Raw genomic sequence first — 46,029 nt, 5'->3', positions numbered from 1 at the left:
CTTCTGGCGCTCGGCCTTCACCGCACTGAAATCAGGCGCCTGCATGCACCCGCTCAGACCTTGCAGACCATAGAGCAGCAGCAATGTGCTCAGGCCTCGGACGATGGAAGGACGGGGCGGTTTCATTCGAAGGTCTCCGGGGTGCGCCTCGTTCCCGCACTGCGTCGGTGACTTGGAAAAGGCCTCGCGTCCTGCAATGACGCGGACTGGCAAAAGTCTAGGAGTCGGTGGATGGGGCGGTCCAATACCGATGCGCACCGGCTTCGATACTCGCAAGGTATTCGCCGCCACGTCCATCACCTCAGATGGCCTTGAACAGCGGGCTGCGCACGCGCTGCGCGTCGGCCGCGGAGAGGAACTTCTCGGTGTAGATGTCGCGCTCGAACAGGCGGCCCTGCATCAGCGTGGAGATGCAGGCGTCGATCATGGCCGGCGGCCCGCACAGGTAGGCCTTGTGACCGCGGAAGTCGTTGCCGAAGTGCGCCTTCGCGGCCTCGTGCACGAAGCCGCGCGCCCCGCCCCAACCGCTGCCCTCGGGCTCGTGCGACAGCACCGGCACGTAGCTGAAGTACGGATGCCGCTCGGCCAGCGCCTCGAAGTCCTCGTGGTAGTACAGCTCGCTCCGGTGGCGCTGGCCGTACACCAGCGTGATCGCCGGCGGACTGCCCTGCTCCAGCAGGTCGAGGATCATGCTGCGCGGACTCGACAGTCCCGATCCCCCGGCCATGAACAGCATCGGCAGGCGCGCCGAGCGGCGCACGAAGAAGCGGCCATAGGGCCCCGACAGCTTCAGCGCGTCGCCCACCTTCAGCGCCTCGTGCAGGTAGCCGGTGCCGGCGCCGCCGGGCACGATGCGCACGTTGAGCTCGATCTCGCCGCCCTGCGACGGCGGGCTGGCCAGCGAGAACGCCCGGCGGATGCCCAGCCCCGGGATCTCGAGGTTCACGTACTGGCCGGCCTGGAAGCGGATCGGCGTGTCCAGGCGCAGGAACAGGCCCTTGATGGTGGGGGTGAGCGCCTCGATGCGGGTCACGGTGCCGACGTGGTCGCGCACCGGGATCAGCTCGGCGTCGGGGTCCTCGTCGATGTCGGCCTCGATCACGGTGTCGGCCTGCAGCGTGGCGCAGCAGGCCAGCGTCTTGCCTTCGTCGCGCTCGAAGTCCATCAGCGCGAACGGCGAGGCCTCGCCGTGCTCCACCTCGCCATCGAGCACCTGCACCTTGCAGGTCGCGCACAGGCCGTGGCAGCAGGCGTGCGGCAGCCAGATCCCTGCCCGCAGGCAGGCGTCGAGCACGGTCTGGTCGGGCGCCACCTCGACCGACGCGCCGATCGGTTCGATCGTCAAGCGGTAGCTCATGGGCGCTCAGAAGCCGACGCCGTAGAGACCCGCGAGTTCCGGCGTGCGGAAGCGGAGCACGGACTTGTGGGCCAGGCCGTTGTCGGCCAGGCTCTGGTCCAGCGCCGGCTCGAAGGGCTGGCCCGCACGCAGCCATTGCACCCGCGACCAGTCGATCTGCGCGAACTGCGGGTGCTGGCCGAACAGCGCGGGCAGCACCTGCTCGACCAGCGCACCGAACGGCATCTGCGGCGGCAGCGGCACGCACAGCGGCGTCGCATACATCAGGTGCTGGTCCCAGCCGATGCCCAGCAGCTGCTGGCCGTGGAACTTGTCGACACTGTCCTTCATGTCCCCGTGGTAGCCGGGGCGGATCGCCTTGACGCTCATCTTCTTTTCCTCCTCAGGCGGTCCGGCGTTCGGCGGCCTGGACCTGGGCCAGGGCGTCCGCGGTGGCAGAAGGCTGGTGCATGTTGGCGGGGCGCTGGGTCCAGCGCTCCCAGTTCACCGCATCGATGTGGGTGGCGAAGTCGCCGCCGTCGACGCCCGGCTCGATGCCCATGTACTTCAGCGCCTCGACCAGCGGGTTGAAGCCCGGCGCCGTCGGGTCGACCCCCGGGTTGAAGTAGTTGCCCTGGTAGATCTGATGCACCGGCAGGTGCGCGTGGACGTACTTCTCCGGCTCGTTGCGGAAGATGTCCAGGCAGCCATCGGAACAGCACTGGAACTTCTCGCCGAGGTAGGTCTCCTCGCGGTAGGCGATCTGCGTCGGATCGTCCGGCTCGGTGAACAGCAGCGGCCACTGGCACACCTGGCACAGCTGCGGCAGCGTGGCGTTGACGAACGGCGTTCCCTGCCGCTCCAGCTCGCGCCAGTGCTCGAAGCGCGGCCGGTAGTAGCGATCGAAGGTGTCCGGGTACTTGGCGGAAAGCCAGTCCATCTCCTCATCGCTCGGCAGCCAGACCGGGAAGCCGGCGGCATGGCGGAACTGGTAGAAGGTGCACCAGAGCTGGTGCCCCACGTGGCCCTTCTCCTTGACCGTCGTCTCCCAGTGCTTGGGCATGCGGATGCCGTAGCGCGCCAGGTCGGCGAACAGTGCGCCGCCGTTCTGCTCGAAGTAGATCTCCCAGGCCTCGCTCCAGCTCATCACGCGCTTGGGCAGCATGTAGTCCATCATCGTGGCGAGCAGGGTGAGGAGCCGGTAGCCGCGCCAGAACCACTTGTCGATCCAGCCCTGCACGATGGGCACGTTGGCCGGGTCCTGCTCGAGCAGGAACTTGATGACCTCGATGCCCAGCGTCATGTGGCGCGCCTCGTCGCTCTGCGCCGAGAAGCCGAACGACACCGTGGACATGTCGCCGTTGTAGGCCGCACCGGAGGCCCAGGGCATGAACACCAGGTTGGTCAGCACGTACTCGAAGGCGAACGAGATCGCGGTGATGAACTCGAACGGCCCCGCGGTGATCGCGTCCTCGAAGAAGGACTTCGGGATCGACAGGTACCAGGTCCGATCGAACATCAGCGGGAACTCGCTCAGCCCCGTGAAGTACTTGTTGTACTGGCTGATCGCGTGGATCTGCGTCTGCGCATGGCGCAGTTCGTCGATGGCCTGCATCTGCGCCGCGATGCGCGGCCCGACGCCCGGAAACTCGCGTCCGAGAATGCAGAAGCCGCGATGGGACGCGTACTCCAGCGGACTCACCCCCGTCAGAAAGATCTTCAACGCCTGCAGGTAACGCGCATCGCTGACGTTGAACTGGCCGTTGTTCTGCTGGAAGGCGTCGATGATCGCGTAGAGCTTCTTCTCCTTCTCGCCCTGGTACTTCCAGTAGGCGTCCATCGTCAGACGGAACGGGTCCTCCCACTTGTCCCAGTCGTGGATCCTGATGCCCTCGAAGTCCACCGTGCGGAAGATCTCGCTCCTGGGCTGGTAGCTCGGCTCCCAGTCGAGCCCGCGCGTGAGCAGCGCGTAGTTCTCCTTCAAGCTGAGCTTCTTGGCGGTCTTCAGGTCGTCGGTCATGCGGGTCTCCTCGGTCGCCCTCAGGCGGCCTTCCATTGCAGGATGAATTCGTCGTCGGTCTCGTCGATCCCGCCGGACAGCGAGATCAGGTTGAGCTGCAGCTCGCGCAGGTCGAAGTCGCGCCCGATGCGCTCCTCGATCGAGGCGCGCCGGATCACCAGGGAGCCGGGCGCGTCGATCTTCACCATCGCCGGGTACTCGCTCACCACCGCGTGCGGGTTGTCGGCCTGGATGGCCTCGACGATCGGCAGGGTGTCGTTGTTGGCCTGCAGCGCGATGAAGACCGGCTGCAGGCTCGTGCCGGAGCGGGCGGCGCTCATGCGCTGGCCAGCCCGAGCCGGGCCAGGCGCGCGCCCAGGGCGGCATCGGCCTCAGCCAGCGCCCCCGCACCGTCGGTGCCCAGCGTGGCCTCGGCCAGCAGCGCCAGGGCGGCGTTCAGCGCGCTGCGCCAGGGGGTCACCCAGCCCTGGATCAGCGCCCGGTTGGCCTCGCTCTCCGCGGCGGCGGTCTTGACGGTCGCATCGACCCACCTGGCCGTCTCGTCCTGCCAGCGGTTCATGTGGTCGAGCACGGTGGCCAGCGCCGGCCCGTGGCGCTGCGCCATGCGGGCGTCGAAGTGCTGGAAGAACAGCGGGTAGAGCAGTCCGTCGGCCACCAGGGTCTGCGCCACCAGGACCTCGAACCAGTCGCGCGTGACGAACAGGTTCTCCACCTCGCGGCGCAGGCCCTGCCAGGCCGGGTGTTCGACCCAGTGGCGGTGGGCCTGGTCGAGCGCGGCGCCGGTGTTGCCGTCCACCAGCAGGCCGATGCGCGAGAGGTGCTGGGCCAGGCCCAGGCGGTCCATCGCGCCCATCACGGCGGCCTGGGTCACCGCGGTGCCCCAGCCGTAGGCGGCGACGTGGCTGAGGTTGGTGTTGGCGCCCCATTCGTAGTGGCGCAGCGGCACGAGGGCGAAGACGATGGCTTCGCGGGCCTCGGTGGGCAACTGGGCCAGCAGGCCGCGCCGGTCGGCGAACTCCATCTGGCGGTCCAGCGCCTCCTGCTGCTTGGCGCGCGCCATGGTGTAGCTGCCGTAGTAGTACTGGCGCGGGTCCTTCAGCGCGTACCAGTCGGCCATCTGGAGGGCGGTGCGGCGCTTGTCGTAGAGGTCGCGCTCGGGGTCCCACAGCGGCTTGTAGTGGTGGTTGGTCTGCGACTGGAGGTCGTAGGTGGCCTCCTGGTAGCGCGTGGCCGGCTTGTCGCCGAAGCGCCGGGCGATGTGCCCGAAGGTCTGGCGTACCGGCTTGACGGTCTGGGTGCGGATTTCGACGGTCATGGTCTGCTTGTCTCCTGGTGTTCGGGTGTGTTGTCGTTCTGGTGTCGGGACCGCGGGCTATTCGTCGGGTCCGTGTCGGCCGTAGCGCCACTTGGCCTGCTCGGCGTCGATGCGCGCGCCTTCGGCCGCGCCTAGAGAACGGGCGCGCTGCGCGGCGCAGAAGGCCTCGAAGGCCGGGCGCGGCAGGATCAGCTCCACCCACAGGTCCGGGTCACCGAGCGAGAAGTCGAACTCGATGAAGCCGTCGCGACGCTCGTTGCGCAGGCGCACCCAGCAAGCCGAAACGGCCCCTGGCGGATGGAATGGCACGACGGACATGCGCGATGAAAAAGGTGGTTGAGATGGCCTGCTTTCGCACGGCCTGTGCCATCGCGCCAAGGTCTAGGGAACACCCTGATCTTTGGTCGCTGCAAGCGCCGAAATCGCCCTTGCGAGCTCGCTTGATCCGGCCTCGCGGCCCGCTCGGATCAAACACGTGTATCAATTCAAACAAGCGGCCGTTAGCATTTCGAGGCCCGGACTGTTTGAATTTCTACAAGCCCCGCACATGGCCTCGCACAAGACCGCCGCCCCCAAGTCGCCCGCCTCGCCGTCGATCGACGACCTCGTGTCGCGCATCCATTTCGACGCACGCGAAGGCCGCATCTGGCTCGACGAGCAGCGCATGCTGCTGATGCATGTGTCGGGTCAGGGCGTGCTGCGCCAGGAGCTGATCGAGAGCCTGGGCATCGATCGCGCGCGCGGCCTGATCACGCGCGTGGGCTACAACTCCGGCTCGCACGACGCCGACCTCGCGCGCAAGCTGCGGGGCTCCACCCACCCCACCGAGGCCATGCTGGTCGGCCCGCAGCTGCACATGCTCGAGGGCGTGGCGCGCGTCGAGCCGGTGCGGCTCGACATGAACGAGGAACACGGCCGCTTCTACGGCGAGTTCAACTGGCACGGCTCGGCCGAGGCCGAGGAGCACATCCGCCTCTACGGCATCGGCACCGACGTCGCGTGCTGGCAGCAGGTGGGCTACGCCTCGGGCTTCGTCAGCCGCTTCATGGGCCGCCCGGTGATGTTCCGCGAGGTGCAGTGCTGCGCGCAGGGCGCGCCGCACTGCGTGATCGTCGGCCGCCCGGTCGAGGACTGGGAGGATGCCGACGACGACCTGCGCTCGCTGCAGGCCGACAGCCTGAGCAGCGGCCTCAGCGCGGCCAACCGCGGCGCCGCGGCGGCGTCGGAGGCGCGCTCGCTGCTCGGCGGCGAGGACGTGGTGGGCGTGTCCGCCGGCTTCAACGCGGTGTGCCACATGATCCGCCGCGCCGCCGACACCCAGGCCACCGTGCTGTTCCAGGGCGAGAGCGGCGTGGGCAAGGAAGTGCTGGCGCGCAGCCTGCACCGCATCGGCCCGCGCGCGGCCGGGCCCTTCGTCGCGATCAACTGCGCGGCCATCCCGGAAGAGCTGGTGGAGGCCGAGCTGTTCGGCGTGGAGAAAGGCGCCTACACCGGCGCGGTGAGCAGCCGGCCCGGCCGCTTCGAGCGGGCCGACGGCGGCACGCTGTTCCTCGACGAGATCGGCATCCTGGCCTGGCCGGCGCAGGGCAAGCTGCTGCGCGCATTGCAGGAGCGTGAGGTCGAGCGCGTGGGCGGCGCGCAGGCGCGCAAGGTCGACGTGCGCGTGGTCGCGGCGAGCAACCTGAACCTGCGCGAGGAGGTCAAGGCCGGCCGCTTCCGCGAGGACCTGTTCTTCCGCCTCAACGTGCTGCCGGTGCGGGTGCCGCCGCTGCGCGAGCGGCGCGAGGACATCCCGGTGTTCATGAACCACTTCCTGCACAAGTTCAACCAGCGCGACGGCCGGCGCGTCAGCGGCTTCACCAGCCGCGCGATCGACGCGATGCTGGCCTACGACTGGCCGGGCAACATCCGCGAGCTCGAGAACCTGGTGGAGCGCGGCGTGGTGCTGGCGCCGGACCAGGGGGCGATCGACACCGTGCACCTGTTCTTCGGCGGCGAGCAGGTCGACGGCGGCCTGCTCGCGCTCAAGCGCGACGGCTCGCTGCACGCCGGCCCCTCGCCGCTCGACACGACCGACCCCGGCGACGGCACGTCCGGCCACCACGGCCCGCAGGAGCTGGGCCAGCGCGTGATGGCGCTGCTGAGCGGCAGCGGCGACGTGTCGAGCGCGCCGCTCGACCAGATCGAGGCCGCGCTGATCCGCAGCGCGATGGCGCGCACCCAGGACAACCAGTCCGCCGCGGCGCGGCTGCTGGGCATCACGCGCGCGCAACTCATCTACCGGCTGCGCGCGCTGGCACCGCTGCCGCAGGCCTGAGCCGCGGCCTCCGAGGCCCGGCGGGCCGCGCGGCGGATACCTACAAGGTATCGCGGCGGCCCAGTATCGGTATTGGACCGGGTGCCAGGGCGCTTCCTACACTTCCTCGCAACCGCTCGACAACAACAAGCTGCCGCGACCGCCGAGAAGTCGCACGAGCCCACCGCACACCGCCACCTCGAGGAGACCCCCCATGGCAATGACCGGAGTGCTGCGTCCCGGCCACGCGCAATTGCGCGTGCTCGACCTGGAAGTCAGCCGCAAGTTCTATCGTGACGTAGTCGGCCTCGTGGAGACCGGCACCGACAAGCAGGGCCGCGTGTACTTCAAGTGCTGGGACGAGCGCGACCACCACAGCGTGGTGCTGCGCCAGGCCGACTCGGCCGGCATCGACTTCGTGGGCTACAAGGTGCTGGACCGCGCCACGCTCGACCAGCTGGAGCGCGACGTGCGCGCCTACGGCCTGGAGACCGAGCGCGTGCCGGCCGGCGACCTGCTGGAGACCGGCGAGCGCGTGCGCTTCCAGCTGCCCACCGGACACCTGTTCGAGCTGTATGCCGACAAGAAGCACGTGGGCAACGGCCTCGGCCAGGTGAACCCCGCCCCCTGGGGCCCGGACGCCGACCGCGGCATGGCGCCCACACGCCTGGACCACTGCCTGCTGTACGGCACCAACATCGCGGCCAACAAGAAGCTGTTCACCGAGGTGCTGGGCTTCTACCTGGTGGAGCGCATCCTCGGCCCCAAGGAAGCGGGCGAGCCCGAGGTGGCGATCTTCCTGGCGTGCTCGCACAAGACGCACGACATCGCCTTCGTGGAATACCCCGAGCCGGGCAAGCTGCACCACCTGTCGTTCCGCATGCCGACCTGGGAACGCGTGCTGCGCGCCGGCGACATCATGGGCATGAACAACGTACCCATCGACATCGGCCCCACCCGCCACGGCACGACGCGCGGCGAGACCATCTACGCCTGGGACCCTTCGGGCAACCGCTTCGAGACCTTCTGCGGCGGCTACGACCCCTATCCGGACAGCGAGCCGATCACCTGGACGCAAGAAGGCTTCGGCCATGGCCTGGACTACCCGCAAGGCAAGCTGCACGAGAGCTTCCTCACCATCGTGACCTGAGGCGAGGCCCCGCGCTTACATCAGGAGGTCTCGGGCGGTGCGGTAATGGACGGCACCGCGGCGACGCTGCGGTGGAGCGTCTTCTGCATCGGCCCGATGGCGCGCACCACGACATCGCTGCTCGGGTAGATGCAGCAGGCCAGCACGCGGTGGCAGGCCTCGTCGTCGGCGTTCACGTGGGTGCGGCTCATCACGCGCTTGCGGTACTGGCCCGACACCACCTCCACCTTGCACACGCCGCAGCCGCCGCCGCGGCAGCCCACCGGGATGCCGCGCTTGCCGAGCCGCGCCAGGCCCACCAGCACGGTCTCGGTGCCGTTGCAGGAGTAGGCCTCGCCGGTGTCGGCGATCGTGACGCGGTGCGATGACGAACAGGGGTCGACGGACACCTCGCGGCTCCTCTCAGGGTTATCACCGTGCGGCGGCCGGCGTGCGCCGATCCGCGGCGACGCGAAGATACTTGAGAGCCGAAGGCAAAGCCAATACCGTTCACGCTCGGCGGCCATACCCGTTCGGCCCCTCTCACCCTCCCCTTGCACCTCATGGACCTGCGACATCTCAAGTACTTCGTGGCGGTGGCCGAGGAGCTGAACATCGGCCGCGCCGCGGCCCGGTTGCACATTTCCCAGCCGCCGCTCACGCGGCAGATCCGCGCGCTGGAAGAAGAGCTGGGCGTGGACCTGTTCGTGCGCACGCCCAAGGGCGTGGAGCTCACGCAGGCCGGCGAGATGTTCCGCACCGAGGCCAACAACATCCGCATGCTCGTCGAAGGCGCCATCGACCGCGTTCAGCGGGCCGGCGAAGGCAAGCTCGGCCGGCTGGACGTGGGCATCTTCGGCTCCGGCATCTACGGCGTGATCCCGGAGCTGCTGGAGGTCTTCCGCACCCGCCTGCCCGGCGTGAGCATCGTGCTGCACACCATGAGCAAGAACGAGCAGATCGAGGCGCTGCGGCAGCGCCGCATCACGATCGGCTTCAACCGCATGATGCCGCCGCTGCCCGACATCGGCCGCGAGCTGGTGACCACCGAGCGGCTGCTGGTGGCGGTGCACGAGAACAACCCGCTGGCCGCGCTGGCGGCGGTGCCGTTCCGCGCGCTGGCCGACCACCCGCTGGTGCTGTTTCCGAACGTGGGGCGGCCGAGCTTCATCGACAAGGTGATCGAGCTGTGCAAGCAGCAGGGCTTCGAGCCCCAGATCGCGCAGGAGGTGGGCGACGCGGTGACCGGCATCGCGCTCGTGGCCAGCGGCTACGGCATCTCACTGATCCCCGAATCCATCACCTCGCTGCAGATGCCGCGCGTGGTGTACCGCCCGCTGGCCGACGCGCCGCAGGCCACCATCGACCTGAGCTGCCTCTACCGCGCCACCGACCCGTCGCCGCTGCTGCGGTCCTTCTTGGGCATCGTGCGGGAGTACCGGGAGAAGTGGGAGGGGGCGGGGAAGAGGGAGCGGAGGGAGTGAGGGTGGGCTGAGGAAGCGTCGGCGACTTACTTTCGTCGATGACTGCAATCGGCCCTCAGCTGACCCCAGCTGACGGGCGGACGAGCATCTGCAGCAGACTGAGAGCAGCCGCCCGGCGCGAGCGTCTTGGATGACCGGTGCCACCGCAAGCTTCAACGACTGGCCGCGTTACAGGAGCCTTCGACGACGTGAGCATTCGACTCGACGGCTCACACTGCCGCATGAGCCAGACTACCTTTCGCGCACCAGGCGCATCGATCTTTCGTACCGTTTCAGCGAGAAGTTTGCAATCGACGCCGCTGGTGCGCGCATGCCGCGTGGGAGGTTCGGGGGGTGACTTGTCTGTGAAGGCATCGCGTCAATGACGCGGCTTTCAGTGGGGGCATGCACGCCATATGCACTGCCACCTGACGACCGGCGCGACAGCGAGCCGTGCGGCAACAGGATGATGCGCTGGAGACCTCCAGCGCGGTTGCTGCGGTCGTGAGCCATGCGCGCAGGTAATGTTGAGGACCAAGCTGGGCCACGGCATCCAGCGCCACGGTTGGAGACGTGTCGCCCCACGGATAGAGCGGTGACTGAACGCGGCCACTCCGGGTAAATGCCCTCTGCGGCCTCGTGCTCGCCGTGCGGAGTTTCATACCCTGGGGGAGCTATGCATTCGGGTGGCGCCACCGTGCTTCGAGTGGCGCTGCCGTGTTTGATAGCATGACCTGAATAAGCGTTCGCCACGCAAGAAGGAAGGGAGAGGACCATGCCAGTCAGCGAGTCGACGTCGATCAAGCGCTTGTCGATTGATCTCTCGAACTACCGAACTACGCGCCAAAAGGACGAACGGCATGCCGTCGAGGCGATCATTGCCATCAATCCAGATTGGTTCTGGGCGCTGACCGAGAGCCTATTGGATGACGGCTATCTTCCGACCGAGAACGTCCTGGTTCAACGCACCGGTAGCGGCTCAAAGGCTTTGCTCACCGTGAAGGAGGGCAACCGCCGCGTTTCCGCGTTGAAGATCATCCACGGATTGATCCCTACCAAGGATCTAAGCGTCCCTGCCAACATCCTCGAGAGGATCGCAACCGTAGCGACGCCGGCCTGGAAGAAGGCAAACCTGAATTTGCCGTGTGTTGTGTACGGTCCAGAAGAAGCGGACATTGCCAACAGAATTCGGAGTCTGACCCACGGCAAGGGCGAGAAGGCCGGACGCGACAAGTGGACGGCCGTTGCAAGAGCACGTCACAACCGAGATGAGAACAAGGCGTCCGAGCCCGCGCTCGACGTCCTAGAGAAGTATCTCAAGCACGGCGCCAACCTAACAACGCGGCAAGCTCAGCTGTGGTCGGGAGATTATCCGCTCAGCGTCCTCGAAGAAGCGCTCAAGCGGATGTCCACGCGGCTTGGGTGCTTGAACAGTACCGACGTCGGTAAGAAGTATCCGAACAAGGTGCAGCATCGCCTCAAGTTCGACGAGGTGATATTTGCGATCGGCCAAAAGAGCGTGACGTTCGATAGCCTGCGCACCACAGATGTGGCCACCGCGTTCGGCATCCCGGATGTGAAGCTCGCGCCGTCCTCCTCCAGTGGGACAACAGCTAGCGCGGGCACCGGGACTGCGGGCGCTCCCGCACCAGCGCCGGCCGCGGCAGCTGCCACGGGAAAGAAAGTTGCAGCAGTTGCCGTGCAGGACCCGCGGCGAGTGGCACGAGCACTTCGAGATTTCACGCCGAAGGGGCAGCGCCGCGAGAAGGTTGTTTCGCTCCTTGTCGAGATTCGTCGCCTGAAGCTGGACAAGAACCCCATCGCCTTCTGCTTCTTGCTGCGGAGCATGTTTGAGATCTCCGCCAAGGCTTACTGCACGGACCACAAGAGCGCGGGCCTTTCCACCACCAAGAACGGCATAGACCGGAAGCTCCTCGACGTACTCCGGGACGTGACGAAGCACTTAACGAACAACAGCGCAGATCAAGCAATGTTGAAAGCGTTGCATGGCTCGCTGACCGAGCTGGCGAAGCCCGAAGGCATTCTCTCTGTCACTTCGATGAATCAGCTCGTCCACAACCCCACGTTCTCGCAGCAGCCGCAGGACATAGCGGTCCTGTTCGGCAATGTGTTCCCCTTGGTTGAAGCGATGAACGCGTGACACTGAAATGAGGTACTCCACACCACTACGGTATCCCGGCGGGAAGCAGCGGCTGACGCCGTTCGTCCTCGAGGTTTTGCGCGCGAATGAATTGCAGGGCTGCGACTACGTCGAGCCGTACGCTGGAGGGGCCGGCGTCGCGATTCAGTTGCTCTTGCAGGGCCACGTCGCCAACATTCATCTCAACGACTCGTCGAAGGCGATCTACTCGTTCTGGCGTTCAATCCTCACGAAGACCGAAGAGTTCTGCCGATTGGTTTCCACGGCGTCTTTGACTGTGGAGGAGTGGAAGCGGCAACGGGAAGTGATCCGGAACCCCGGCAAACATAGTCAGTTGGAGCTCGGGTTCAGCACCTTCTTTCTGAACCGGTGCAATAGATCCGGCGTGTTGAGCGGCGGGCTGATTGGCGGACTCCAGCAGAACGGCGCGTGGAAGATGGACGCCCGTTTCTCGCGGAACGAACTGATCCGCCGTATCGAAGTGATCGCTGCTCGGCGCAGCAGCATTACCGTCCGGAATCTGGATGCAGAACAGTTCATGGCGGACTACATCCCTACGCTGCCCGCCAAGTCGCTCGTGTACTGCGACCCGCCCTACTTCAACAAGGCACAGCGCCTGTACCTCGACTCGTATCAGCCCGAGGACCACGCGCGCATCGCACGTGTCATTCAGACGAGACTGCCGCGAAGTTGGATCGTCTCCTACGACAGTGCGCCTGAGATTCTCGAGTACTACGCCAAGCGCAGATCGTTTCTGTACAACCTCCAGTACAACGCCTCCACGGTCTACAAAGGGCGTGAGGTGTTCGTGTTCTCGGACGATCTTGTGCTGCCGTCGGAGTCGACGCTACCTTGCATCGATGAAGTAGTGCGGTACCTCGATCACGGCAAGTACAAGCCCAACGCCAAATCACGCGAGGCGACCCGCAAGCGGCTGCTCGCGGCCTAGATGGCACCAGCCAACGCGAAGGGTCGCGCTATCCTGCGTCCATGACCGGCACACTCACCTCCGATGTCTCGCGTGCCGCGGTCTCGCTGCGCCGAAGGCTTCGGCAGGATGGCCGCTTGGTGGCAGTCGGCGTGAATAGAACACGCGTGGGCAAATGACCGCAACCGCTGTACTGCCGACGCCCAGGTCCGAGGAGCGAAGGTCCGCAGAGGGTCGATAACCGCCGTATCTAGTTTGAGTGCCAAGAGCGGCGCCTGCTGCAAAGCTGCTGGAGACAACCTGGATGTCGAATTAAGGTGCGCTGGTGCCGTTCGAATCGGGCTGCCGAGTGACGGCGCTTACCTGGAGCGGTCGGAGCAAACTCTTCCGGCAGCATGCCATTCCGGCGATTCGCTTGCGCTTGGCCGTAGAAGCCTCGGCGCCGCGCCGAGGCTTCCGCACTCGGCTCAAGTGCGCGACGAAGGCCCGTAGAACGGCTGCCGCGCCGGCTCGCCGTCCAGGTAGTTGGCGTAGAAGCTCTTCACGTGCGGGAACACCGCCTTCGACAGCTGGCGGCGGCTTTCCTCGTCGGCGCTGCGGGGCCGAGACAGCTGCTCGGCGATCTGGGCCAGCACCTTGTCGCGGTCCACGTACTTGAAGCGGCCCTGCGCATAGATCGGGTCGCCGCCCACGTACACCGTGTCCACGTGGCGCTGGTGGGCGCGCTGCACCAGCGCGTCGAGCAGCGGGATGTCTTCGTCCTGGAACGGGTAGGTGGCGGCCTGGTAGTCGATGGCCACGGCGTCGAACTGCATGCCCGGGTCGAGCCGGCCGATCTGGCCGCGGAAGGCGGTGGTCTTCGCGCCGTGCTCGCTGGCCATCTGCAGCACCTGCGGGCAGCTCGGCACGTCGTATTCGTCCATGCCCGGCACCCGGTGGGCGCGTAGCGCGAGCTTCATCTCCTGCAGCATGTCGCGGTCTTCGTTGATGCCGGCTTCGTCGAGCCCCATGCCGATGGTCACGCCGCGTTTGGCCAGGTCGTTGATCGGCGCCATGCCGCTGCGCAGGCGGAAGTTGCTGCTGCAGTTGTGGCACACGCAGGTCTTGCTGTGGGCCACCAGCTCCACGTCTTCTTCGGTCAGCCACACGGCATGGCCGAGCGTCATCCACGGGCCCAGTGCGCCCAGCTTGTGGAGGTGCTTGACGGCGGTGGTGCCGGTGCGGCGGCGGGCGTACTCCTTCTGGTACACGGTCTCCAGCAGGTGCATGTGCAGCGGCACGTCGTCGGCCTTGGCCTGCTCCACCAGCGTCATCAGGCCGTCGTCGGTGATCCAGTGCAGGTTGGCCGGCGCGAGCTGGATGCGCGTGAGCGCCTGGCCGGCGTTCTCGTCGCGCAGCATCTTGTAGAGCTTCATGTGGTCGGCGAAGCTCAGCGTGGCCTGCTTCAGGTGCTCGGCCAGCGGCACGCCCACGTCGCTGGGCAGGCTGGCGCAGAAGGTGGCGTCGTCTTCATAGACCAGGCGGTTCTGCTCGCGCACGGCGTAGCAGTACGAGGCGCGCATGCCGATGCTCTGGTAGGCCTTGAGCACCGCGCTCGACGCGCCATGCACCTGCTCGAAGCTGCCGCGCATCCAGCCATGGATGTGCTGCACGGTGGTGATGCCCGAGGCGATCATCTCGAAGGCCGAATACAGGGTGTCGAGGTAGATGTCCACGTCGCGTGCCGACATGCGGCTGGCGAACCACAGCTCCAGCGCGTAGTCGGGCGAGCCCAGCTGCAGCGGCGTCATGCCCACGTGGTGGTGGCTGTTCACGAAGCCGGGCAGCAGCACATGGTGCGGATGCTGGGTCACGGCGGCGTCGGGGAAGCGGTTGTGCATTTCCTCGAACGGGCCCACGGCGACCACCTTGCCGTGCTCATGCACGAGCGCGGCGTCGCTGAGGATGTTGGGGGTGTGGCGGTCTTGCACGCCGGTGACGATCCACTTGGCGCGAACCAGGGCTGCGGTCATGAGAGGTCTCCTGAGAATGTGGGGGGCCGCACCGCCGCGCGTGTGCCGGCGGCGGGCGCTTTCTTCAACACGTCGGGGTCAGATCGCGGCTTCCTGCTCTAGGAAGGCGCGGTCCACTTCGTCGGCCAGCAGGTCGGCCAGGCGCTGGTGCAGCTCGATGCACTGCGGGTCGCGCGGAGAGCGCGGCCGCGGCAGGTCGACCGGCACGATCTCCTTGATGCGCCCCGGCCGCGAGGTGAACACCACGATGCGGTCGGCCAGGGCCAGCGCCTCCTCGATCGAGTGGGTGACCAGCAGCACGCTCGCGCCGCTGGCCCGCCACACCTCGAGCAGGTGGCCCTGCATCTTGGCGCGCGTCTGGATGTCGAGCGCGGCGAAGGGCTCGTCCATCATCAGCACCTTGGGCCGCATGGCCAGCGCACGCGCCAGCGCGGCGCGCTGCCGCATGCCGCCCGAGAGCTCGTCGGGCCGCTTGTCGGCGGCGTCGGCCAGGCCCACCTTGAGCAGCAGCTCCTGCGCGATGCGCTTGCGCTTGTCGGGGAACACGCCTTGCAGCTTGAGGCCGAAGGTCACGTTGTCGGCGATCGTGAGCCAGGGGTAGAGCGAGGCCTCCTGGAAGATCATGCCGCGGTCGGTGCCCGGGCCGGTGATGGGCAGGCTGTCGCATTCGAGCTCGCCTTCGGTGGCCGTCTCCAGCCCCGCCACCATGTAGAGCAGGCTGCTCTTGCCGCAGCCCGAGGGGCCGAGCAGCACGACGAACTCGCCGGGCGCCACGTCGAACGACAGGCCGTCGATGGCGGTCAGCGCCTTCGGCGTGTCGGGGTTCCACACCTTGCGCACGTTGCGCAGGCTGATCATGGGTCTTGTCATGGTTGCTTGTCCTGCGTCACTTGCCGATCGCGGCCGACGGGCCCACCCACCACAGCACACGCTGCTGCACCCACAGCAGGCCGCGGTCGAACGCGAAGCCGAGCAGGCCGATCAGCGTCATGGTGAAGAACACCAGGCTCGCGTTGAAGGTGTTGCGCGCCATCATCACGATCTGCCCCAGCCCCGAGCCCACGCCCACGGCTTCGGCGATCAGCACCACCATCCATGCGGCAAAGAGGTTGAGCCGCAGCGTCACGAACAGGCTGGGCAGGATGGTCGGCAGGATCACGTGGCGGAACAGCTGGTGCTTGTTCGCGCCCATGATGTGGGCCACGTGCAGGTAGGGCGCAGGCACCGAGTCGATCTGGGACAGCGTCGACAGCACGATGATGAAGAACACCGAGATGAAGACGAGGAAGATCGCCGGCACGTTGCCGATGCCGAAGATGAAGATCGCCACCGGCAGCCAGGCCACCGGCGAGATCGGCGTGAGCAGCGTGAGCGTGGGCAGCGTGAGCTTGCCGAAGACCGGGAAGTAGCGGATCGCCAGGCCCACCGCCACCGCGCCCACGAAGCCCAGCGCCAGGCCCAGCACCACGCGCATCGAGGTCCAGGCCATCACGGCCAGCACCGAGAGGAAGCCTCCGCCGTCCTCTTCCAGGCTGCGCGCGCCGGCCGGGTCGAAGAACTTGAACTGCTCCGGCAGGTTGGCCAGGAACATGTGCGGCGGCGGCAGCATCAGCGGGTCGGCGAGACCCTGCCACCAGCAGAACTCCCAGATGGCGACGAAGGTGCCCACCGAGGCCAGCCACCACAGCGAGCGCTGCACGAAGGCAAGCACCCTGGCGCGGCTGACGACAGCGGGTGTCGAAGGGGCGGCCGGCTTGGTGCCGGCCAGGGGCAAGGCTGACATGGCGGGGTCCTCGGACTTGGTCACCACCTGCGCTCAGGCCATCGACTTGAGCTTGAGGCCCGCGTAGAGCGCCTTGTTCTCGGCGATCACCTGCTCGAGCAGCGTCCAGTCGATCGCCGCGGGCGGCGCCAGCTTCTTCACGTAGCCCAGCTCCTTCATCGACTGGCCGCGATCGAGGATGAACTGCTTGTTCTTGCGCTGGTCGATCATGATGGGCTGCTTGCTCGCGGCGAGCTTGGCGGCTTCCATCGTGGTCTTGTAGTAGGTGCCCACGGTGTCGCGCAGCGCGGCGTCGGGGTCGGCCTCGGCCTGGCTTTGCGCGAGCATCATGGCCTTGATCACCGCCTTCACGGCCTGCGGGTTCTTCTCGATCAACGGGGTGCGCACGGCCAGCACGCAGTCGGAGTAGTTCTTCCCGTAGACGTCGCTGCCGTCGGAGAGCATCGTCGAACCCTTGAGCGAGGTAAGGCACTGGGTGGCATAGGGCTCGATGTGGCAGATGGCGTCCACGCCGCCGGCGGTGAAGGCCTGCGCCAGCTCGGGCGAGGTGTTGAAGTAGCGCACCTTCACGTCCTTGAACGACATGCCGGCCTTCTTCAGGTAGTCGTAGGGCAGCACTTCCAGCGTGTCGGCCTGGAAGGTGCCGATCGTCTTGCCCTTCAGGTCGGCGGCGCTCTTGATGCCTTCCTTGGCGATCAGGATGCAGCCGTCGACACCCGCGCCGGCCACGATCTTCACCGGCGCACCGGCGTCGTACAGCGTGAGGAAGTTGGAGTAGGGGATCACCGACATGTCCACCTGGCCGGCGCCGAACAGCGTGGCGATGTCGGCGTTGGTGGGCGTGATGACGAAGTCGAGGTTCACGCCGTCGGCCTTGGCCAGTTCGCGCTTCTTGACCAGGAAGAACGCCAGGTTGCACAGGCCCGAGCCGTGCGTGGCCTTGATGGTGGTGGCGGCCTGGGCAGCGCCGGCCATCAGCGAGCTGGCAAACCCCACCGGCAGGGCCAGGCTCACGCCGGCGGCGCTGGCGCCCTTGAGGAAGCCGCGGCGCGAGTTGCCGGTGGTCAGGGCGGGAGTGAGGTGGTTGTGACGCTCAAACATGGTGTTCTCCAAAGAAAGCACCCGTCTCCAGGTGCACGTTGCTGAAAATCAACGGAGGTCTCTCGGTCGAGAGACCCCACGTTCCGTTCGGCACGCCAACCAGGAAGGCCTTCGCCCTGCGCTGCGTTGGACAGTGCAATTTGCGTACCCAAGCACGCTCACCAACTGCGTGCGTGCTCATCTGTCCAGGCGCTCGATCAGCGCCGCCACCTGCAGCACCCGCGCGTCCTCGAAACGCGGGGCGACGATCTGCAGGCCCACCGGCAGGCCGCGCACCCGGCCCGCGGGCACCGAGCAGGCCGGCACGCCGCAGAGGTTGAACAAGGGGGTGAACACGGCGTGCCCGCGCGGCCCGGCGGGTCGCTCGCCGATCACGGCCGGGCCGATCTGCCCGAGCGGCCAGGCGGTCACCGGCGCGGTGGGACACACGAGCACGTCGTACTGCTCGAAGAAGCGCGACAGGCCGGCCACGATGGGCTCGCGCAGGCGCAGCGCCCGTGCCAGCTCGGCGGGGGTGGTGGCGGCGCCCGCGTCCATCTGCGCCGCGAGGTGCGGGTCGATGTCGTGGCGGCGCGTCTGGAGCTGCCGGCCGTGCAACGCGTGCAGGCCGGCGTGTTGCAGCGCATTGAGCGGGTAGTCGCGAACCGCCTCGCCCCAGGACGGATCGGCCTCGGTCACGGCCCATCCGGCGGTGCGCAGTGCGCGCACGCGCTGCACCAGGGCGGCCAGCACGTCGTCGTCGATCGGAAAATCGCAGCCCAGTTGCGGGCTCCAGGCGATGCGCAGCTCGCGCGGAGGCTCGTCGCGCGTGGCGGCCTCGGCCTGCCAGGCCACGCCGAGCGGCGCTGCGCTGGCATCGCCGGCATCGAAGCCCGACAGCTGATCAAGCAGCCAGGCGCAGTCGCCCACGTTGCGCGCCAGCAGGCCGACCACCGAGACCCCGTAGTTCGGCTCGGCGAAGCCCCACGGGTGGGCGATCACTCCCTGGGTCGGCTTGTGCCCCACCAGGCCGCAGTGCGCGGCGGGGCGGCGCACCGAGCCGCCGGCGTCGGTGCCGAGCGCGAGCAGGCCCAGGCCCGCCGCCAGCGCCGCCACCGCGCCGCCCGACGAGCCGCCGGGGGTGAGCGAGCCGTCCAGCGGGTGGCGCGTGGCGCCGTAGACGAGGTTGTCGGTGACGCCCTTGCAGGCGAACTCCGAGCAGTTGCTGATGCCCAGCACCACCGCGCCCAGCGCGCGCAGCCGCGCCACGGCCCAGGCATCGCGCGGCGCGACGAAGTCGGCGAACAGGCGCGAGCCCTGCGTGATGGTGCGGCCCTCGACCCACAGGTTGTCCTTGATGGTGACGGGCACGCCGGCCATCGGCAGCATCGCGCCCGCAGCCAGGCGCTGGTCGACCTGCTGCGCTTCGGCAAGCACGGCGGCGGGGTCGAACTGCACCAGCGCGTTGAGCGCCGGGTTGAGCCGCTGCACCCGCTCGATGAAGTGGCGCGCCGCCTCGGCCGCGCTCAGCTCGCGTGCATGGACGCGGGCGGCGCAGTCGCGGGCGCTCCCCTCGTGCAGGGCCGTCATGGCCGGCCCGCGAACAGCGCCGTGAGCGGCGGCGACACGCCGCGCACCGTGCGCCCGCCGGTGGGCGAGACGCTGCCGCTGCGCGCCCGGGGCAGCTTCAGGGCCGCCTGCGCTTCGGCCAGCACCACCGCGCAGGCCACGCCGTCGAGCAGCGGCACGTCGATGTGGGGCTGCAGCGGGGTGGCCATGGCGGCCATGGCCGCACCGGCCAGCAGCACCGCCTCGGCGCCGTCGCGCTCGACCAGCTGGCGTGCCGCGGCGAGCGTGGCGTCGAGCACCTGCTGCGGGTCGCTGAAGCTCAGTTCCGGCGGCACGGCCAGCGTGGCGATGCCGGCCAGGCGCGAGGCGAGGCCGTGGCCTTCGACCAGCTCGCGGTAGAGCGGCCCCATGCGCTGACCGTAGGTGACGACGCCGATGCGCGTGGCCACGTTGCAGCCCATCAGCAGACCGGCTTCGGTCATGCCGACCACCGGCACCGGCAGCAGTTCGCGGCAGGCCCACAGGCCGGTGTCGAGCGAGACCGCCAGCACCACCGCGTCGCAGTCGCCCGCGTGTTCGGCCACGAGCTGCAGCACGCTGTGCTGGGCCAGCGCGTTCTCGGCCCGCGAGCCGATCACCGCCGGGCCGAACGAGCCCGTCACCGCCTTCAGCTCGGTGCCGGGCCTGGCCACCGCGCGGGCCGCGCGCAGCACCGCGTCGGTCACCGCCTGGGTGGTGTTGGGGTTGACGAGCAGCAGCTTCATGGCAGGCGTGCTTGCAGCGTGTCGGCCGGGACGGGCAGCGCCAGCGAACGCCGGTAGATCGCCTCCACCGCGGCGATCACCGGCGCGGCGTCGGCCTCGGCTTCGGCATAGCGGCCGGCCAGGCCCTCGAACTCGCGGGCGATCTCCTCCAGCAGCGCGGCCTCGTCGATGCGCGTCAGCCGCCCGCCCTGCAGGGCCACCTCGCCATCGACCATGCTGAAGTCGACCCCTGCGCCCCGCTCGGCATAGGCCAGCTGGCGCAGCGGGTCGTTGAGCGGCGTGAAGCTCACGCTGTCGAGCCGGTAGCCCACCAGGTCGGCACGGGCCCCCACCTTCAGGCTGCCCAGCGTGTCGCCGAACCCCAGGGCGCGCCCGCCGGCCAGCGTGCCGGCGTGCCAGGCTTCCCGCGCCGACAGCCAGCGCGCGCCGTCGTGGCCCCGCAGCTTGGACAGGCCGGCGGCCGTGCCCACCACCTGCAGCATGTTGGTGGTGACGGTGGAGCACGAACCGTCGGAGCCCAGGCTCACGTTGACGCCCGCGTCGAGCAGTTCGCGCACCGGCTGCACGCCCGAGCCCAGCAGCAGGTTGCTCCACGGGTTGTGCTGCGCGGTCGCGCCGGCCTCGGCCAGCGCCGCGATCTCGCGCGGGTTGAGCCACACCGCGTGGATCAGGCTGGTCGCGGGCTTGAGAAAGCCGATCTTCGCCAGGTGCTCGACGATCGGCATGCCGTAGAACTGCAAGCCGGTGATCACTTGCAGGCGGGTCTCCTGCACGTGGGTGATGACGGGCAGCGCCAGTTCGTCGGCCAGGCCGCGCACACGGCGCAGGAAGCCGTCGCTGCAGCGCTGCGGCGCCGAGGCGGACACCAGCACCCCCACGCGCCGCTCGTGCGGGTGGCGGCCCGGCGCCAGGCTGCGCACCAGTTCGACGAACTGGTCGGCGCTGGGGCGGGACACCGCACGCAGGCTGGCCGCCAGCGGCGCGGGCAGCAGCTCGTCGACGAACGGGAAGTTGTCGACCATCGGCTTGTCCATCATCGCGAAGCCGAGCAGCGCGCGCACGCCGCTGTCGTCGTAGGCCTGCAGCACCGCGTCGACCAGCTCGCGGTCGATCGCGGCACCGAGCGCCAGGTCGTCGACCAGCGTGGTGCAGCCGGTGCGCAGCGCCTCGATGGCGCCGATCTGCGCGCGCAGGTAGGCCTGCCGCGGCGTCAGCTTGACCGGCATGCGCCCGCGCACCAGGTGCTGCCACAGCTCGAGCGGCAGGTTCTCGGTGCGGCCGCGCTGGAAGTGCTCGTGCGAGTGCTGGTGGCCGTTGACGAGGCCCGGCGCGAGCAGGCGGCGCGGCAGGTCGATCACCTGCTCGGCCTGCTCGATGCTGCCGGCCGGCGCGATGGCCGTGATGCAGCCGTGTTCGACCAGCAGGTCGCGCGGCTGGCCGTCGAAGCTCAGCTCGTCGCCCAGCAAGGCCACCGCGCCGCGCAACAGGGTGCGGCCCGCGGTCATGGAAGGAAGGAGGTTCGGACCATCGTGGCCCGAACCGACTCAAGATCTATGCCAACAAATCAGCGCATGACTGTCGGCATGAAGAGTGCATATTGTCGACAATATGGAATCACTATGCCGACAAATGGTGCGCCGCGACCCAAGCCGGTGCGCCCCGCCCCACCGGCGCTCAGCGCGCCATCAGCGCCGCGGCCAGGTCGACGGCCTCGTCGCGCGGGGCCTTGAGGTCGAGCGAGGCCTCGATGTGGTTCAGGTGCTCCAGCATCAGCTCGGCCGCCCGGTCGGCACGGCGGCGCGCGAGCGCATTGAGCAACAGCTCGTGCTCGTCCTCGCGGCAGGCCGTGGCGTGCGGTGCGTCGTAGAGAAAGATCGCCAGGCAGGTGAGCGTGGCCAGGCCCCGCATGCTGCGCGCCAGCATGCGGTTGCCGGCGTACTCGGCCAGGCGGATATGGAACTCCCCCGACAGCCGCACCATGGTCGGCCGGTCGTGCCGCGCGCGGGCCTTCTCTTCTTCCTCGACCAGGGCGCGCAGCCGCTCCACCGCATCGGCGTCGCGCTGGGCGATGAAGCGGCGCACCAGCGCCGGCTCGATCAGCCGGCGCGCCTCGAACACCTCGCGGGTCTCCTCCGCCGTGGGCGAGGCGATGAAGGCGCCGCGGTTGGGGATGGTGGTGACCACGCCCTCGTCGGCCAGGCGCGCGAGCACGTCGCGCACCTGCGCCCGGCTGGTCTCGAACAGCTCGGCCAGCCGGTCTTCGACCAGCTTGGTCCCCGGCGGCAGGCGGTGCTCCAGCACGGCCTGGAGGATGCGGTCGTAGATGGCGCCGCGCAGCTCGATGCCGGTGGGCGGGGCGACGGTCTTGCGGGCGGTCTTGTTTGCAATCATGGGAACTTTTGTCAACGAAACGATGGAGCAAACGATGAAAAATTGTAGGGGGATCGCATGAAGCGCGTGCTGCTGGGCATGCTGACTCCGTCGTCCAACACCGCCCTGGAACCGCTCACCTCGGCCATGCTTTCCGGCCTGCCCGAGGTCTCGGCGCACTTCGGGCGCTTTCGGGTGACCGAGATTTCGCTGCAACCGCAAGCTTTGGGCCAGTTCGACATGGCGCCGATCCTGGAGGCGGCGCGGCTGCTGGCCGACGCGCACGTGGACGTGATCGCCTGGAACGGCACCTCGTCGGGCTGGCTCGGCTTCGAGGCCGACGTGGCGCTGTGCCAGCTCATCGAGCAGGAGACCGGCGTGCGCTGCTGCACCTCGGTGCTCGCGCTCAACGAGATCATGGAGAAGACGCAGCGCAAGCGCTTCGGCCTGGTCACGCCCTACCTGGACGACGTGCAGGCGGCCATCGTCGCCAACTACGCGCGCAGCGGCTTCGAGTGCGTGGCAGAACGGCACCTGAACCGCAGCGTGAACTTCAGCTTCTCCGAGGTCGAGCCGACGCAGATCGTGCAGATGGCGCACGAGGCGGCCGAAGCCCGCCCTCAATGCCTGACCACCTTCTGCACCAACCTGCGTGCCGCGCAACTGGCCCCCGCGCTCGAGGCCGCGCTGGGCCTCCCGGTGTACGACACCGTGAGCACGGCGGTGTGGAAGTCCCTGCGCCTGTGCGGTGTCGACACGCGGCGCGTCAAGGGCTGGGGCAGCGTGTTCGACGGGGAGATGGCATGAGCACCGACTTCGACCTCATCGTGCGCAATGCGCGCGCGGCCACCGCGGCCGACCTGTTCTCCTGCGACATCGGCATCACGGCCGGGCGCATCACGGCGCTGGGCGAGCGGCTGCAGGCCGGCCCCGGCACGCGCGAGATCGATGCCGCCGGTCGCTTCGTCACGCCGGGCGGTGTCGACTCGCATTGCCACATCGACCAACCCATGCTGCCGCCGATCCGCATGGCCGACGACTTCGAGAGCGGCACCCGCTCGGCCGCCTGCGGCGGCACCACCACCGTGATCCCGTTCGCCGCGCAGCAGCGCGGACAGGGGGTGCAGGCGGCGGTCGACGACTACCACCGCCGGGCCGACGGCAAAGCGAGCGTCGACTACGCCTTCCACCTGATCGTGAGCGACCCCACGCCCGAGGTGCTGAACACCGAGCTGCCGGCGCTGATCGACCGCGGCTACACCTCGTTCAAGCTCTACATGACCTACGAGGACATGAAGCTCGACGACCGGCAGATCCTGGAGTTGCTGGAGGTGGCCCGGCGCCATGGCGCGATGGTGATGATCCACGCCGAGAACACCGATGCCATCACCTACCTCACCGAGCGCCTGCTCGCGGTGGGCAAGAGCGAGCCCCGCTACCACGGGCTGTCGCGGCCCTCACCGGTGGAGCGCGAGGCGACGCACCGCGCCATCACGCTGGCCGAGCTGGTGGACGTGCCGATCCTGCTGGTGCACGTGTCGGGCGCCGAGGCCGTGGAGCAGATCCGCTGGGCGCGTGGCAAGGGGCTCAACGTGCAGGCCGAGACCTGTCCGCAGTACCTCTTTCTCACCCAGGACGACCTGGCCTTGCCGAACTTTCTGGGTGCGCGCTGCGTGTGCAGCCCGCCGCCGCGCGACAAGGCCAACCAGCAGGTGATCTGGGACGGCCTGGTCGATGGCCTGTTCAGCGTGTTCTCGTCGGACCACGCACCGTTCAACTACGACGACGACTCCGGCAAGCGCCTGGGCGGCAGGCCGCCGGCCTTTCCCTACATCCCGAACGGCGTGCCGGGCCTCGAGACACGCATGGCGCTGCTGTTCTCCGAAGGGGTGCTCACCGGCCGCATGCCCATCCAGCAGTTCGTGGCGCTCACCGCCACCAATGCGGCGCGCCTGTACGGCCTGTATCCGCGCAAGGGCACCATCGCCATCGGCAGCGATGCCGACCTGGTGATCTGGAACAGCGGCACGCCCTACACCATCCGCAACGAGGCCCTGCACCATGCCACCGACTACACGCCGTATGAAGGGCGCGAGCTGCAGGCCTGGCCCGCGATGACGCTGCTGCGCGGCGAGGTGGTGTGGGACGGCGAGCGCTTTCTCGGCCGGGTGGGCGGCGGCGAGTTCCTGCGCTGCGAGCGGCCCGAGGCGGCACGCCCACGGCCGCGCGAGCAGAGCTGGCGCCGCTGGATGGAGCTGGAGGACTGACCATGGCGCAACGACTGCAGATCACCGCCGCGGGCCACCGCTTCATCGCCGAGGCCCACCCCGAGGCGCCGCTCACCTTCGCCGCGTTCGCGAAGCTGCTGCCCTACCGCCAGAAGCTGATCCATGTGCGCTGGAGCGGCGAGGCGGTGTGGGTGCCGCTGGGCGACTTTCAGCTCGGCGTGGGCCATGAGAACCACACCTGCCACCCCTCGGTGGGCGATGTGCTGTTCTATCCCGGTGGCTTCAGTGAAACCGAGCTGCTCATCGCCTATGGCGCGTGCAGCTTCGCCAGCAAGATGGGGCCGCTCGCCGGCAACCACTTCCTGCGCATCGTCGAAGGGCAGGAGCAACTGGCGGCGCTGGGGCGCAAGGTGCTGTGGGAAGGCGCGCAGGACGTGCTTTTCGAGTGGGAGGCGCGCACGTCCGCGTAGCCCGCGAACGGGTCGCTTCGGGCCCGGCGCACGGCCCATTCTTCCAGGACAGGAAACACTGACTTGGCCTCGGCGGGCATTCCGCCGTGAGGACGATTCGGCCACAGTGACGGTCATGCGCCGCCCTTGCAGCGCGGCGACCCCACGGAGCCTGTCATGTCCCACGCGTTTGCCGACATCGCCTTCACACCGTCCGTCAGGGCTGCGCAGCAGCGCGACGGCAGCCGGGCGGGCTATGCGCGCAGCTTCGAAGGCGACGCCCCGGCGTTCAACGATCGCCTGGGCGAAGCGGAGCTCGAGTTCATCGCCGCGCAGCGCAGCTTCTACATGGCCACCGTGTCCGAAACCGGTTGGCCCTATGTGCAGCACCGTGGCGGCCCACGAGGCTTCCTGAAGTCACTGGACGACCGGACGCTGGCCTTTGCCGACTACGCCGGCAGCCGGCAGCTCATCAGCGTGGGCAACCTGGCCGTGAACGACCGTGTGGCGCTGATCCTGGTGGACTACGTGCGGCGCGTGCGCCTCAAGCTGCTCGGTCGTCTGGCCGTGAAGGACCTGGCGCCCGACGATGCACTGGCCAAGGCACTGATCGACCCGGCTTATCGCGCGCGGCCGCAACGCGCCATGCTCGTCACCGTCTCGGGCTACGACTGGAACTGCCCGCAGCACATCCCGGTCCGCTTCGATGCAGAAGACGTGCAGCGGGCACTCGACGAACGAGACCAGCGCATCGTCGCGCTGGAAGCCCGACTCGCGGCCTTGGCCGGACCCACCGGCGAGCACGCCACGTGATCGATCGCCCCCCACCCTGGAGAACACCATGTCCATCAAGCTGTATCGGCACCCGCTGTCTGGTCACTCGCACCGCGCCCAACTGGCCTTGTCCTTGATGGGCGTGCCCCATGAACTGATCGACGTCGACCTGATGAAGGGAGCACACAAGGCGCCTGAGTTCGTGAAGCTCAGCCCGTTCGGCCAGGTCCCGGTGCTCGACGACAACGGCAGCATCGTGTTCGACTCGAACGCCATCCTGGTCTATCTGGCGAACAAGTTCGACCCCGACCACCGCTGGCTGCCGCGCGACCCGAAGGGCCAGGCCGATGTGCAGGTGTGGCTGTCGGTGGCGGCCGGTCAGATCGCGTTCGGTCCGGCCGCGGCGCGCCTGATCACCGTGTTCGGTGCCAAGTACAACGCCGAGGACGTGATCGGCCGCGCACACGCCCTGCTCAAGGTCATGGAGGTGCCGTTGGCGGCACGCAGCTTCCTCGTCGGCAACGCCGCCACGCTGGCCGACATCGCGGGCTACAGCTACATCTCTGCGGCACCTGAAGGCAATGTCGACCTGTCGCCCTACCCGAACGTGCGTGCCTGGCTGGCCCGCGTGGAGGCGCTGCCCGGCTTCGTGCCGTTCCGGAAGACCGCCGTCGGCCTGGCCGCCTGATCTGCCGGCACGACGTCCGCCCCAACCGGGAACCGACCATGGACACCTCCAACGCACGTCAGGGCAACCCGTTTCATGCCGGCGAACTGGCTGTGCACGACCGGCTGGGCATCCGTGAGCGCATGGTCGGTGTCGGCCAGCGGGTGATCCGCACCGAGATGCCAGAGCAGCATCGGCGCTTCTTCGAACAGCTGCCCTTCATGCTGGTCGGTTCGATCGATGCAGCCGGCCGTCCCTGGGCCTCCACGCTGGTGGGCCGGCCCGGCTTCGTGCAGGCGCCCAGTGGCAAGCGATTGGACTTTCACGCCCGCCCCATCCCCGGCGATCCGCTCGCCGAGGGGCTGACGCCCGGCGCGCAGCTGGGGTTCCTGGGCATCGAGCTGCACACGCGCCGGCGCAACCGCGTCAACGGCCATGTCGTGGCGGCCGATGCCCAGGGCTTCGCCGTCGAGGTGGATCAATCGGTGGGCAACTGCCCGCAGTACATCCAGGGGCGCGAGTTCCAATGGGCCCGCGAGGCCACCGACCTGCAGCCGCGGGCCATCGAAGCCTTGAACGGGCTGGACGCCGAAGCCCGCGCGTTCATCGGACGATCCGACACCTTGTTCATCGCCACCCAGGCGCCCCCCGCGGCCGGTGACCCCGACGTGACCAGCGGTCGCGGCGCCGATGTCTCGCACCGCGGCGGCCGGGCAGGCTTCGTGAAGATCGAGGACGAGCGGACCTTTCTCGTGCCCGAGTTCACCGGCAACTTCTTCTTCATGACGCTGGGCAATCTGCAGATCAACCCGCGCGCCGGCGTGCTGTTCGTCGACTTCGACACGGGCGACCTGCTCACGCTCACCGGCAGCGCCGAGGTGGTGTGGAGCGGCGACGACCTGACGGCCTTCGACGGCGCCGAGCGCGCCTGGCGCTTTCGTGTCGAGTCGGGTTGGCGGCTGCGCGAGGCCCTGCCGCTGCGCTGGGCGTTTCGCGACTGGTCGCCCCACTCGCTCATCACCGGCACGTGGCGCGAAGCGGAGGCCCGGCGCGAGGCCGAGCGCCTGGCGCAGACCTGGCGGCCCTGGCGCGTGCGCCGTATCGTCGACGAGAGCACCGTCATCCGCTCCTTCCACCTGATGCCGGCGGACGACCATGCGGTGCCGCCCTTCCGGGCCGGCCAGCACCTGCCGATCCGCCTGCAGACCGTCGCCGGCGAGACGCTGCACCGCATCTACACCGTCTCGCAGGCACCCAGCGACGAAGGCCTGCGGCTGAGCGTCAAGCGTGAAGGCGCCGCGTCGCGCCATCTGCACGAGCAGGTGCGCGAGGGCGACGTGATCGAAGCGCTGGGCCCGCGCGGCCAGTTCACCATCGACGCCACGCTGCGCCGTCCCGCGGTGCTCATCGGCGCCGGTGTGGGCATCACGCCGATGGTGGCCTTCGCGCGCCACCTCGTCGCCGAGGGGTTTCGCCACCGGCGCACGCGCCCGCTGCACCTCGTTCAGGTGGCGCACAGCGAAGCGCTTCGAGCCTTCGGCGAAGAGTTGCAGGCCCTGGTGCAGCGCGCCAACGGTGCGATGAAGTTGCGCGTGGTGCTGGGCGATGACGACGGTGCGCCCATCGGCGCCGTGAAGGGGCCGCTGACGATGGATCTCCTGAAGTCGCTATTGCCTTTCGACGACCACGAGTTCTTCCTCTGCGGCCCGGCCGGCTTCATGCAGATGCTCTACGACGGCCTGCGCGATCTGGGCGTGCGCGATACGCGCATCCAGGCCGAGGCCTTCGGTCCGTCATCGCTCAGGAGGCGCCCCGATGTCGCCGCGACGGCGCCGCCGTTGCCGTTGCCGGCGGCCGCTCAGGCCACCGTGTTCTTTGCCAGAACGGGCGAGGCGGCCGAGTGGACTCCGGAGCGCGGCAGCTTGCTCGAGTTCGCCGAGGGCAAAGGCCTGAACCCGCCGTTCTCGTGCCGTGCCGGACACTGCGGCTCCTGTGCCACGCGCATGACCGCCGGTCGCGTCAGCTATGCCGAGCCCACCGCGTGGAGACCGGCCGAAGGCGAGGTTCTCCTGTGCTGCGCGGTACCTGCCGCCGACGGCGGTGAGCGCATCGAGCTGGACCTGTGACCACCGCCCGCGCAGCGCAGGCCGTTGCCGGCTTCAGTTCAACGCCGGATCGCCGCGCAGCCGCTCGACGGCCAGGTCGACGAACGCGCGCACCTTCTGCGTCGCGCGCCGGCCCTCGTGGTGGACGACGTGCACCGGCAGCGAGGCCGGCTCGAACGCCTCGAGCACGACCTGCAGCGCGCCGCTGCGCACGTGCGCGGCGACCTGGTAGCTCAACAGCCGCGTGATGCCCAGACCCGCCAAGGTGGCGGCGATGGCGGAGTCGTTCGTGATCGTGCGCATGCGCGGCTGCACGCGTTGCATGAGGGTCTTGCCAGCGTCGTTGAATCGCCATTCCGACACCGGGTTCACCCCGGCCGCGGACACGATGGTGTGGTCGACCAGGTCTTCTGGCCGCCGAGGCATGCCCTGCGCCTGCAGGTAGGCCGGGGCGGCCACCAGCACGCGGCTCACGCGTCCCACGCGAACCGCCTGCAACGATGAATCGGGAAGCTCACCGATGCGCACCGCGACGTCGATCCCCTCCTCGACGACATTGACGACCCGGTCGAGGAACAGGCACTGAGCCTCCACCTCCGGAAACCGCTGCAGGTAGCTGACGAGGATGGGCGTCACGTAGAGCTGCCCGAACAGCATCGGCGCCGTGAGCGTGAGCGTCCCACGCGGCGTGGCGTGGGTGCCGGTGGCCGTGATCTCGGCCTCGTCGATGTCGGCCAGGATGCGGCGACAGTCTTCCGCAAAGCGCGCCCCGGCGTCCGTCACGCGAACGACGCGCGTGGTCCGCGTCAGCAGCCGCAGGCCCAGCCGCTCCTCGAGCTCGGCGACGGCGCGCGTCACGACCGGTGGCGACAGGTTGAGCTTGCGCGCAGCACTGGCGAAGCCGCCGCTGTCGACGACAGCGACAAAGGTGGTCATGGCCTGCAGGCGATCCATGTCGTTGCGCGTTCGGAAAGTCCGCCGGAGGTGGCTCGGAGATTCTCCACGCAAGCGCCACGATCGAACGTCGGGTTTCGCATCCAGCCCGGACGGCGCGACCCGTCCCCTCACCCCGCCCTCTCGCCCCGCCCTCTCACCGCTCGCGGGGAGAGGGTGATGTTCAAGGGGCGGCCGGCGCCTCAGACGTGGCTTGCCGCCTTCGGGTGCAGCTTCGCGTCGAAGTCGTCCAGGCTGGGGAAGCGCAGCGGCGCCAGCGTGTCCAGGCTGGCCAGGTGGCGCCGGTAGTCGACCAGGATCTGCTCGCGCTCGGCCTGGGTGATGTAGGGCACGTGCCAGCCCACGAAGGGCGGCAGCACGGTGAGGCCGGTGTAGGCCAGCGTGCCGCGCAGCAGGGGCCGCAGCATGTCGTCCAGCGGCCCGTGGATCGCATCGGGGCCGAACATGTGGGGCCGCCCGCCCAGCGTCACGCTGACCATGGCGCGCTTGCCGACGAGTCCGCCGCGGTCGTAGAAGCGCGTGCCGCCGTAGGTGAGCCCGGAGACCAGCACGCGGTCGATCCAGCCCTTCAGCATGGCGGGCGGCGCGAACCAGAAGATCGGAAAATTCAGGATCAGCAGGTCGCACCACAGCAGCTTGGCCACCTCGCCGCGGATGTCCTCGGCCAGCGTGCCGGCCTCGTAGCCGTGGCGCTGCTCGAGCGCATAGACCAGGTAATCGGGGTTCTTCCGTTCGCCGAAATCGGCCGCGCTCGCCACCGGGTCGAAGCCGTCGGCGTACAGGTCGGACACCCGCACCTCGTGGCCCAGCGCGCGGAGCTGCTCGGTGGCGGCCCAGCACAGGGCGCTGCTGAACGACCGCGGCTCCGGGTGGGCGTGAACGATGAAGACGTTCATCGTGCGTGCCGCGCTCAGGCGCCTTGCGCCGCTGTGGCCGCGCGCGCCGCGATCTCCTGCGCGCGCATCACGCTGGCCGGCGCGCCGGCGATGCCCCAGTACTGCGGCGGGATCGGCCAGCAGCCGCCGCGCACCAGGCTGCGGTCCACGCCGAGACTGCTGACGACCAGGTCGGTGAAGCCGGTGATCAGCGCCTGGCATTCTTCCACCGGCCGGCCTTCGAGCACCAGGAAGTGGAAGTACGGCGCCGACGGCCCGCCCTCGCTGACCAGCTTGCCGGCCACCACCGCATGCTGCGGCTTGTGCAGTTGCGCGACGACGCGCACGCGGTCGACGGGGCTCTTCAGCACCTCGGCATAGAGGCGGGCGGAGGCGAGCAGCAGGTCGGAGATCTGCTCGTCGGTGTGGAGGCCTTCTGTGAGGCGGTATTCGAGGATGGGCATGGCGAGGACCGTTCGATGTCAGGCCATGCCCTTGCGGCGGCCGGCATCCATGAAGAGGGTGCTGCCGGCCAGCGCGTCGGCCTCGGGCGCGAGCAGCAGCGCGATGGCCCAGGCCACCTGCTCGGGTGTGGTGAGGGCGCCGAGCGCCGATTCGGCGCGGTACTCGTCCATCGCCGCCTCGAGGGTGATGCCGCCACGCGCGGCGCGGTCGGCGGCGATGCGGCGCAACCGGTCGGTGTCGGCCGGGCCGGGCTGCACCACGTGGGCCGTCACGCCGCGCACGCCGTAGGCCCACGAATACTGGCGCATCAGGTTGGTCAGTGCCGCGTTGCCCACGCCGGCGGTCGCGGCCCAGGGGTTGGGCTCGGAGCCGTAGTGCCCGCCGATGGCGACCAGCCGCGAGCCGCGCACCAGTTGCTCGTCGACCGCCCGCACCAGCCGGATCATGCCGCCGACCTTGATGTTCACCGCGTCGACCACCGCCGCGGTGGGCGCGACCAGCACGCCGCCCGCAGTGGCCACGCCGGGGCCGTGCACGACCATGCGCACCGGTGCGTCGAGGGCCGCCTTGATGGCGTCGATGGACGAGTCGTTGGAGATGTCGGCCACGCAGGGCACGACGCCGGGCGTGGTGTCCACCAGCGAGGCCAGGGCGTCGGCCTTGCGGGCGACGGCCAGCACGGTCAGCCCCTCGGCGGCGAGGCGCCGGCTGATCACGGCGCCCATCGCACCGGTGGCGCCGACGACGACGGCGATTTCCTTGGGTTTCTGGTTCACCTTCGTCTCCTGCTCAAGCGGCCTTGCGGCTCACGTCCTTCAGTAGGCCGCGTTCCTTGGCCATGCTCATCGCGGTGTCCTCGATCATGTCTTCCTGACCACCGATCATCTTGCGGCGACCCAGCTCGACGAGGATCTCGCGCGCCGGCACGCCGAAGCGCGTGGCCGCGCGCTTGGCGTGCAGCAGGAAGGTGGAGTACACGCCCGCGAAGCCGATCGTCAGCGACTCGCGGTCCACGCGCACCAGGTGGTCCATCATCGGGACGATCACGTCCTCGGCCACGTCCATCAGCTTGAACAGGTTCACGCCGGTCTCGATGCCCATGCGGTCGCAGACCGCGAGGAACACCTCCAGCGGCGTGTTGCCCGCCCCGGCGCCCAGCCCGGCCACCGAGCCGTCGATGCGGCTCGCGCCCTCCTCGATGGCGGCGATGGAGTTGGCGATGCCCATGCCCAGGTTGTGGTGGCCGTGGAAGCCGATCTCGGTCTCGGGCTTCAGCACCGCGCGCAGCGCGGCCACGCGGGACCGCACGTCGGCCGGCAGCATGTAGCCGGCCGAGTCGGTCACGTAGATCGTCTGCGCGCCGTAGCTCTCCATCAGCAGGCCCTGCTTCGCCAGGCTCTCGGGATCGTTCAGGTGCGCCATCATCAGGAAGCCCACCGTGTCCATGCCGAGCTTGCGTGCGTAGGCGATGTGCTGCGGCGCGGTGTCGGCCTCGGTGCAATGGGTCGCCACGGTAACGCTGCGCGCGCCGCAGTCGTAGGCCGACTGCAGCTCGCGCATCGTGCCCAGGCCGGGGATCAGCAGCACCGAGACCTTGGCCTGCTTCATCTTCGGCGCCACGGCGCTGAGGTAGGCCTCGTTGCTGGCGAGCGCGAAGCCGTGCTGCAGCGAGTTGCCGCCCAGGCCGGCGCCGTGCGTCACCTGGATCAACGGCACGCCGGCGTCGTCGAGCGCCATCGCCACCTTGACCATCTGCTCCACCGAGATCTGCTCGCGCTTGGCATGCATGCCGTCGCGCAGGCACATGTCGTGCAGCAGGACCTTGCGGCCGCGCAGGTCGGGTTCCATCGAACGTGTGGCGCTCATCAGGCGGCCTCCTTCACGGGGGTGAGTTGCAGCTTGCCGGCGAGGATCTCCTCGGCGAACATCTCCGCGGTGCGGCAGGCCGCTGCGGTCATGATGTCCAGGTTGCCGGCATAGGTGGGCAGGTAGTCGCCGAGGCCGGCCACCTGCATGAACACGCTGACGCGCTTGCCGTCGAACACCGGGCCGTTGACCAGCTTGTAGCCGGGCACGTACTTCTGCACCTCCTCGATCATCGACAGCACCGAGTCGATGATGCGGGCCTGCTGCGGCTCGTCGTCGGTCAGGCAGTTGATGGTGTTGCGCATGATCATCGGCGGCTCGGCCGGGTTGATCACCGCCAGCGCCTTGCCGCGCCGGGCGCCGCCCACGCGCACCAGCGCGTCGGAGGTGGTGTAGGTGAACTCGTCGAGGTTGGCACGCGTGCCCGGGCCGATGGACTTGGAGGCGAGGCTGGCCACGATCTCGGCGTAGTCGACAGGCTGCACGCGCGAGACGGCATACACGATGGGGATGGTGGCCTGGCCGGCGCAGGAGATCATGTTGACGTTCATCTCCAGCTTCTCGGCATGCGCGCGCAGGTTGACCGGCGGCACGCACAGCGGGCCCACCGCCGCGGGCGTGAGATCGACCATCAGGACGCCCAGCGCGTTGAGCTTGCGCGAGTTCTCGGGGTGCACGTAGGCGCTGGTGGCGTCGAAGGCGATCTGGATGCCGTCGGCCCGCACGTGCGGCAGCAGGCCGTCCACCCCCTCGGCGGTGGTCTTCAGGCCCATGTCACGGGCGCGCTGCAGGCCCTCGGAAGCGGCGTCGATGCCGACCATCCACACCGGCTCCAGCACCGCGCTGCGCTTCAACTTGTAGATCAGGTCGGTGCCGATGTTGCCGGAGCCGATCAGGGCACAGCGGATCTTCTGGGTCGTCATCACAGCTCCTTCGCGTTCGCCGCGGCTGCCTGCCGCATCGCCGCGGTCTGGCCGGCGACCGAGAAGTGCTCGACGCCGAGTTCGTTGATCATGATGCGCACCTGGTCGGGCCGCACGTCGAGCGTGCGGACCACCGCCTCGGTGATGGCCGCGACCACGTTGCGCTTCTGCTCGACCGTGCGGCCCTCGAGCAGGTTCATCTGGATGATGGGCATGACAGGATTCCTTCGCCGTTGTTTCTTCAGATGAAGCGGACCGACACGCTGCCGAGGTCCTGGTAGCGCGCGACCACATGGTCGCCCGCCGTCACCGCCACGGCCTCGGTGATGCCGCCGCTCATCACGAAGCTGCCGGCCGGCAGCTGTTCGTCGAGTTCCGCCAGCACGCGCACCAGCATCGCCACCGCCTCGGCGGGATGCCCCAGCACTGCGGCCGTGGCGCCCATGCCGATCGAGACGCCGTTCTTCTCGAACACCACGCCGAGCGTGCGCAGGTCGATGTCGGCCACGTCGCGGGCCCGGCTGCCGACGACGAAGCGCGCCGACGAACCGTTGTCGGCCACCACGCTCGGCAGGTCGAACTTGAAGCCGGCGAAGCGCGAGTCGATCACCTCGATGGCCGGCAGCACGAAATCGGTGGCGGCCAGCACCTCGTCGCGCGTGCAGCCGGGTCCGTGCAGGTCCTTCCTGGTCACGAAGGCCACCTCGCACTCGACGCGCGGGTGCACCAGGTCGTCGGTGCGCACCTGGGCGTTGTCGGTGCGGGCCATGTTCGACATCAGGAAACCGATCGACGGCACGTCCACGCCCATCTGCAGCATCTTGGCCCTCGACGTGAGCCCGGCCTTCCAGCCGACCAGCCGGTGGCCCTGCCGGATGCGGCGGCGGCGCAGCTCGGACTGCACCGCGTAGCCGTCGGCCAGGCCCATCTGCGGGAAATCGTCGGTCAGCTTGGGAATCGCGCGGGCGTTGTCCTGCGCCGCCTCCACGCGATCGGCCAGGCGCTCGATGTCCGAACGGCTCAGCGTGAGGTTCACAGGGCACTCCTTCCATGGAAACGTGCGCGGCAGGTGCCCAGGCCGCCGATGGTGCACACCAGCTCGTCGCCGTCGGTCACCGGCACCAGCGCCGATTGCGAGCCCGACAGGATCACCTCGCCGGCCCGGAACGGCAGCCCCAGGGCGCCCAGCGTGTTGGCCAGCCAGGCCACCGCGTGCACCGGCGAGCCCTGCACCGCGGCGCCGACGCCGGTGGAGTGCAGCTCGCCGTTCTTCTCGAGCACCATGCCGGCCATCGCGACGTCGAGCTTGCGCGGGTGGGCCTTGGCATCACCGATGAGGTAGACGCCGCAGGAGGCGTTGTCGGCCACCGTGTCCTGGATCTTGATCTTCCAGTCGCGGATGCGCGAATCGACGATCTCGAAGCAGGGGCTGACGTAGGCGGTGGCGCGGATCACGTCGATCGCGGTGACGCCCGGGCCGATCAGGTCGCGCTCCAGCACGAAGGCCAGCTCGGCCTCGGCCTTGGGCTGGATCAGCGCACCGAGGTCCACGCCCTCGGCCTCGCTGCGCGCCATGCCCGAGGTGAGCTGGCCGAAGTCGGGCTCGTAGACGCCCAGGAAGTCCTGCACCGGCTTGCTGGTGACGCCGATCTTCTTGCCGACCACGCGCTCGCCGGCCGCGACGCGGCGCGCCACCATGTGCAGCTGGATGCGGTAGGCGTCCTCGACGCGGATCTGCGGCTCGCGTTCCAGCAGCGGCGCCACGACGCGGCGCGCGAGCAGCGCCTCGTACAGCTCGTCGCCGTAGCGTTCGATCGTTTCGTTGTTCATCATGATGGTGTCGCGGCCGCCTCAGAGCTTGATGCAGACGTTGCGCAGGTCGGTGTAGAACTCCAGCGAGTGCACGCCCCCCTCGCGGCCGATGCCCGACTGTTTGGAGCCGCCGAACGGCGTGCGCAGGTCGCGCAGGAACCAGCTGTTGACCCAGGTGATGCCCACCTCGATGGCGGCCGCCATGCGGTGGGCGCGGGCCAGGTCGCGCGTCCACAGCGTGGTCGACAGGCCGTAGCGGTTGGCATTGGCCAGCACCACCACCTCGTCCTCGCTGTCGAACGGCCGGACGTGGCAGCAGGGGCCGAAGATCTCCTCGCGCACCACGCTGGCGGTCTCGGGCAGGCCGGTCCAGAGGGTGGGCTGGACCCAGGCGCCGTCGGCCAGTTCGGCCGGCATCGGCGGCACACCGCCGCCCGTCACCAGCGTGGCGCCTTCGGCGACGGCGCGCTCGTAGTACGACAGCACCTTGCGGCGGTGCTCCTGGCTGATCAGCGGCCCGTAGTTCGCCCCCGGGTCGCTGGGGCGGCCGTACTTCACCGCCTCGCAGCGCAGCTTGAGCGCCTGCACGAAACGATCGAACAGCGGACGCTCGACGTAGACGCGCTCGGTGCCCAGGCAGACCTGGCCGGTGTTCATGAAGGCCGAGCGGAAGATGCCGTCGACCGCGGCGTCGAAGTCGGCATCGGCGAACACGATGCCGGCGTTCTTGCCGCCGAGCTCGAAGGACACGTCGCGGATGCCGTCGGCGGCGGCCTTCATGATGGCCGTGCCGGTGCGCGTCTCGCCGGTGAAGGTGATGGCGTCCACACCGTCGTGGCGGGTCAGGAACTCGCCCGCGGCGCCGGGGCCGAAGCCGTGCACGACGTTGTAGACGCCCGGCGGCACGCCGACCGTGTTCATCACCTCGCCGAGCAGCGTGGCGGACAGCGGCGTCTCTTCCGAGGGCTTGACGACGACCGTGTTGCCGCAGGCCAGCGCCGGGCCGACCTTCCAGGTCATCAGCAGGAAGGGTGCGTTCCACGGGCAGACCACCGCGATCACGCCCTTGGGCTTGCGGATCGCGTAGTTCAGCGCGCCGCGGCCGTCGGGCGTTTCCATCTGGAAGGATTCGGCCGGCACGTTCTTCACCACGTCGGCGAAGATCTTGAAGTTGGCCGCGCCGCGCGGCACGAAGGCGTGCGCGATCACATGGTGCGGCTGTCCGGTGTCGGCCTCCTCGGCCTCGACGAAGTCGTCGAAGCGGCGCGTGATCTCGTCGGCCACGGCGTGCAGCATGGCCACGCGCTTGTCGGTGCCGAGGCGCGCCCAGTCGCCCTGCAATGCGCGCCGCGCCGCCGTGACCGCGGCGTCCACCTCCGCCTCACCGGCTTCGGCGACGCTGGCGATCACCCGGTTGTCGACCGGCGAGCGCTTGTCGAAGGACTGACCCTGGGTCGACGAGGTGAACTCGCCGTTGATGAAATGCTGCAGCGTGCGCACGGCGTTCCTCGATGTCGTTGAAGCCAGTTTAGGAATCGGCGCGTCGAGGCGTCCAATACCTTTGCGCCGCGTGACTCATACCGCACCGGTATTGGGTATTCGACGCGCGGGCCGGCCAGGCGGCATTCAAGGCGGGCTACATTCGGCCGATGTTGCCGGTGAGACCGTTCTGGTTACGGTGATTTGTTACTTGTTCCCGCCACGCCCATGCCTCGCCGCCGCCATGCCCTGATCGCCGCCAACGCCCCGGCCGCGGATCGACGAGACCCGCGAGCAGCGGCCGAGGCGGGCGATGCGTCGGGCAACCTGCTGCCGACGGCGTCGATCGTCGGGCAGGCGATGGGCGAGGCCCGCCGTGCGCTGGGGCTGGTGCTGGTGGGTGCGGCGATCCTGCTCGCCATGCTGATCGGCGAGCGCTGGATGTCCAGCACGGCCGAGCAGGCCGCCGCCCGCCGCCACGCCGAGGCGCTGCGCGTGGCCGGAGCCATGCGCCTGGTGGACCTGGAGCGGACGACGGCCGCGCAGATGGCCGTGATCACCGGCCAGCAGCGGTGGGTGGAGCGCTTCGACAACCAGCGGCTCGAGTTCGAGCGACTGCAGGCCGAGGCCCGGGGCCTGGCCCCGGCCCACGCCATCGAGCGCTTCGACACCGAGACCCGCAGCGCGACGGCCGAACTGGAAGACATGCGCGAATCGGCCTTCGAGGCGGTGACCGTGGGCGCGGCCGACATCGCGCGCAAGATCTTCGAGGGCGATCGCTATCGCGAACAATCCGGCCTGCTGCAGCAGGCCATCGCCGACTTCAGCGAAGCCACGGTGGCCGCCGCCGGGGACGAGATCAACGCGCTGCGGCGCCGCAATGCGCTCTTCGGCGCGGGCCTGCTGGTGTGCGGCGGACTGCTCGGGGCCTTTCTCTGGCGCCGGCTGGCCGGCTCGCGCACGCGATTCCTGCATGCCGAGCAGCGCGTGAAGCACCTGGCGGCGAGCGACCTGCTCACCGGCCTGCCCAACCGCGCAGCACTGCACGACGAGATGGCCGCGGCCATGGCCCGGGCCGAGCGCTCCGGCATGAACCTCGCCGTGCTGATGATCGACCTGGACCGCTTCAAGCCGATCAACGACCGCCACGGCCACCTGATCGGCGACCGCGTGCTGAAGGAAGTGGCGCGGCGCCTGAGCCAGATCCTGCGCGGCGGCGAGACCTGCGCGCGCTACGGCGGCGACGAGTTCGTCGTGCTCGTCGACGACGACGTGCAGCCGTCGGCGGCCCATCATCTGGCCGAACGCGTGGTGCGCGCGATGAGCGAGCCGATCCAGATCGGACCGCTCAGCGTGGCCATCGGCGCGACGGTCGGCATCGCCCGCTTCCCGGAAGACGGCCGCGATGCCGACGAGCTGCTGCGCAAGGCCGACTCGGCGCTCTACCGCGCCAAGGCCGAGAGCCGCGGCGGCCTGAGCTTCTACAACGTCGGCCTCGACGAGCTGGTGGCCGAACGTGCCGCGCTGGAACAGGCCATGCGGGACGGCCTCCACCGCGGCGAGTTCGTGGCGTACTTCCAGCCCATCGTCGAGCTGACCAGCCGCCGCGTGCAGTCGGTGGAGCTGCTGGCGCGGTGGCAGCACCCGCAACGCGGGCTGCTGCCGCCGGCGCAGTTCATCGCGCTGGCCGAGGACGCGGGCCTGATCGGCGCGTTGACGCTGGCGGTGCTGCGCAGCGCCTTCGCCGAGCTGCCGGCGCTACCAGCGCACTGGCGCGTGTCGGTGAACGTGGCGCCGCAGCAGATCCAGGACGAGACCCTGGTGCCGCAATTGCTGGCCCTGCTGGCCGAGCACGGCGTGCCGCCGGCACGGCTGGACGTGGAGTTGACCGAGACCGCACTGGTGCGCGACACCTCCGCGGCACGCCGCGTGATGCGCGACCTGAAGCAGGCGGGCTTCACCGTCACGCTCGACGATTTCGGCACCGGCCACTCCAGCCTCGCCTACCTGGCGGAACTGGACTTCGACAAGATCAAGATCGACCGCTCGTTCGTGCACACGCTGCGCGAGCGGCCGCAGAGCGCCAAGGTGGTGGACGCCATCATCGGCCTGTCGCGCAGCCTGGGCGTGCCCACCGTTGCCGAGGGCATCGAGACCGAAGCCGACGCCACGCGCCTGCTGCGCATGGGCTGCATCCTGGGCCAGGGCTACCTGTTCGGGCGGCCGGTGCCGGCCGGCGAGCTGCAGGGGCTGGAAGAGGGGCTGCGGGCGACGGCGGCGTGAGCGATATCCGCGGGGCCTTCGTCCCGGCCCGGAACGCCACCGAACTCCACCGGTTCCAAGAACAACCGGCTGGGGGACTCGTAGAACGCCGTCGGCCACCAAGCGTGCTGAGCACGCTCGCCGAGGAAGCCCGCAATCAGGCCTCTGGGGCACCCTCTCTGAACCGCCTGGCCTCGGCGCACATCCCGGTGGCGATGGCCTCCCAGGTGCGGCCCGGGAAGCCCTTCGGCAGCCTCTTCTCCACCGCCGCCAACGCGGGCTCGACGCGTTCGACCAGCGACTGAATGGCTTCCCAGACGGCTGGCCCGCCGTGCTTCATCGCCAGCTGGTGCCAGTGGCGTGGCTGGATCGTCTCGAGCTTGTAGTGCGCGTTCTTGGCGCGCATTGCCATCGCGAGACCAGCCTGTCTTCGGTTGAACCGGTTGGGGCTCGTGCCGAAGTACGGCCACATCGACAGGATGTCGTACAGCGGCGTCATCACGTAGCTGTCGCCGGGCTGCAGGAAGATAGAGTAGTTCTTGGCATGGCCATCGGTCGCGGCCATCAGCCAGAAGGCCAGCTGGGTCAGCTGGAACGCCAGCCGGTCCTGTTGCGGGTCGGCGCTGCCGGCCAGCAGCTGCAGGCACTTCGCCATCCCCGGTCCGCCGTCGGCCTCGTACTTGAGCCGGGGCGGCACACCGAGCGCCTGGCAGAAGTCCTCCTGCGGCAGCCTGGCGATCCAGGTGCCACCGTCCATCCACGCGCGATCGAAGCGCTCGACGACGAGCACGTCCTCGTCGCCGAACCTGGCCATCTTTGTCGGCGCCACCGGCAGCCCGAGCTCTGCGACGATCTGCGCACAGACCCATTCGTTCTGCACTGAGTCGGACAGGTCGACGCGACGTGACCCGCCCACCAGGCCGAGCGGCAGCTTGAAGATGTGCGTGGTCGGCGTGGCGCCATGCGGCCGGCACCAGCGGCCCTTGTAGCGCGTGAACGCCGTCTTCTCCTGCGCGCCAGCGATCGAGATGCGGAACAGGTCGTCGTCCTGCAGCGGCGCGCCGGGCCCGGCGTGGCCAGGAACGGCGCGCAGTATCTCTGCGATCTGCCGTTCGCTCAGCGGCGCGCAGTCAACGCGGCTCCATCCGATCGGTTCGGTGTCTTGCGGCAGTAGCTGCACGGCACCGACACAGTCGCGCCCGATCGCCTCCAACAGCGAGAAGGCGTCGGTGCCCTGGGTGCCGAAGCGGCGGCTCAGGCGTTCGCGGATGCGGTCGTTGTCGGGCAGCAGGTTGTCGAAGTAATGCGCGACGACGTCGCCGCGCACCTCGCACGACGCGGTGACCGGCAGTGACAGCGACAGCGAGCGCACCTTCGGTGAGGCGATCCAGCTGGCGGCGTAGGTGAAGGCGTGCGTGGCACGATCGACGGTCCAGGTGCCGACGAGCTCACCGTTCATCCAGGCGTTCAGTGCCGTGGTCACCAGGTCCCCTTCTTGGCGGGGATGACGACGGCGACTCGCGCGGGTTCAGACCTGGCCGGCTTAGCGGCCGTGCGCCCCTTCGCGGGCGTCTTGGCGGTCGGCTTCGCGCCGCGCGGCTTCGGCGCATCGGCACCCGCCGCTGGCTGCGTGGCTTCGGCCGCATGCAGGTGGAGCGTGCCCCCCAGTGCGGCCAGCACCCGGGTCAGCTGATCCAGACTCACGGCGCCGGGGTTCGCCTCGATTTCCGCGATGCGCGCCTGCTTGACGCCGACCAGCGCCCCCAGCTGGGCCTGCGTCAGGCCATGGCGCTTGCGCAAAGCCCGGAGATGGGGCCTCAGCTGGTCCGGTAGGCGCAGCGGGTAGTTCATGGATCGAGTCCAGTCAAGCCACTTTAATGGATTTAGCCAGTTTATGCAAATTACTGGCTAAATCACATTAAGTGCAATTATCGTCTTAGCCAAGTAACGTGCAGTGGCGGCATCCAACCACCGCGCCGGCACGTCGAGCGAGGTCAGCCGCGCAGCGGACGATGTCGGGGCCGAGAGGCCAACTTATTGATATGTTTGGTAGGCCGTGTTGGACTTGAACCAACGACCAAAGGATTATGAGTCCTCTGCTCTAACCAACTGAGCTAACGGCCCCTCGCTCGGGACCACGACACTCCACGAAGTGCTTGCTTCGCGGAAGGCAATCGACCCGGCACCAGCGCGGATTGTAGGCATCGCTACCATGGCCCAGGCCCTGCGATCCGGAGGCACGCCATGACGACACCCACGACGACGACCCCAGCGCGCATCGAACGCGACAGCTTCGGCGACATCGCCGTGCCCGGCGACCGGCTGTGGGGTGCGCAGACGCAGCGCTCGCTGCATCACTTCGACATCTCCACCGAGCGCATGCCACCGGAGCTGCTGCTGGCGCTGGCGCTGGTGAAGCGCTGTGCCGCGCAGGTGAATCGCGACCTGGGCGTGCTCGACGCGCGCAAGGCCGAGGCCATCGCGGCAGCGGCCGACGAGGTGATCGCCGGGCGGCATGCCGACGAGTTTCCGCTGTCGCTGTGGCAGACCGGCTCGGGCACGCAGAGCAACATGAACATGAACGAGGTGCTGGCGAACCGCGCCTCGCAGCTGTTGGGCGGGCCGGTCGGCGAGCAGCGGCTGGTGCATCCGAACGACGAGGTGAACCGCGGGCAGTCGTCGAACGACGTGTTCCCCACCGCGATGAACGTGGCCGCGGTGCGCGCGATCGAGGACGCACTGCTGCCGGCGCTGGCGACGCTGCACGACACGCTGGCCGGCAAGGCACGCGCCTACGCCGACCTGGTGAAGATCGGCCGCACCCACCTGCAGGACGCCACGCCGCTGAGCCTGGGGCAGGAGATGTCGGGCTGGGTGGCGCAGCTGGCGCACGGCATCGGCCACCTGCGCGCCGCGCTGCCGCACCTGCGCGAGCTGGCGCTCGGCGGCACCGCGGTGGGCACCGGGCTCAATGCGCACCCGGAGTTCGGCACGCGGGTGGCGCAGGCGCTGTCGCAGGCCGCGGGGACCGACTTCGTGTCGGCGCCCAACAAGTTCGAGGCGCTGGCGGCGCACGATGCGCTGGTGCACGCGCACGGCGCGCTGAAGACGCTGGCGGCTTCGCTGATGAAGATCGCCAACGACGTGCGCTGGCTGGCGTCGGGCCCGCGCTCGGGGCTGGGCGAGCTCCGCATCCCGGAGAACGAGCCGGGCAGCTCCATCATGCCCGGCAAGGTGAACCCGACGCAGTGCGAGGCGCTGACGATGGCGTGCTGCCAGGTGATGGGCAACGACGTCGCGGTGAACATCGCCGGCGCCTCGGGCAACTTCGAGCTCAACGTCTACAAGCCGGTGATCATCCACAACGTGCTGCAGAGCCTCCGGCTGCTGGCCGACGGCGCGCGCAGCTTCGAGGCGCATTGCGCGCGCGGCATCGAGCCGGACCGTGGCCGCATCGGCGAGCTGCTGCAACGCTCGCTGATGCTGGTGACGGCGCTGAACCCGCACATCGGCTACGACAAGGCCGCGCAGATCGCCAAGAAGGCGCATGCCGAGGGCCTGACGCTGCGCGAGGCGGCCGTCGCCTCGGGGCACCTGACGGGCGAGCAGTTCGATACGTGGGTGCGGCCGGAACAGATGATCGGGCCGGGCTGAGCCCTCAGACGGAGACCGGACCCTCACCCCGGCCCTCTCCCGCAGAGCGGGAGAGGGAGAGGGAGCCCGGAGCTACTTCTGGCTCAACGCCTGGGTCACCAGCCGCGAGGTGATGTCGACGATCTGGATCATGCGGTCGTAGGCCATGCGCGTGGGGCCGATGACGCCCAGCGTGCCGACGATCTTGCCGTCCACCTCGTACGGCGCCGACACCACCGACAGCTCCTCGAACGGCACGATCTGGCTCTCGCCGCCGATGTAGATGCGCACGCCCTCGGCGCGGCTGCTCACGTCGAGCAGGCGCATCAGCTGGGTCTTCTGCTCGAACAGGTCGAACAGCTTGCGCAGCGAGCCCATGTCGCTGGAGAAATCCTGCATCGTCAGCAGGTTGCGCTCGCCCGACACCACCACCTGCTCGCTCTCGCCGCCGGCGGCTTCGCTGCCGAACTGCACCGCCGCCTGCATCAGCAGCGAGATCTCGCCGCGCAGCGCGTCGATCTCGGTCTTGAGCCGCTCGCGCACCGCCTCGATGCTGAGGCCGCTGTAGTGCGCGTTGATGAAGTTGCTGGCCTCCACCAGCTCGGACGGGCTGTGGTCGCGCGCGGTGAAGATCACGCGGTTCTGCACGTCGCCGTCGGGCGAGACCAGGATCACCAGCACGCGCCGCTCGCCCAGTCGCATGAACTCGATGTGGTGGAACACGCCGGCCTTGCGCGGTGCGGTGACCACGCCGACGAACTGCGACAGGTTGGACAGCACCTGCGCGGCATGCGCGATCACGCGCTGCGGCTGGTCGGGCTGCAGCTGCTCGTGCGCGGCGGCCAGGCCCGGCTCGCTGCGCGTCATGTCGAGCGGGCGCGCGGTGAGCATGGTGTCGACGAACAACCGGTAGCCGCGCGCCGTGGGGATGCGCCCGGCACTGGTGTGCGGGCTGGCGATCAGGCCCAGCTCTTCCAGGTCGGCCATCACGTTGCGGATGGTGGCCGGGCTCAGTTCCAGACCGGAGGCGCGCGAGAGCGTGCGCGACCCCACCGGCTGCCCATCGGCGATATAGCGCTCGACCAGCGTCTTCAACAGGGTCTTGGCACGTTCGTCGAGCATGGTGGAAATCATTGTAGGGCGCGGTTTTGCGGGCATGTCGAGACGCGCGCGCCGCGTCGAATGGCTGTGGTGTAATTTCTCTCACCATGGCGAGCCGTTTCCGTCACGCTGCCCTCGTCGGCAAATACCAGGCGCCGGGCAGTCGCCAGGTGCTCGCGAGCGTGGCCGAGTTCCTCACGAACCAGGGGCTCGAGGTCTCGCTCGACACCACCACCGCCATGGCCGTCGGCCTGCCCGACTACGGCGCGCTCGATGCCGCCCAGATCGGCAAGCACTGCGACCTGGCGGTCGTGGTCGGCGGCGACGGCACCATGCTCGGCACCGCACGGCAGCTGGCGCGCTACGGCGTCCCGATGATCGGCATCAACCAGGGCCGGCTCGGCTTCATGACCGACATCCCGATGGCCGAGTTCCGCGAGACCATCGCGCCGATGATCGCCGGCGACTACGAGGAAGAACACCGCACCATGCTGGAGGGCTGCGTCAAGCGGCCGTCGGGCGACGAGTTCGACGTGATCTACGAGACCTTCGCCGTCAACGACGTGGTGGTGAGCCGCGGCGCCAGCGCCGGCATGGTGGAGCTGCGGGTCGACGTGCAGGACCAGTTCGTCGCCAACTTCCGCGCCGACGGGCTGATCATCTCGTCACCCACCGGCTCGACCGCCTACGCGCTGTCGGCCGGCGGGCCGATCCTGCACCCGGGCATCTCGGGCTGGCTGATGGTGCCGATCGCGCCGCACGCGCTGTCCAACCGCCCCATCGTGCTGCCCGACGACAGCGAGGTGCGCATCGAGATCGTGGCCGGCCGCGACGCCAGCGTGAACTTCGATCACCAGAGCCTGGCCAGCCTGCTGCACGGCGACCGCATCTGCGTGCGCCGCAGCGAGCACCGCGTGCGCGTGCTGCACCCGCGCGGCTGGAACTTCTACGCCACGCTGCGCCGCAAGCTGCACTGGAACGAAGGTGTGCTGCCCGACGGCGCGCACTCCTGAGCCGTGGGCGGCGCGCTGAGGAAGACCCCATGCTGAAGCGCATCGCCTTGCGCGACTTCGTCATCGTGCCCGCGCTCGAGCTCGACCTGCACGCCGGGTTCACCGCGCTCACCGGCGAGACCGGCGCCGGCAAGTCCATCCTGGTCGATGCGCTGCAGCTCGCGCTCGGCCACCGCGGCGACGCCGGCGTGGTGCGCGAGGGCGCGCCGCGCGCCGAGATCAGCGCCGAGTTCGACACGCCGGCCGCGCTGCGGCCCTGGCTGGCCGATGCCGGCTTCGCCAACGACGAGGACGGCGGTGACGACAGCCTGCTGCTGCGCCGCACGCTCGACGCCCAGGGCAAGAGCCGCGCGTGGATCAACGGCAGCCCGGCCACCATCGGCCAGCTGCGCGAGGCGGGCGAGCACCTGGTCGACATCCACGGCCAGCACGCCTGGCAGAGCCTGACGCGGCCCGACGCGGTGCGCGGCCTGCTCGACGGCTATGCCGGCATCGACACCGCGCCGCTGGCCGCCGCCTGGAGCGCGTGGCGCAGCGCGAGCGAACAGCTGGCCGACGCGCGCAGCCGCCAGGCCGACCTGGAACGCGAGCGCGAGCGGCTGCAATGGCAGATCGCCGAACTCGACAAGCTCGCGCCGGGCGCCGACGAATGGCCGGAGCTCAACGCCGAGCACCACCGCCTGAGCCACGCACAGGCCATCATCGACGCGGTGCAGGCGGCGCTGGCCGCAATCAGCGAGGACGACGACTCGGCCGACGCGCGCAGCGCCCAGGCGATCGGTGCGCTCGAAGGTGTGCTCGACCACGACCCGGCGCTGCGCGATCCCTTCGAAGTGCTGAAGAGCGCTCAGGCCCAGTTGCAGGACGCCGCCCACACGCTGCACGCCACGCTGCGCCACGGCGAGCTGGACCCGGAGCGCCTGCAGGCGCTCGACGAGCGGCTGGCGGCGTGGATGGGCCTCGCGCGGCGCTTCCGCCGCCCGGCCGAGGAGTTGCCGGCGCTGCGGGCGGCCTGGCGCGACGAGCTCACCCGGCTCGACGCCGCGACCGACCTCGACGCGCTGGAATCCCGGGTGAAGACCACGCGTCAGACCTACGACACCGCGGCGCAGGCCGTCAGCACGCAACGCAAGACCGCCGCGCCGCGGCTCGCCGCGTCGGTGACGACGGCGATGCAGCAGCTCGGCATGGCGGGCG

Annotated in this window: 43 protein-coding genes and 1 tRNA gene (1 of these 44 running past the window's edge); 15 read left to right on the top strand and 29 right to left on the bottom strand. The window is 69.1% G+C overall.

Annotated features, from left to right (window positions below; translation table 11 throughout):
* Positions 1-301 precede the first annotated feature (301 nt).
* Genes ASC67_RS04140 through ASC67_RS04115 form a run of 6 tightly spaced genes read right to left on the bottom strand, consistent with a single transcriptional unit; the run spans position 302 to position 4,941 of the window.
* The gene (locus ASC67_RS04140) at positions 302-1,357 is read right to left on the bottom strand and encodes an NADH:ubiquinone reductase (Na(+)-transporting) subunit F (protein WP_056315396.1); all 1,056 of its coding nucleotides are present in this window, start codon (positions 1,355-1,357) and stop codon (positions 302-304) included.
* A 6-nt stretch (positions 1,358-1,363) separates the two neighbouring features.
* Positions 1,364-1,726, bottom strand: coding sequence for a phenol hydroxylase subunit P4 (locus ASC67_RS04135; protein ID WP_056315394.1), 363 nt, complete (start codon positions 1,724-1,726; stop codon positions 1,364-1,366).
* A 13-nt stretch (positions 1,727-1,739) separates the two neighbouring features.
* Entirely contained in the window at positions 1,740-3,356 is a 1,617-nt protein-coding gene (locus tag ASC67_RS04130) for an aromatic/alkene/methane monooxygenase hydroxylase/oxygenase subunit alpha (protein ID WP_056315438.1), read from the bottom strand.
* Between the two features lie 20 nt (positions 3,357-3,376).
* The gene (locus ASC67_RS04125) at positions 3,377-3,676 is read right to left on the bottom strand and encodes an MmoB/DmpM family protein (RefSeq protein ID WP_056315392.1); all 300 of its coding nucleotides are present in this window, start codon (positions 3,674-3,676) and stop codon (positions 3,377-3,379) included.
* Positions 3,673-4,671, bottom strand: coding sequence for an aromatic/alkene monooxygenase hydroxylase subunit beta (locus ASC67_RS04120; RefSeq protein ID WP_056315391.1), 999 nt, complete (start codon positions 4,669-4,671; stop codon positions 3,673-3,675). Before ASC67_RS04120 ends, ASC67_RS04125 begins: the two co-directional genes overlap by 4 nt.
* A gap of 57 nt (positions 4,672-4,728) precedes the next feature.
* Entirely contained in the window at positions 4,729-4,941 is a 213-nt protein-coding gene (locus tag ASC67_RS04115; protein WP_235566215.1) for a phenol hydroxylase subunit, read from the bottom strand.
* A gap of 277 nt (positions 4,942-5,218) precedes the next feature.
* Between ASC67_RS04115 and ASC67_RS04110 the strand changes: the two genes are divergently transcribed.
* Positions 5,219-6,988: a sigma-54-dependent Fis family transcriptional regulator gene (locus tag ASC67_RS04110; RefSeq protein WP_056315387.1), complete on the top strand. Its 1,770-nt coding sequence runs from the start codon at positions 5,219-5,221 to the stop codon at positions 6,986-6,988.
* 193 nt (positions 6,989-7,181) lie between these two features.
* Positions 7,182-8,117, top strand: coding sequence for a catechol 2,3-dioxygenase (locus ASC67_RS04105; RefSeq protein WP_056315385.1), 936 nt, complete (start codon positions 7,182-7,184; stop codon positions 8,115-8,117).
* Positions 8,118-8,137: 20 nt separating this feature from the next.
* Here the strand turns inward: ASC67_RS04105 and ASC67_RS04100 are convergent, their stop codons facing one another.
* Positions 8,138-8,506 (bottom strand): 2Fe-2S iron-sulfur cluster-binding protein, encoded by a 369-nt coding sequence (locus tag ASC67_RS04100; RefSeq protein WP_056315383.1) that lies wholly within the window; start codon positions 8,504-8,506, stop codon positions 8,138-8,140.
* Between the two features lie 153 nt (positions 8,507-8,659).
* Here ASC67_RS04100 and ASC67_RS04095 point away from each other — a divergent pair, with 153 nt between their 5' ends.
* The 3 genes from ASC67_RS04095 (at position 8,660) to ASC67_RS04085 (ending at position 12,669) form a co-directional block, all read left to right on the top strand.
* Positions 8,660-9,580, top strand: a complete 921-nt coding sequence (locus ASC67_RS04095) for a LysR substrate-binding domain-containing protein (protein WP_056315381.1) — start codon at positions 8,660-8,662, stop codon at positions 9,578-9,580.
* 754 nt (positions 9,581-10,334) lie between these two features.
* Entirely contained in the window at positions 10,335-11,720 is a 1,386-nt protein-coding gene (locus tag ASC67_RS04090; RefSeq protein ID WP_056315380.1) for a hypothetical protein, read from the top strand.
* Between the two features lie 7 nt (positions 11,721-11,727).
* On the top strand, positions 11,728-12,669 hold the full coding sequence (locus ASC67_RS04085) for a DNA adenine methylase (RefSeq protein WP_082535810.1): 942 nt from the start codon (positions 11,728-11,730) through the stop codon (positions 12,667-12,669).
* A gap of 446 nt (positions 12,670-13,115) precedes the next feature.
* Here ASC67_RS04085 and ASC67_RS04080 read toward each other — a convergent pair whose 3' ends face one another.
* The 8 genes from ASC67_RS04080 to ASC67_RS04045 form a co-directional block, all read right to left on the bottom strand.
* Positions 13,116-14,660, bottom strand: coding sequence for an amidohydrolase family protein (locus ASC67_RS04080; protein ID WP_056315378.1), 1,545 nt, complete (start codon positions 14,658-14,660; stop codon positions 13,116-13,118).
* Between the two features lie 78 nt (positions 14,661-14,738).
* Positions 14,739-15,530, bottom strand: a complete 792-nt coding sequence (locus ASC67_RS04075) for an ABC transporter ATP-binding protein (RefSeq protein ID WP_056315376.1) — start codon at positions 15,528-15,530, stop codon at positions 14,739-14,741.
* Between the two features lie 16 nt (positions 15,531-15,546).
* Positions 15,547-16,443 carry an ABC transporter permease gene (locus tag ASC67_RS04070; RefSeq protein WP_056315435.1) on the bottom strand — a complete coding sequence of 299 codons (897 nt, stop codon included), beginning with the start codon at positions 16,441-16,443 and terminating at the stop codon, positions 15,547-15,549.
* Between the two features lie 33 nt (positions 16,444-16,476).
* Entirely contained in the window at positions 16,477-17,544 is a 1,068-nt protein-coding gene (locus ASC67_RS04065; RefSeq protein WP_056315374.1) for an ABC transporter substrate-binding protein, read from the bottom strand.
* A gap of 177 nt (positions 17,545-17,721) precedes the next feature.
* A complete protein-coding gene (locus ASC67_RS04060; RefSeq protein WP_056315372.1) occupies positions 17,722-19,113 on the bottom strand; it encodes an amidase in 1,392 nt (463 codons plus the stop codon).
* A complete protein-coding gene (locus ASC67_RS04055) occupies positions 19,110-19,856 on the bottom strand; it encodes an aspartate/glutamate racemase family protein (RefSeq protein WP_056315370.1) in 747 nt (248 codons plus the stop codon). The genes ASC67_RS04060 and ASC67_RS04055 overlap by 4 nt, the downstream gene beginning before the upstream one ends.
* Positions 19,853-21,361, bottom strand: coding sequence for an amidohydrolase family protein (locus tag ASC67_RS04050; protein ID WP_056315368.1), 1,509 nt, complete (start codon positions 21,359-21,361; stop codon positions 19,853-19,855). Before ASC67_RS04050 ends, ASC67_RS04055 begins: the two co-directional genes overlap by 4 nt.
* 169 nt (positions 21,362-21,530) lie before the next feature.
* The gene (locus tag ASC67_RS04045) at positions 21,531-22,247 is read right to left on the bottom strand and encodes a GntR family transcriptional regulator (protein ID WP_056315366.1); all 717 of its coding nucleotides are present in this window, start codon (positions 22,245-22,247) and stop codon (positions 21,531-21,533) included.
* A gap of 57 nt (positions 22,248-22,304) precedes the next feature.
* Here ASC67_RS04045 and ASC67_RS04040 point away from each other — a divergent pair, with 57 nt between their 5' ends.
* The 6 genes from ASC67_RS04040 to ASC67_RS04015 all read left to right on the top strand — a co-directional run bounded on the left by ASC67_RS04040 (position 22,305) and on the right by ASC67_RS04015 (position 28,470).
* On the top strand, positions 22,305-23,033 hold the full coding sequence (locus ASC67_RS04040; RefSeq protein WP_056315364.1) for an aspartate/glutamate racemase family protein: 729 nt from the start codon (positions 22,305-22,307) through the stop codon (positions 23,031-23,033).
* A complete protein-coding gene (hydA, locus tag ASC67_RS04035; protein ID WP_056315362.1) occupies positions 23,030-24,493 on the top strand; it encodes a dihydropyrimidinase in 1,464 nt (487 codons plus the stop codon). The genes ASC67_RS04040 and hydA overlap by 4 nt, the downstream gene beginning before the upstream one ends.
* A 2-nt stretch (positions 24,494-24,495) precedes the next feature.
* Positions 24,496-24,924, top strand: coding sequence for a DUF3830 family protein (locus tag ASC67_RS04030; RefSeq protein WP_056315361.1), 429 nt, complete (start codon positions 24,496-24,498; stop codon positions 24,922-24,924).
* Positions 24,925-25,080: 156 nt separating this feature from the next.
* Positions 25,081-25,716, top strand: coding sequence for a pyridoxamine 5'-phosphate oxidase family protein (locus ASC67_RS04025; protein WP_056315359.1), 636 nt, complete (start codon positions 25,081-25,083; stop codon positions 25,714-25,716).
* Positions 25,717-25,750: 34 nt separating this feature from the next.
* Positions 25,751-26,365 carry a glutathione S-transferase family protein gene (locus ASC67_RS04020; RefSeq protein WP_056315433.1) on the top strand — a complete coding sequence of 205 codons (615 nt, stop codon included), beginning with the start codon at positions 25,751-25,753 and terminating at the stop codon, positions 26,363-26,365.
* 38 nt (positions 26,366-26,403) lie between these two features.
* On the top strand, positions 26,404-28,470 hold the full coding sequence (locus ASC67_RS04015) for a pyridoxamine 5'-phosphate oxidase family protein (RefSeq protein WP_056315357.1): 2,067 nt from the start codon (positions 26,404-26,406) through the stop codon (positions 28,468-28,470).
* 33 nt (positions 28,471-28,503) lie between these two features.
* Here the strand turns inward: ASC67_RS04015 and ASC67_RS04010 are convergent, their stop codons facing one another.
* The 10 genes from ASC67_RS04010 to ASC67_RS03965 form a co-directional block, all read right to left on the bottom strand.
* On the bottom strand, positions 28,504-29,403 hold the full coding sequence (locus ASC67_RS04010; RefSeq protein WP_056315355.1) for a LysR family transcriptional regulator: 900 nt from the start codon (positions 29,401-29,403) through the stop codon (positions 28,504-28,506).
* Between the two features lie 182 nt (positions 29,404-29,585).
* Positions 29,586-30,299 carry an NAD(P)H-dependent oxidoreductase gene (locus tag ASC67_RS04005; RefSeq protein WP_056315353.1) on the bottom strand — a complete coding sequence of 238 codons (714 nt, stop codon included), beginning with the start codon at positions 30,297-30,299 and terminating at the stop codon, positions 29,586-29,588.
* A gap of 14 nt (positions 30,300-30,313) precedes the next feature.
* Positions 30,314-30,742 (bottom strand): 4-oxalocrotonate tautomerase, encoded by a 429-nt coding sequence (locus ASC67_RS04000; RefSeq protein WP_056315351.1) that lies wholly within the window; start codon positions 30,740-30,742, stop codon positions 30,314-30,316.
* Between the two features lie 18 nt (positions 30,743-30,760).
* Positions 30,761-31,519: an SDR family oxidoreductase gene (locus tag ASC67_RS03995; protein WP_082535809.1), complete on the bottom strand. Its 759-nt coding sequence runs from the start codon at positions 31,517-31,519 to the stop codon at positions 30,761-30,763.
* Positions 31,520-31,532: 13 nt separating this feature from the next.
* The gene (gene dmpG, locus ASC67_RS03990; RefSeq protein ID WP_056315349.1) at positions 31,533-32,609 is read right to left on the bottom strand and encodes a 4-hydroxy-2-oxovalerate aldolase; all 1,077 of its coding nucleotides are present in this window, start codon (positions 32,607-32,609) and stop codon (positions 31,533-31,535) included.
* The gene (locus tag ASC67_RS03985) at positions 32,609-33,532 is read right to left on the bottom strand and encodes an acetaldehyde dehydrogenase (acetylating) (protein WP_056315347.1); all 924 of its coding nucleotides are present in this window, start codon (positions 33,530-33,532) and stop codon (positions 32,609-32,611) included. The genes dmpG and ASC67_RS03985 overlap by 1 nt, the downstream gene beginning before the upstream one ends.
* A complete protein-coding gene (locus ASC67_RS03980) occupies positions 33,532-33,777 on the bottom strand; it encodes a 2-hydroxymuconate tautomerase family protein (RefSeq protein WP_255353661.1) in 246 nt (81 codons plus the stop codon). The genes ASC67_RS03985 and ASC67_RS03980 overlap by 1 nt, the downstream gene beginning before the upstream one ends.
* Positions 33,774-34,568, bottom strand: coding sequence for a 2-oxo-3-hexenedioate decarboxylase (dmpH, locus tag ASC67_RS03975; RefSeq protein ID WP_056315343.1), 795 nt, complete (start codon positions 34,566-34,568; stop codon positions 33,774-33,776). The genes ASC67_RS03980 and dmpH overlap by 4 nt, the downstream gene beginning before the upstream one ends.
* Positions 34,565-35,362: a 2-oxopent-4-enoate hydratase gene (gene dmpE, locus ASC67_RS03970; RefSeq protein WP_056315428.1), complete on the bottom strand. Its 798-nt coding sequence runs from the start codon at positions 35,360-35,362 to the stop codon at positions 34,565-34,567. Before dmpE ends, dmpH begins: the two co-directional genes overlap by 4 nt.
* A 21-nt stretch (positions 35,363-35,383) precedes the next feature.
* Positions 35,384-36,844 carry a 2-hydroxymuconic semialdehyde dehydrogenase gene (locus tag ASC67_RS03965; RefSeq protein ID WP_056315341.1) on the bottom strand — a complete coding sequence of 487 codons (1,461 nt, stop codon included), beginning with the start codon at positions 36,842-36,844 and terminating at the stop codon, positions 35,384-35,386.
* A gap of 207 nt (positions 36,845-37,051) precedes the next feature.
* On the opposite strand from ASC67_RS03965, the gene ASC67_RS03960 reads away from it, so the two are divergent.
* A complete protein-coding gene (locus ASC67_RS03960) occupies positions 37,052-39,106 on the top strand; it encodes a bifunctional diguanylate cyclase/phosphodiesterase (RefSeq protein WP_056315339.1) in 2,055 nt (684 codons plus the stop codon).
* A 136-nt stretch (positions 39,107-39,242) separates the two neighbouring features.
* On the opposite strand, the gene ASC67_RS03955 is transcribed toward ASC67_RS03960, so the two are convergent.
* From ASC67_RS03955 to ASC67_RS03945, 3 genes are all read right to left on the bottom strand, one after another.
* On the bottom strand, positions 39,243-40,571 hold the full coding sequence (locus ASC67_RS03955) for a type II toxin-antitoxin system HipA family toxin (protein ID WP_404932831.1): 1,329 nt from the start codon (positions 40,569-40,571) through the stop codon (positions 39,243-39,245).
* The gene (locus tag ASC67_RS20135) at positions 40,565-40,936 is read right to left on the bottom strand and encodes a helix-turn-helix domain-containing protein (protein ID WP_082535807.1); all 372 of its coding nucleotides are present in this window, start codon (positions 40,934-40,936) and stop codon (positions 40,565-40,567) included. Before ASC67_RS20135 ends, ASC67_RS03955 begins: the two co-directional genes overlap by 7 nt.
* Positions 40,937-41,132: 196 nt before the next feature.
* Positions 41,133-41,209, bottom strand: a tRNA-Ile gene (locus ASC67_RS03945).
* Between the two features lie 120 nt (positions 41,210-41,329).
* Between ASC67_RS03945 and fumC the strand changes: the two genes are divergently transcribed.
* Positions 41,330-42,739, top strand: a complete 1,410-nt coding sequence (gene fumC / locus ASC67_RS03940) for a class II fumarate hydratase (protein ID WP_056315337.1) — start codon at positions 41,330-41,332, stop codon at positions 42,737-42,739.
* A 72-nt stretch (positions 42,740-42,811) separates the two neighbouring features.
* Here fumC and hrcA read toward each other — a convergent pair whose 3' ends face one another.
* Positions 42,812-43,840: a heat-inducible transcriptional repressor HrcA gene (gene hrcA / locus ASC67_RS03935; protein ID WP_056315336.1), complete on the bottom strand. Its 1,029-nt coding sequence runs from the start codon at positions 43,838-43,840 to the stop codon at positions 42,812-42,814.
* Between the two features lie 86 nt (positions 43,841-43,926).
* Between hrcA and ASC67_RS03930 the strand changes: the two genes are divergently transcribed.
* Together ASC67_RS03930 and recN are read left to right on the top strand one after the other, a co-directional pair.
* Positions 43,927-44,832 carry an NAD kinase gene (locus tag ASC67_RS03930; RefSeq protein ID WP_056315334.1) on the top strand — a complete coding sequence of 302 codons (906 nt, stop codon included), beginning with the start codon at positions 43,927-43,929 and terminating at the stop codon, positions 44,830-44,832.
* Positions 44,833-44,861: 29 nt separating this feature from the next.
* On the top strand, positions 44,862-46,029 hold the 5' portion of the coding sequence (gene recN / locus ASC67_RS03925; RefSeq protein ID WP_056315332.1) for a DNA repair protein RecN. Its footprint extends 545 nt past the window's final position; only the first 1,168 of its 1,713 coding nucleotides appear in the window; the start codon lies at positions 44,862-44,864; its stop codon lies off the right edge, out of view.

This window comes from Methylibium sp. Root1272, from assembly GCF_001425905.1.
Classification (GTDB): domain Bacteria; phylum Pseudomonadota; class Gammaproteobacteria; order Burkholderiales; family Burkholderiaceae_C; genus Methylibium.
Note: the sequence above shows the minus strand (reverse complement) of the source record. Positions and strands in the feature narration are given on the sequence as shown.

Coding starts and splice junctions, on each gene's coding strand:
- ASC67_RS04140 (WP_056315396.1), bottom strand. CDS start 1,357: ATGAGCTACCGCTTGACGATCGAACCGATCGGCGCGTCGGTCGAGGTG.
- ASC67_RS04135 (WP_056315394.1), bottom strand. CDS start 1,726: ATGAGCGTCAAGGCGATCCGCCCCGGCTACCACGGGGACATGAAGGAC.
- ASC67_RS04130 (WP_056315438.1), bottom strand. CDS start 3,356: ATGACCGACGACCTGAAGACCGCCAAGAAGCTCAGCTTGAAGGAGAAC.
- ASC67_RS04125 (WP_056315392.1), bottom strand. CDS start 3,676: ATGAGCGCCGCCCGCTCCGGCACGAGCCTGCAGCCGGTCTTCATCGCG.
- ASC67_RS04120 (WP_056315391.1), bottom strand. CDS start 4,671: ATGACCGTCGAAATCCGCACCCAGACCGTCAAGCCGGTACGCCAGACC.
- ASC67_RS04110 (WP_056315387.1), top strand. CDS start 5,219: ATGGCCTCGCACAAGACCGCCGCCCCCAAGTCGCCCGCCTCGCCGTCG.
- ASC67_RS04105 (WP_056315385.1), top strand. CDS start 7,182: ATGGCAATGACCGGAGTGCTGCGTCCCGGCCACGCGCAATTGCGCGTG.
- ASC67_RS04095 (WP_056315381.1), top strand. CDS start 8,660: ATGGACCTGCGACATCTCAAGTACTTCGTGGCGGTGGCCGAGGAGCTG.
- ASC67_RS04090 (WP_056315380.1), top strand. CDS start 10,335: ATGCCAGTCAGCGAGTCGACGTCGATCAAGCGCTTGTCGATTGATCTC.
- ASC67_RS04085 (WP_082535810.1), top strand. CDS start 11,728: ATGAGGTACTCCACACCACTACGGTATCCCGGCGGGAAGCAGCGGCTG.
- ASC67_RS04080 (WP_056315378.1), bottom strand. CDS start 14,660: ATGACCGCAGCCCTGGTTCGCGCCAAGTGGATCGTCACCGGCGTGCAA.
- ASC67_RS04075 (WP_056315376.1), bottom strand. CDS start 15,530: ATGACAAGACCCATGATCAGCCTGCGCAACGTGCGCAAGGTGTGGAAC.
- ASC67_RS04070 (WP_056315435.1), bottom strand. CDS start 16,443: ATGTCAGCCTTGCCCCTGGCCGGCACCAAGCCGGCCGCCCCTTCGACA.
- ASC67_RS04065 (WP_056315374.1), bottom strand. CDS start 17,544: ATGTTTGAGCGTCACAACCACCTCACTCCCGCCCTGACCACCGGCAAC.
- ASC67_RS04060 (WP_056315372.1), bottom strand. CDS start 19,113: ATGACGGCCCTGCACGAGGGGAGCGCCCGCGACTGCGCCGCCCGCGTC.
- ASC67_RS04055 (WP_056315370.1), bottom strand. CDS start 19,856: ATGAAGCTGCTGCTCGTCAACCCCAACACCACCCAGGCGGTGACCGAC.
- ASC67_RS04050 (WP_056315368.1), bottom strand. CDS start 21,361: ATGACCGCGGGCCGCACCCTGTTGCGCGGCGCGGTGGCCTTGCTGGGC.
- ASC67_RS04045 (WP_056315366.1), bottom strand. CDS start 22,247: ATGATTGCAAACAAGACCGCCCGCAAGACCGTCGCCCCGCCCACCGGC.
- ASC67_RS04040 (WP_056315364.1), top strand. CDS start 22,305: ATGAAGCGCGTGCTGCTGGGCATGCTGACTCCGTCGTCCAACACCGCC.
- hydA (WP_056315362.1), top strand. CDS start 23,030: ATGAGCACCGACTTCGACCTCATCGTGCGCAATGCGCGCGCGGCCACC.
- ASC67_RS04030 (WP_056315361.1), top strand. CDS start 24,496: ATGGCGCAACGACTGCAGATCACCGCCGCGGGCCACCGCTTCATCGCC.
- ASC67_RS04025 (WP_056315359.1), top strand. CDS start 25,081: ATGTCCCACGCGTTTGCCGACATCGCCTTCACACCGTCCGTCAGGGCT.
- ASC67_RS04015 (WP_056315357.1), top strand. CDS start 26,404: ATGGACACCTCCAACGCACGTCAGGGCAACCCGTTTCATGCCGGCGAA.
- ASC67_RS04010 (WP_056315355.1), bottom strand. CDS start 29,403: ATGGATCGCCTGCAGGCCATGACCACCTTTGTCGCTGTCGTCGACAGC.
- ASC67_RS04005 (WP_056315353.1), bottom strand. CDS start 30,299: ATGAACGTCTTCATCGTTCACGCCCACCCGGAGCCGCGGTCGTTCAGC.
- ASC67_RS04000 (WP_056315351.1), bottom strand. CDS start 30,742: ATGCCCATCCTCGAATACCGCCTCACAGAAGGCCTCCACACCGACGAG.
- dmpG (WP_056315349.1), bottom strand. CDS start 32,609: ATGAGCGCCACACGTTCGATGGAACCCGACCTGCGCGGCCGCAAGGTC.
- ASC67_RS03985 (WP_056315347.1), bottom strand. CDS start 33,532: ATGACGACCCAGAAGATCCGCTGTGCCCTGATCGGCTCCGGCAACATC.
- dmpE (WP_056315428.1), bottom strand. CDS start 35,362: ATGAACAACGAAACGATCGAACGCTACGGCGACGAGCTGTACGAGGCG.
- ASC67_RS03960 (WP_056315339.1), top strand. CDS start 37,052: ATGCCTCGCCGCCGCCATGCCCTGATCGCCGCCAACGCCCCGGCCGCG.
- ASC67_RS20135 (WP_082535807.1), bottom strand. CDS start 40,936: ATGAACTACCCGCTGCGCCTACCGGACCAGCTGAGGCCCCATCTCCGG.
- fumC (WP_056315337.1), top strand. CDS start 41,330: ATGACGACACCCACGACGACGACCCCAGCGCGCATCGAACGCGACAGC.
- hrcA (WP_056315336.1), bottom strand. CDS start 43,840: ATGCTCGACGAACGTGCCAAGACCCTGTTGAAGACGCTGGTCGAGCGC.
- ASC67_RS03930 (WP_056315334.1), top strand. CDS start 43,927: ATGGCGAGCCGTTTCCGTCACGCTGCCCTCGTCGGCAAATACCAGGCG.